This window comes from Streptomyces sp. NPDC051740, assembly GCF_044453165.1.
In the GTDB taxonomy this organism is placed as follows: Bacteria; Actinomycetota; Actinomycetes; order Streptomycetales; family Streptomycetaceae; genus Streptomyces; species Streptomyces atrovirens.
Map to the genome: position 1 here is coordinate 2,312 of NZ_JBITCL010000035.1, position 45,401 is coordinate 47,712.

Annotated in this window: 39 protein-coding genes and 1 tRNA gene; 15 read left to right on the forward strand and 25 right to left on the reverse strand. The window is 72.6% G+C overall.

The features are described 5' to 3' along the window. Positions 1 to 58: 58 nt before the first annotated feature. From ACIA6T_RS33750 to ACIA6T_RS33765, 4 genes are read right to left on the reverse strand one after another with little or no spacing between them, the layout of a single operon-like run. A complete protein-coding gene (locus ACIA6T_RS33750; RefSeq protein ID WP_399450327.1) occupies positions 59 to 2,428 on the reverse strand; it encodes a glycoside hydrolase family 3 N-terminal domain-containing protein in 2,370 nt (789 codons plus the stop codon). Beyond that, positions 2,425 to 3,243 carry a carbohydrate ABC transporter permease gene (locus tag ACIA6T_RS33755; RefSeq protein ID WP_399450328.1) on the reverse strand — a complete coding sequence of 273 codons (819 nt, stop codon included), beginning with the start codon at positions 3,241 to 3,243 and terminating at the stop codon, positions 2,425 to 2,427. Before ACIA6T_RS33755 ends, ACIA6T_RS33750 begins: the two co-directional genes overlap by 4 nt. Continuing rightward, complete coding sequence (locus ACIA6T_RS33760; RefSeq protein WP_399450329.1) at positions 3,240 to 4,196, reverse strand: carbohydrate ABC transporter permease; 957 nt, start codon at positions 4,194 to 4,196, stop codon at positions 3,240 to 3,242. The genes ACIA6T_RS33755 and ACIA6T_RS33760 overlap by 4 nt, the downstream gene beginning before the upstream one ends. Before the next feature lie 10 nt (positions 4,197 to 4,206). Then, on the reverse strand, positions 4,207 to 5,511 hold the full coding sequence (locus tag ACIA6T_RS33765; RefSeq protein WP_399450330.1) for an ABC transporter substrate-binding protein: 1,305 nt from the start codon (positions 5,509 to 5,511) through the stop codon (positions 4,207 to 4,209). A 138-nt stretch (positions 5,512 to 5,649) separates the two neighbouring features. On the opposite strand from ACIA6T_RS33765, the gene ACIA6T_RS33770 reads away from it, so the two are divergent. Next, entirely contained in the window at positions 5,650 to 6,672 is a 1,023-nt protein-coding gene (locus ACIA6T_RS33770) for a LacI family DNA-binding transcriptional regulator (protein ID WP_399450331.1), read from the forward strand. Between the two features lie 344 nt (positions 6,673 to 7,016). Here the strand turns inward: ACIA6T_RS33770 and ACIA6T_RS33775 are convergent, their stop codons facing one another. The 5 genes from ACIA6T_RS33775 to ACIA6T_RS33795 all read right to left on the reverse strand — a co-directional run bounded on the left by ACIA6T_RS33775 (position 7,017) and on the right by ACIA6T_RS33795 (position 13,400). Beyond that, complete coding sequence (locus ACIA6T_RS33775; protein WP_399450332.1) at positions 7,017 to 8,015, reverse strand: helix-turn-helix domain-containing protein; 999 nt, start codon at positions 8,013 to 8,015, stop codon at positions 7,017 to 7,019. Between the two features lie 344 nt (positions 8,016 to 8,359). Further along, the gene (locus ACIA6T_RS33780) at positions 8,360 to 9,796 is read right to left on the reverse strand and encodes a GH1 family beta-glucosidase (protein WP_399450333.1); all 1,437 of its coding nucleotides are present in this window, start codon (positions 9,794 to 9,796) and stop codon (positions 8,360 to 8,362) included. A 59-nt stretch (positions 9,797 to 9,855) separates the two neighbouring features. Further along, positions 9,856 to 10,782 carry a carbohydrate ABC transporter permease gene (locus ACIA6T_RS33785; RefSeq protein WP_399450334.1) on the reverse strand — a complete coding sequence of 309 codons (927 nt, stop codon included), beginning with the start codon at positions 10,780 to 10,782 and terminating at the stop codon, positions 9,856 to 9,858. Between the two features lie 12 nt (positions 10,783 to 10,794). Beyond that, the gene (locus tag ACIA6T_RS33790) at positions 10,795 to 11,790 is read right to left on the reverse strand and encodes a carbohydrate ABC transporter permease (protein ID WP_399450336.1); all 996 of its coding nucleotides are present in this window, start codon (positions 11,788 to 11,790) and stop codon (positions 10,795 to 10,797) included. A 302-nt stretch (positions 11,791 to 12,092) separates the two neighbouring features. Next, on the reverse strand, positions 12,093 to 13,400 hold the full coding sequence (locus ACIA6T_RS33795; RefSeq protein ID WP_399450337.1) for an ABC transporter substrate-binding protein: 1,308 nt from the start codon (positions 13,398 to 13,400) through the stop codon (positions 12,093 to 12,095). A gap of 324 nt (positions 13,401 to 13,724) precedes the next feature. On the opposite strand from ACIA6T_RS33795, the gene ACIA6T_RS33800 reads away from it, so the two are divergent. Both ACIA6T_RS33800 and ACIA6T_RS33805 read left to right on the forward strand, forming a co-directional pair. Beyond that, a complete protein-coding gene (locus ACIA6T_RS33800; protein WP_399450338.1) occupies positions 13,725 to 14,738 on the forward strand; it encodes a LacI family DNA-binding transcriptional regulator in 1,014 nt (337 codons plus the stop codon). A 79-nt stretch (positions 14,739 to 14,817) separates the two neighbouring features. Next, positions 14,818 to 15,138, forward strand: a complete 321-nt coding sequence (locus ACIA6T_RS33805; protein WP_073936819.1) for a DUF2795 domain-containing protein — start codon at positions 14,818 to 14,820, stop codon at positions 15,136 to 15,138. A gap of 253 nt (positions 15,139 to 15,391) precedes the next feature. Here the strand turns inward: ACIA6T_RS33805 and ACIA6T_RS33810 are convergent, their stop codons facing one another. Next, positions 15,392 to 15,727: a DUF6343 family protein gene (locus ACIA6T_RS33810; protein WP_399450362.1), complete on the reverse strand. Its 336-nt coding sequence runs from the start codon at positions 15,725 to 15,727 to the stop codon at positions 15,392 to 15,394. Between the two features lie 146 nt (positions 15,728 to 15,873). Here ACIA6T_RS33810 and ACIA6T_RS33815 point away from each other — a divergent pair, with 146 nt between their 5' ends. After that, positions 15,874 to 16,269, forward strand: coding sequence for a DUF2267 domain-containing protein (locus ACIA6T_RS33815; RefSeq protein ID WP_344559978.1), 396 nt, complete (start codon positions 15,874 to 15,876; stop codon positions 16,267 to 16,269). 14 nt (positions 16,270 to 16,283) lie between these two features. Beyond that, complete coding sequence (locus tag ACIA6T_RS33820; RefSeq protein ID WP_399450339.1) at positions 16,284 to 16,925, forward strand: dienelactone hydrolase family protein; 642 nt, start codon at positions 16,284 to 16,286, stop codon at positions 16,923 to 16,925. 50 nt (positions 16,926 to 16,975) lie between these two features. Here ACIA6T_RS33820 and ACIA6T_RS33825 read toward each other — a convergent pair whose 3' ends face one another. The 6 genes from ACIA6T_RS33825 to ACIA6T_RS33850 all read right to left on the reverse strand — a co-directional run bounded on the left by ACIA6T_RS33825 (position 16,976) and on the right by ACIA6T_RS33850 (position 21,531). Then, positions 16,976 to 17,968 (reverse strand): polysaccharide deacetylase family protein, encoded by a 993-nt coding sequence (locus ACIA6T_RS33825; RefSeq protein WP_399450340.1) that lies wholly within the window; start codon positions 17,966 to 17,968, stop codon positions 16,976 to 16,978. 27 nt (positions 17,969 to 17,995) lie between these two features. Next, complete coding sequence (locus tag ACIA6T_RS33830; protein WP_399450341.1) at positions 17,996 to 18,994, reverse strand: glycoside hydrolase family 11 protein; 999 nt, start codon at positions 18,992 to 18,994, stop codon at positions 17,996 to 17,998. A gap of 330 nt (positions 18,995 to 19,324) precedes the next feature. Then, on the reverse strand, positions 19,325 to 19,948 hold the full coding sequence (locus ACIA6T_RS33835) for a hypothetical protein (RefSeq protein WP_399450342.1): 624 nt from the start codon (positions 19,946 to 19,948) through the stop codon (positions 19,325 to 19,327). A 43-nt stretch (positions 19,949 to 19,991) separates the two neighbouring features. Continuing rightward, positions 19,992 to 20,795, reverse strand: coding sequence for a rod shape-determining protein (locus tag ACIA6T_RS33840; protein WP_399450343.1), 804 nt, complete (start codon positions 20,793 to 20,795; stop codon positions 19,992 to 19,994). Then, positions 20,792 to 21,160 (reverse strand): TraR/DksA family transcriptional regulator, encoded by a 369-nt coding sequence (locus ACIA6T_RS33845; RefSeq protein WP_399450344.1) that lies wholly within the window; start codon positions 21,158 to 21,160, stop codon positions 20,792 to 20,794. Before ACIA6T_RS33845 ends, ACIA6T_RS33840 begins: the two co-directional genes overlap by 4 nt. Before the next feature lie 47 nt (positions 21,161 to 21,207). Then, positions 21,208 to 21,531, reverse strand: a complete 324-nt coding sequence (locus ACIA6T_RS33850) for a TraR/DksA family transcriptional regulator (protein ID WP_399450345.1) — start codon at positions 21,529 to 21,531, stop codon at positions 21,208 to 21,210. A gap of 291 nt (positions 21,532 to 21,822) precedes the next feature. On the opposite strand from ACIA6T_RS33850, the gene ACIA6T_RS33855 reads away from it, so the two are divergent. The 4 genes from ACIA6T_RS33855 to secD are packed head-to-tail and all read left to right on the forward strand — an operon-like array spanning position 21,823 to position 26,242. Continuing rightward, positions 21,823 to 22,800 (forward strand): HAMP domain-containing sensor histidine kinase, encoded by a 978-nt coding sequence (locus ACIA6T_RS33855; RefSeq protein WP_399450346.1) that lies wholly within the window; start codon positions 21,823 to 21,825, stop codon positions 22,798 to 22,800. Next, positions 22,797 to 23,492, forward strand: a complete 696-nt coding sequence (locus ACIA6T_RS33860; RefSeq protein ID WP_399450347.1) for a response regulator — start codon at positions 22,797 to 22,799, stop codon at positions 23,490 to 23,492. Before ACIA6T_RS33855 ends, ACIA6T_RS33860 begins: the two co-directional genes overlap by 4 nt. Next, positions 23,489 to 23,884 (forward strand): hypothetical protein, encoded by a 396-nt coding sequence (locus ACIA6T_RS33865; RefSeq protein WP_399450348.1) that lies wholly within the window; start codon positions 23,489 to 23,491, stop codon positions 23,882 to 23,884. The genes ACIA6T_RS33860 and ACIA6T_RS33865 overlap by 4 nt, the downstream gene beginning before the upstream one ends. Positions 23,885 to 23,926: 42 nt before the next feature. Next, complete coding sequence (secD, locus tag ACIA6T_RS33870; RefSeq protein ID WP_399450349.1) at positions 23,927 to 26,242, forward strand: protein translocase subunit SecD; 2,316 nt, start codon at positions 23,927 to 23,929, stop codon at positions 26,240 to 26,242. A 72-nt stretch (positions 26,243 to 26,314) separates the two neighbouring features. Here secD and ACIA6T_RS33875 read toward each other — a convergent pair whose 3' ends face one another. Further along, complete coding sequence (locus ACIA6T_RS33875; RefSeq protein WP_399450350.1) at positions 26,315 to 28,198, reverse strand: ABC transporter ATP-binding protein; 1,884 nt, start codon at positions 28,196 to 28,198, stop codon at positions 26,315 to 26,317. A gap of 156 nt (positions 28,199 to 28,354) precedes the next feature. On the opposite strand from ACIA6T_RS33875, the gene ACIA6T_RS33880 reads away from it, so the two are divergent. The 3 genes from ACIA6T_RS33880 (at position 28,355) to ACIA6T_RS33890 (ending at position 32,902) form a co-directional block, all read left to right on the forward strand. Further along, on the forward strand, positions 28,355 to 29,254 hold the full coding sequence (locus ACIA6T_RS33880) for a YbhN family protein (RefSeq protein WP_399450363.1): 900 nt from the start codon (positions 28,355 to 28,357) through the stop codon (positions 29,252 to 29,254). A gap of 184 nt (positions 29,255 to 29,438) precedes the next feature. Next, positions 29,439 to 30,536: a mechanosensitive ion channel family protein gene (locus ACIA6T_RS33885; protein ID WP_399450351.1), complete on the forward strand. Its 1,098-nt coding sequence runs from the start codon at positions 29,439 to 29,441 to the stop codon at positions 30,534 to 30,536. Between the two features lie 146 nt (positions 30,537 to 30,682). Then, positions 30,683 to 32,902 carry an NADP-dependent isocitrate dehydrogenase gene (locus ACIA6T_RS33890; RefSeq protein WP_399450352.1) on the forward strand — a complete coding sequence of 740 codons (2,220 nt, stop codon included), beginning with the start codon at positions 30,683 to 30,685 and terminating at the stop codon, positions 32,900 to 32,902. 78 nt (positions 32,903 to 32,980) lie between these two features. On the opposite strand, the gene ACIA6T_RS33895 is transcribed toward ACIA6T_RS33890, so the two are convergent. Further along, entirely contained in the window at positions 32,981 to 33,322 is a 342-nt protein-coding gene (locus ACIA6T_RS33895; RefSeq protein WP_399450354.1) for a DUF5713 family protein, read from the reverse strand. Positions 33,323 to 33,417: 95 nt separating this feature from the next. Here ACIA6T_RS33895 and ACIA6T_RS33900 point away from each other — a divergent pair, with 95 nt between their 5' ends. Beyond that, positions 33,418 to 34,215 (forward strand): N-formylglutamate amidohydrolase, encoded by a 798-nt coding sequence (locus ACIA6T_RS33900; RefSeq protein ID WP_399450355.1) that lies wholly within the window; start codon positions 33,418 to 33,420, stop codon positions 34,213 to 34,215. A gap of 243 nt (positions 34,216 to 34,458) precedes the next feature. Here the strand turns inward: ACIA6T_RS33900 and ACIA6T_RS33905 are convergent, their stop codons facing one another. From ACIA6T_RS33905 to ACIA6T_RS33915, 3 genes are read right to left on the reverse strand one after another with little or no spacing between them, the layout of a single operon-like run. Then, positions 34,459 to 34,914, reverse strand: a complete 456-nt coding sequence (locus tag ACIA6T_RS33905; RefSeq protein ID WP_399450364.1) for a hypothetical protein — start codon at positions 34,912 to 34,914, stop codon at positions 34,459 to 34,461. Between the two features lie 8 nt (positions 34,915 to 34,922). Beyond that, a complete protein-coding gene (locus ACIA6T_RS33910; RefSeq protein WP_385054940.1) occupies positions 34,923 to 35,498 on the reverse strand; it encodes an RNA polymerase sigma factor in 576 nt (191 codons plus the stop codon). Between the two features lie 59 nt (positions 35,499 to 35,557). After that, positions 35,558 to 36,988 carry a S8/S53 family peptidase gene (locus ACIA6T_RS33915; protein ID WP_399450356.1) on the reverse strand — a complete coding sequence of 477 codons (1,431 nt, stop codon included), beginning with the start codon at positions 36,986 to 36,988 and terminating at the stop codon, positions 35,558 to 35,560. A 165-nt stretch (positions 36,989 to 37,153) separates the two neighbouring features. Here ACIA6T_RS33915 and ACIA6T_RS33920 point away from each other — a divergent pair, with 165 nt between their 5' ends. Continuing rightward, the gene (locus ACIA6T_RS33920) at positions 37,154 to 39,727 is read left to right on the forward strand and encodes a CHAT domain-containing protein (RefSeq protein WP_399450365.1); all 2,574 of its coding nucleotides are present in this window, start codon (positions 37,154 to 37,156) and stop codon (positions 39,725 to 39,727) included. Positions 39,728 to 39,909: 182 nt separating this feature from the next. Here the strand turns inward: ACIA6T_RS33920 and ACIA6T_RS33925 are convergent, their stop codons facing one another. Next, positions 39,910 to 41,607, reverse strand: a complete 1,698-nt coding sequence (locus ACIA6T_RS33925; RefSeq protein ID WP_399450357.1) for a LuxR C-terminal-related transcriptional regulator — start codon at positions 41,605 to 41,607, stop codon at positions 39,910 to 39,912. A gap of 98 nt (positions 41,608 to 41,705) precedes the next feature. Here ACIA6T_RS33925 and ACIA6T_RS33930 point away from each other — a divergent pair, with 98 nt between their 5' ends. After that, positions 41,706 to 42,791 (forward strand): M12 family metallopeptidase, encoded by a 1,086-nt coding sequence (locus ACIA6T_RS33930; protein WP_399450359.1) that lies wholly within the window; start codon positions 41,706 to 41,708, stop codon positions 42,789 to 42,791. Positions 42,792 to 42,948: 157 nt separating this feature from the next. Here the strand turns inward: ACIA6T_RS33930 and ACIA6T_RS33935 are convergent. From ACIA6T_RS33935 to ACIA6T_RS33945, 3 genes are all read right to left on the reverse strand, one after another. Next, positions 42,949 to 43,022: transfer RNA gene (locus ACIA6T_RS33935), tRNA-Pro, on the reverse strand. A 67-nt stretch (positions 43,023 to 43,089) separates the two neighbouring features. Further along, on the reverse strand, positions 43,090 to 43,719 hold the full coding sequence (locus ACIA6T_RS33940) for an Ldh family oxidoreductase (protein ID WP_399450360.1): 630 nt from the start codon (positions 43,717 to 43,719) through the stop codon (positions 43,090 to 43,092). A 138-nt stretch (positions 43,720 to 43,857) separates the two neighbouring features. Next, entirely contained in the window at positions 43,858 to 45,183 is a 1,326-nt protein-coding gene (locus tag ACIA6T_RS33945) for an MFS transporter (protein ID WP_399450361.1), read from the reverse strand. Between the last annotated feature and the right edge of the window lie 218 nt (positions 45,184 to 45,401).

The window sequence follows — 45,401 nt, forward strand, 5'->3', positions numbered from 1 at the left end:
CGTTCGGCCCGGACCGCGTGTGCGGTCCGGGCCGAACGGGTTCCGGGGCGGGTCCGGGTCACGCCTCCTGGGTGAAGGCCGCGTGGAAGCGGCGGGTGTGGTCCACCCGGCGTTCGGGGCCGGTCAGGGTGACCGTCGCCGTCAGACGCGCGTCGGTGCTCGACGTGGCGAGGCGGAGTTCCAGGTCACCGGGTTCGACGACCCGGCGGCCGTCGCGGCCGGTGAAGGACGCCACGTCGGCCGGGACGGTGACGCGGACCCGGCGGGACTCCCCCGGTTCCAGCTCCACCCGGGTGTAGCCGACGAGCCGCTGCACCGGCTGGACGACGGAGGCGACCGGGTCGTGCAGGTAGAGCTGGACGACCTCGGTGCCGGAACGGCCGCCGGTGTTGCGGACGGTGAGGGTGAGGCCGAACTCGCCGTCCGTGCCCGCCTCCCGCGCGTCCACCGCGAGGTCGCTCCAGGCGAAACTCGTGTACGTCAGGCCGTGGCCGAAGCCGAACGCCGGGGTCGGGTCGATGTTGGACACCTCGCTGACCTGGGCGAGCCGGGCGCCGAGGTAGGTGGTCGGCTGGGAGCCCGGGCCGCGCGGCACGCTGACCGGAAGCCGTCCGGAGGGGTTGGTACGGCCGCTGAGCACGCCGGCGATGGCGTGGGTGCCCGCGACTCCGGGGAAGAAGGACTGCACGATCGCCGCGGACTCGGCGACGGCGCGGCCGAGCGCGTACGGCCGGCCGGCGAGCAGGACGGTCACCACCGGTCCGCCGGAGTCGAGCAGCGCGTCGAGCAGCTGCTGCTGGGCACCGGGCAGGGCGAGGGACTCCGCGTCGCAGCCCTCGCCGCTGGTGCCGCGGCCGAACAGGCCCGCGCGGTCGCCGAGGACGGCGATGACGACGTCCGCGTCCCTGGCCGCGTCCACCGCCTCGCCGATGCCGGAGAGGTCCCCGTCGTCGACGCCGGTGCCGCGTACGGCCGTGATCTCCGCGTCGGGGAACTCGGCGGCCAGGGTGTCCCGCAGGGTGGGCAGGTCGATGCCGACCGGGACGTCCGGGTGCTGCACGCCCACGTGCTGGGGGAAGGAGTAGCAGCCCAGTACGGCGGTGGCCTCGGCCGCGTTGGGGCCGACCAGGGCGATGCGGCGGGGCGCGGCGAGCGGCAGGGTGCCGTCGTTGGTGAGCAGGACGACCGCCTTCTCGGCGATCTCGCGGGCCAGTTCCCGGTTCTCGGGCCGGTCCAGGTCGATCGTGCCGCGCAGGGCGTCCGGGTCGTCGAGGTCCACGCCGTCGAGCGCGGGCGGCACCGGGTTCCAGTCCGGGTCGAGCAGGCCGAGCATCGCCTTCTGGCCGAGGACGCGGCGCAGGGCGCGGTCGATGAGCGCCTCGGGGACACGGCCGGCGGTGACGGCCTCGGTGAGCGGCGCGCCGAACGTCTTGACGGTGGGCAGTTCGATGTCGACACCGGCCTTCAGCGCGGTGCCCGCGGCGTCGGCCCAGTCGGCGGCGATGCCGTGCAGGGTCTTGAGGAAGGCGATGCCGAAGTAGTCGGCGACGACGGTGCCGTCGAAGCCCCAGGTGTCGCGGAGCAGTCCGGTCAGCAGGCTCTCGTCGGCCGCGGCGGGGACGCCGTCGGTGTCCGTGTAGGAGTGCATCACGGAGCGGGCCCCGCCCTCGCGGATCGCCATCTCGAACGGCGGCAGCAGGACGTCGGCCCGTTCGCGGGCGCCCATGGGGGCGGGGGCGAGGTTGCGTCCGGCGCGGGAGGCCGAGTAGCCGGCGAAGTGCTTGAGGGTGGCGACGATCCCGGCGGACTCCAGGCCCTGGACGTACGCGGTGCCGATGGTGCCGACGAGGTACGGGTCCTCGCCGATGGTCTCCTCCACGCGGCCCCAGCGGGCGTCGCGGACCACGTCGAGGACGGGGGCGAGGCCCTGGTGGATGCCGACGGACCGCATGTCGCGGCCGATGGCGGCGGCCATCCGGCGCACCACGTCCGGGTCGAAGGTGGCACCCCAGGAGAGCGGGACGGGGTAGGCGGTGGCACCCCAGGCGGCGAAGCCGGCCAGGCACTCCTCGTGCGCGACGGCGGGGATGCCGAAGCGGCCCGCCGAGGTGATGCGGGACTGGGTGCGCAGCAGGGAGAGCGCGCCGAGCGCCGGGTCGACGGGTGCGGTGCCGAAGGGGCGGGTGAGCTGGCCCAGTCCGGTGGGCAGGAGCGCGTCGAGGTCGACGGCCTCCTCCATGTCGTGCTGGTGCGGGGCCACTTCGCCGCCGTTGGCGGACGCGCCGACCCACACGCCGTACAGCTGGGCGATCTTCTCCTGGAGGGTCATCGCGCCGATCAGCGCGTCGACCCTGGCGGCGACGGGGTGGGCGGGGTCGTTCCAGAGGGGGATTTCGGGGGTGGTCTCTACGGCCACGTCGGCAGTCACTTTCCTCCGACGCCCATCAGACCCTGGACCAGGGCGCGACGGGCGAACAGATAGACGAGCAGGATGGGCACCATGGACAGCACCACGGCTCCCAGCAGACCGGGGATGTCGATGCCGTGCGCGGTCTGGAAGTTGTACAGGCCCAGGGTGACCACCTTGGTGGAGTCGGACTGGGTCAGGACGAGCGGGAACAGGAAGCCGTTCCATGCCTGGAGCGCGGAGAAGACCACGATCGTGGACAGTCCGCCCCTCGACAGCGGCAGGACGAGCTGGAAGAACATGCGCCGCGGGGTGGCGCCGTCCATGGCCATGGCCTCGTACAGCTCCGGGGAGATGTCGCGCATCGCGCCGCTGAGGATCAGCGCCGACATCGGCAGGCAGAACGCGGCCGTGGGCAGGATGACGCCCAGCAGGTTGTCGTACAGCCCGGCTTCGCTGATCAGGTAGAACATCGGCACGATGACGGCCTGGGCCGGGATGGCGAGTCCGAGCAGGAACAGCCGGAAGACCGCCGACGTGGTCCGGCCGCGGCTGCGGACGATCGCGTAGGCGAGCGGCGGGACCAGCAGCAGCACGATGCCGATCACGCAGGCGGTGACGACGAGCGTGTTGAGGAAGTACTGGCCGAAGCCCGAGTCGAAGGCACCCGTGTAGTTGTCCAGCGTGAAGCTGTCCGGGAAGGAGACCGGGCCGTTCTCGGCGTAGTCCTGGCGGGTGCGCAGGGTCGCGGCGAGCATCACGTACAGCGGCAGGCCGACCAGGAAGAGCCAGAAGAGCGAGCCGACGCCGGCCACGTAGTTCGGTCGGCGCCTCATGACACACCCTCCATGGAGCTGCGCATCTTGTCGTAGCCGGAGACCCGGACGACGATCAGCGAGATGATCGTGGACGCGACGACCAGGGCCAGGGCGATCGCGGAGCCGGTGCCGTAGTCGAAGCTCTTGAACGCCTTGTCGTACATGTAGTAGGCGCTGATGGTGGTGTCGGTGCCGGGGCCGCCCTGGGTCAGGATGAGGACCGTCTCGAAGGTGGTCAGGCCGCCGACGATCATCAGGATCATCGAGGTGATCATCGAGTTGCGCAGCTGCGGCAGCGTGATGTGGAAGAACTGCCGGTAGCGTCCCGCCCCGTCGATCTCCGCGGCCTGGTAGAGCACCTGCGGGATCGCGCGGGCGGCGCCCTGGTAGATCAGGGTGTGGAACGGGGTGAACTGCCAGGTGCTGACGAACGCCAGCACACCGATGGCGGTGGCCTGTTCACCGAACAGGTTGCCGTCGCCGAACAGCCAGCCGGCCTCGGCCGGGATGCCGAAGTTCGGGTCGAGCAGCGCCCGCCACAGCACGGAGACGGCCGTCGCCGACAGCAGCAGCGGGATGAAGTAGATGACGGACAGCACGGCCCGGTTGCGCTGGTGGCCGGCGGCCCAGACGCCGAGCAGGATGCTCAGCGGGGTCTGGAGGACCACGCCGAGCACGGTCAGCAGCAGGGTCAGCCAGATGCTCTTGAGCATCACCGGGTCGTCCATCAGGCGCGACCAGTTGTCCGTGCCGACGAACTCGGGCGAGCTGAGCCCGTCCCAGCTCATGAAGGACAGCACCGCCACCATGATCAGCGGGACGATCGCGAAGAGGGTGAAGAACACTGCGGCGGGCAGCGCCCAGGCGAAGCCGGGGCGGCCCACCTTCGTTGCGGTCGAGGCGGGCGGCCGCCGCCGGGCCCCCTTGCGGGGTCCGGCGGCGGGCCGAGCGCTCGTGGTCTTTGTCGTCATGAGCCGTTCGTCACTCGGTGGGGAGGGCCTGCATGGCCTTGATGAAGCCGTCCGTGTCGAGCTGTCCGTTGAAGAACTGCTGGACGGCCTTGTGCATGTCCGAGCTGGCCTTCTGCGGGTACGCCTGGTCCCAGGAGAGCTGGAACGACGGGGCGTCGGCGACCAGGTCGTACTGGAAGCGCGAGTACTCGGGGGAGCCCGCGGTCTCGATGAACTTGTCGGTGTTGGTCGTGGTCGGCAGGTTGCCGATCTCCAGATGCGCCTTGACGAAGTCGTCGGAGTACATGAGCTTCAGGAACTCGGCGACGGCCTCGGGGTGCTTGGTCTTCTTCATCACCGAGTAGTAGTTGTTGGTGTTGCCGGCGACGTTCTTCGGGTCGCCCTTTCCGCCCTCGACGGCCGGGAAGGCGGTGTAGCCGAGGTCCTTCTCGGCGAAGTCCTTGTGGTCCGTGAGCTGCTGGGAGTAGTACCAGGAGCCCATCAGCTCGAAGCCGGCCTTGCCCGCGGCCACCAGCTGGACCGAGCCTCCGTTGGTGTACTTGACGGAGTCGTAGTTCTTGCCGAAGGCGCCGGCGTCGACGAGCTCCCTGATCATGTTCAGGGCCTTCTTGCTGTCCGCGCTCTCCCAGGCGCTCTTGTCGCCCCCGACGGCCTTCGCGAACAGCTCCGGTCCGGCGATGCGGTCGTAGAGGTACTGGAACCACATCTGCGTCGGCCAGACGTCGCCGCCGCCGAGCGCGATCGGCGTGACGCCCTCGTCCTTGAGCTTGCCGACCGCGTCGAGCAGTTCGTCCCAGGTCTTCGGCGGCTTGACGCCCGCCTTGTCGAGGACCGCCTTGTTGTGGAAGAGCAGGACCGGCTGGGTGCCGCGCATCGGGATGCCGTACGGCTTGCCGTCGACGACGGCGTTGTTGAAGACGGACGGCAGGAACTTGTTCTCCAGGTCCGGGTTCTTCTTGATGAAGTCGTCGAGCGGCATCAGCAGGTCGGCCTTGACGAACGGCTTGATGCTGCCGCCGCCCCAGTTGAAGAAGACGTCCGGGGCCTGGGGGGTACTGATGATCGTCTGCAGCTTCTGCTGGTAGTCCGCACCGGGGATGGTGTCGAGGACGACCTTGACGTCGGACGTCTTGTTGAACGTGTCGACGATCTGCTTCTCGACCTTGTTGCTGGCGTCCCCGTAGACCAGGACATGGATCTTGCCGTCGTCCGCCGACGCCCCGCCGTCCCCGTCGCCGCAGGCCGAGAGGCTCAGTGCGAGGGTGAGCGTCGCACCGCAGGCGACCAGTCTGGGCAAGCGCGCACGTGTCTTCATCGTTCGCCTTTCGAAAGTTTCGGCATCATCGCCGAAAGTCCATGCCGCTGGACAGTAGGTCAGACCGGTGTTTCGGTCAACGGTCGATTCAGTACTCGCCCAAACCGTTATCGACGCATGGTGCCGTATCCTGCGCCTATGCAAGATGACGACGAGGCGAACGGCAGAGTCACCCTGGCCGCGGTAGCGAAAGAGGCAGGCGTTTCGATGCCGACAGTTTCGAAGGTCCTCAACGGCCGATCGGATGTCTCCCGCGCCACCCGGGCCAAGGTGGAACGGCTGCTGGACGCCCACGGCTACCGCCGTCGCACCTCGTCGACGTCCCGCTCACCGCTCGTCGAGATCGTCTTCCACGAGCTGGAGAGCATCTGGGCGATGGAGCTGATCCGGGGCGTGGAGAACGTCGCCAAGGAGAACCGCGCGACGGTCGTCCTCACCGAGAGCGGCACCCGGCACACCCCCGCGCCGGAGTGGCTCCCGGGCGTGCTGCAACGCAGGCCGCTGGGCGTCGTGCTGGTCTTCTCCACCCTCCCGGAGCACATCAAGCGCCAGCTCAGGGCGGCGGCCATCCCCTTCGTCGTCATCGACCCGGCGGGCGACCCCGACCCGGACGTGCCCTCGGTCGGCTCGGCGAACTGGGCCGGCGGCCTCGCCGCCACCCGCCATCTCACCGACCAGGGGCACGAGCGGGTCGCGATCATCACCGGGCCCGAGGACATGCTGTGCTCACTGGCGCGCCTCGACGGCTACCGCTCGGCCATGGCGATGGCGGGTCTGGAGACCGACCCGCGGCTGATGCGCTTCGGCGACTTCCATGTGCAGGGCGGCTTCGAGCACGCCATGGACCTGCTGGAGGGTCCCGACCGGCCCACGGCGGTCTTCGCGGGCAGCGACCTCCAGGCGCTCGGTGTGCTGGAGGCGGCCCGGGTCAGGGGCCTGCGCGTGCCGGAGGAGCTGTCGGTGGTCGGCTACGACGACGTACCGCTGGCGCAGTGGTCGAGCCCGCCGCTCACCACGGTCCACCAGCCGCTGCGGCACATGGCCGAGGAGGCCGCCCGGATGCTGCTCCGCCCGGACGACCCCGGCACGGCCGCCCAGCGCATAGAACTGGCGACGCACCTGGTGGTACGGCAGAGCACGGCTCCGCCCAAGGAGGCGTGAAGGACGGCCTGCCCGGCGTGCGGTGCCGCGTCGGTGTGAGGCCCGGCAGGAGACGCGGCGCCCGCACGTGCCGCCTACCGCCTCGCGCGACCGGTGAGCACGGCTCCGCCCAAGGAGGCGTGAAGGACGGCCTGCCCGGCGTGCGGTGCCGCGTCGGTGTGAGGCCCGGCAGGAGACGCGGCGCCCGCACGTGCCGCCTACCGCCTCGCGCGACCGGTGAGCACGGCTCCGCCCAAGGAGGCGTGAGGGGCGCCGGGTGGGTTCGAATGTTTCGGAGGCCTCCGGAGCACCGTTCTGCCTGAATGCCGGGCTGTTCTTCGGGCCGTCTACGGCGAAACCTTCGGTCAGGCCGTGTGCCGGAAGTCGCTGGGGGAGATTCCGTAGGCGCGCCGGAAGGCGCGGCTGAAGTCGGCGGGGTGGCGGAAGCCCCAGTGGAGGGCGATCTCGCCGATCGTCCGGTGCCGCAGTCGCGGGTCGGCGAGGTCGGTGCGGGTGCGTTCCAGCCGGCGGCTGCGGATCGTGGCGCCGACCGTCTCGGGTTCCTCCTCGAACAGGGCGTGCAGGAGGCGTACGGAGACGTGGTGGTGCGCGGCTATCGTCGCCGGACTCAGCTCCGGGTCGGACAGGTTGTGCGTGATGAAGGCGTCGATCCGGGCCAGCAGCACCTGCTGCCTGCTCTCGACCGGCAGCGGCGGGGAGAGGTCGAGACGGGCGGCGAGGAAGGTGGCGGCCACTTCGAGCGCCATGGCGCCGAGGCGTCGCAGCTCCGCCGTGTTGAACTGCCCGGCGTTCGCCCGCAGACCGGTCAGGAAGGAGGCGAGCAGCACGCCCGAACCGGCCTGTGCGGGCAGCCGGGTGGCCACCAGCCCGTCGGTTCTGTCACCGGGCAGCGGTACGGCGGCTCTGGGCAGCCGTAACAGGGACACCCGGGTGGGACGGCCGTGGTCCTGGAAATCGCAGAACAGGGGCTGCGAGGTGTCGAAGATCGCCATCTCCCCCGCGGTGAGCAGGACGTTGTTGCGGCGCTGCTCCAGGGCGACCGGACTGCCGTGGACCAGGCAGAGGTAGTAGTTCTCCGGGTCCGACCTCCGGATGTGGTCGGGCGTCCGCCACGCCGACATCGGCGAGAAGGAGAAGGCGGACGCCTCGGTGTGCGCGAGTTCCAGTGTGGTCGCCTCGCCCCTGAAGTGGTCGGCGTGTTCACTGGCCATCGTCACCGGCATGACCGCCTTGCCGACCATCTCGCCCCACCGGTCGAATCCGTCCGGTCCGCTGACGCTGTCGCCGGAGACGGACACCGGGCCCGCCGGCCCGCTCTTCCCCGCCGTGTCCTCGCGCTCCATGGCCCTCCGCCCCCGCCGCAGGTGATCCCCTGCCGCATTCTCCCCCGCGGGTGGGCGTCCGGGCAGCACCGTGCCGGTCAGTTCACGGCCGCGGTGCACGGAGGGTCGAGGAAGTCCGCGCGCCCGGCGGAGGACGCGTCCGGCCGCGTACCGCACAGTGCCCGAGAGACCGGCCCGCCCCGGGGGGACCGGTGCGTGGACCGGTCCCCCCGTTCCGGCGGCGCCACCGGATTCCCCCGTCGCCGGGGTGCCGCCCGCCCGCCGTGCCGCACCGGGGGGCCACTCGGCCCTCGGTACACAGCGCAGTGGGCATCGGCACGGCGTGCGCCACCGCGCCCGTCCGGTCAGGCGCCGGGCAGGATGCCGGTGCGGGCCACCTCGGAGTACCAGCGGGCGCTGGCCTTGGGGATGCGGGTGCCGGTCGGGTAGTCCACGTAGACGGCGCCGAAGCGCTTGCCGTAGCCGTGGGCCCACTCGAAGTTGTCCAGCAGCGACCAGAGGAAGTAGCCGCGCACGTCCGAGCCGTCGACGATGGCCCGGTGCACGGCGGCCAGGTGGCCGCGCACGTAGTCGATCCGGGCGGGGTCGTTGACGTTCCCGGAGGGGTCGGCGTAGTCGTCGAACGCCGCGCCGTTCTCGGTGATGACCAGCGGCAGCTTCGGGAAGTCGGAGGACAGGCGGCGCAGCAGGTCGTACAGGCCGGTGGGGTCGACGGCCCAGCCCATGGCGGTGGTGTCGCCGGGCGGCTGGTGGAAGGCGACCCTGTCGGCGCCCGGCCAGGGGCTGTGGGCGCTGTTGCCGTGTCCGTCCGAGTTGTGGGTGCCGCTGCCGTCGGCCTCGGAGACGACGGTGGGCGAGTAGTAGTTGACGCCGAGGAAGTCCAGCGGCTGGTGGATCCGTTCGAGGTCGCCGTCGCGGACGAAGGACCAGTCGGTGAGCGCCGCGGTGTCCTTGAGGAGGTCCTCCGGGTAGGCGCCCTGGAGCATCGGGCCGGTGAAGACCCGGTTGGCGAGGGCGTCGATCCGGCGGACCGCGTCGGCGTCGGCGTCGCTGCCGGTGAGCGGGCGGACGTGGTGGATGTTGAGGGTGACCGAGCACCGGGCGGCGGCGGGAAGGCGGTCGCGCAGCGCCTGGACGGCCAGGCCGTGGCCCAGGTTGAGGTGGTGGGCGGCGCGCAGCGCGGCGACCGGGTCGGTGCGGCCGGGGGCGTGCACGCCGGAGCCGTAGCCGAGGAAGGAGCTGCACCAGGGCTCGTTGAGCGTCGTCCAGGTCTTCACCCGGTCGCCGAGGGCGTCCGCGGCGAGGGCCGCGTACTCGGCGAACCGCTCGGCCGTGGCGCGCTCCGGCCAGCCGCCGGCGTCCTCCAGCTCCTGCGGGAGGTCCCAGTGGTAGAGGGTGGCGACGGGCTGGATGCCCTTGTCCAGCAGGTCGTCGACGAGGCGCCGGTAGAAGTCCAGGCCCTTCTGCACGGCGGGGCCGCGGCCGGTGGGCTGGATACGGGGCCAGGCCAGGGAGAACCGGTAGGCCCCCAGGCCGAGTTCGGCCATGAGGGCGACGTCCTCGCGCCAGCGGTGGTAGTGGTCGGTGGCGATGTCACCGGTGTCGCCGTTGCGGACCCGGCCCGGGGTGCGGGCGTAGGTGTCCCAGATGGACGGCGTACGGCCGTCCTCGGCGGCGGCCCCCTCGATCTGGTAGGAGGCGGTGGCGGAGCCCCAGAGGAAGCCCTTGGGGAAGGTGCGGGCGGCGTCCGGGGCGGACGCGGTCTGCTGTGCGGTGACCACGTAAGTCCTTTCGGTGTGAGGGGAGCTGGCAGGCGAAGGCCTGGCAGGGTGGGTGCGGGTCAGCCCTTGACGGCGCCGGCCATGATGCCGCTGACGATCTGGCGGCCGAAGACGATGAACATCGCCAGCAGCGGCAGCGTGCCGAGCAGCGCGCCCGCCATGATCAGCGACTGGTCGCGGACGTAGCCCGCGCTGAGCTGGGTGAGGGCGACGGGGACCGTCGGGTTGGTCATGTCGAGCACCACGAACGGCCAGAAGAAGTCGTTCCACGCGTGCACGAACGTGATCATGAACAGGACCGCCATCGCGGGCCGCGCCACGGGCAGCACGATGCTCCAGAAGATGCGCAGCGAGTGCGCCCCGTCCACACGTCCGGCCTCGACGAGTTCGTCGGGCAGCGCCTCGGACAGGTACTGCCGCATGAAGAACACGCCGACGGCGCTCACCAGCGTGGGGAAGATGACGGCGGGCAGCTGCTGCGACCAGCCCAGCTCGGACATCATCATGAACAGCGGTACGACGCCGAGCTGCGGCGGCACCATCATGGTGCCGATGACCAGCATCAGCAGGACGTTGCGGCCCTTGAACCGCAGCTTGGCGAAGGCGAATCCGGCCAGCGTCGCGAACATCACCGTGGACAGGGCGATCACGCCGGCCACGATCAGGCTGTTGACCATGGCCTTGCCCATCGCCGCCTCGTCCCAGGCCCGGGCGAGGTTGCTGAACAGGTTCGGGCCGGGCAGGAACGGCGGCGGGGTCTGGCTGACCCGGGTGTTGTCGGTGGAGGCCGCCACCATCGTCCAGTACAGCGGGAAGATCGACAGTACCGCCATGACGACGAGCAGGACGTAGGCGAGCGGCCCGGCGTGGTGCTGGCGGCCGGCGCCCTGGCGCAGCAGCCGGCGACGGCCGCCGCGGCCGGCCGGCTTCTCTACGGGGGTCCGGACCGGGGGCTCCGTCCGGACCGGGAGGCTGTTGGTGGTCATGATGACTCCAGGTCAGGACGTACGGGAGCGCAGGCGCTTGATCAGGCGCTGCGCCACGAAGGCGAGGACGAGCAGTATGAACATCGCCCAGGCGACGGTCGCCGAGCGGCCCATCTGGTAGTTCTTCCAGCCCTCCTCGTACAGCAGCAGGCCCAGCGTCTGGTACTGGTTGTCGGCGCCGCCGGTGACGCCGTTGGGGCCCTGGCCGAAGATCAGCGGTTCGCCGAACAGCTGGGTGGCGCCGATGGTGGAGAGCACGATGGTGAAGACGATGGTGGAGCGGATACCGGGGACGGTGACGTGGGTGAACTGCTTCCACCGGGACGCCCCGTCGATGGACGCCGCCTCGTACCGTTCGGCCGGGATGGCCTGCATGGCGGCCAGGTAGAGCAGCGCGTTGTAGCCGGTCCAGCGCCAGATGACGATGGTGGAGATCGCCACCTGGGCGGGCCACTTGTCGGCCTCCCAGTCCACCGGGTCGATGCCGACCGAGCCGAGCGCCCAGTTGATCATGCCGAAGTCACGCTCGAAGATCATGGTGAAGACGAGCGCGGCGGCGGCGACCGAGGTGGCGTACGGGACCAGCGAGGCGACGCGGAAGAACAGCGAGGCGCGCATCCGGTAGTTGAGCAGGTGCGCCAGGCCGAGCGCCATCATCAGCTGCGGCACCGTGGAGATGACGCCGATGGTGACGGTGTTCCGCAGCGCGTTCCAGAACTGCGAGTCGCCCCAGAGTTCGACGTAGTTGTCGAACGCCACCCACTCCATGACGTCGAGGGTGGCCAGCTCCACGTCGTGCAGGGAGATCCACGAGGTGTAGACGAGGGGGTAGAAGCTGAACGCGGCGAAGACGACGAAGAACGGCGCGACGAACGCGTACGGGGCGCCCTTGACGTCCAGCCGGTGCAGCCATGCGCCGCGCCGGCGGGCGGTCCTGCCGTCGCCCGTGGTGCCGGGCGGGGCCGGCGGCTCCTCGCCGGTCAGGGCCTTGGTGGTGGAGGTGGCCACCGGACTTTTCCTTCCTGGATGCGGATGTGTGAGGCGGGGCCCGGGCCCGTCGGCGGATGCCGGGGCCGTCGTCGGGCTTCCGTCGGCCGCCCGTGGGGCGGGCCTGGCGGCGTCAGGTGCGTGCTCCGGGGCACTCCCCGGCCGGGGAGTGCCGGGCCCCGGACCCTGTACCGGACGTACTCGGGTCAGGGCCCGGCGCGGCGGGTGGGGGTGCCTCTCCGGGGAGCGTGCACGGCGTCGTGAGGCGGGCGGGAGTCCGACGACAGGGCCCGACGGGCCCGGGCGGCCGCGGGAGGCGTCGGTCAGCCGACGGCCTTCTCGATGCGCTCCGTGGTGGTCTTCCACGCCTTGTCGCGCGCGGTGCCCTGCTCGACCAGGGCAAGGCCCTGGGAGAAGGTGTCCTTGATCGTGCCGTCCTTGCGGCCGAGGACCTGCTTGTCCGGGATCTCCTGCGCGGCGGCACCGAAGATCTGGCCGATCGGCGCGTTGTCGAAGTACTCCGACTTGGCGTTCTTCACCTCGTCGGCCTGGAGCGCCTTCTCGGAGGACGGGATGTTGCCGATCTCCTTGAAGATGTGGGCCTGCTGCTCCGGCGCGGTCAGCCAGGCGACGAGCTTCTTGGCCTCCTCCTTCACCGGGCTCTGCTCGATCACACCGAGGAAGGAGCCGCCCCAGTTGGCGCCCTTGGGCGCCCTGGCGACGTCCCACTTGCCCTTGTTGGCCTCACCGGCCTTCTCGCTGATGTGGCTGAGCATCCAGGCCGGGCACACGGCGGTCGCGAACGTGCCGTTGGCCAGGCCCGGGTCCCAACCCGGCTGGAACTGCCGGAGCTTGGCGGTCAGGCCCTCCTCTGCGGCATCGGCGGACAGGGCCCAGGCCTCCTTGACGGCCGGGTTCTTGTCGTAGATCAGCTCGCCCTTCTCGTCGTAGTACTGCTCGGGGTAGCCGTAGACCATGGCGTTGAACAGGCCGCTGGCCGAGTCCGTGAACGCGACCTTGTCGCCCTTGAAGTCCTTCTTGAAGGTGCGGCCGACCTCGACGTACTTCTTCCAGTCGCCCTCCCACAGCTTGCCGACCTCCTCGCGGTCGGTGGGCAGGCCGGCCTGCTCGAAGTAGTCCTTGCGGTAACAGACGGCCATCGGGCCGATGTCGGTGCCCAGGCCCAGCACCTTGCCGTCCGCGGTGCTGATCTGGGACTGCTTCCAGGGCAGGAAGTGGTCGGTGCCCGCCATGCCGGCGAAGTCCGCGAACTTGTCCGCCTGGGTCTCGGTGATCTCCTTGGCCCGGCCGATCTCGATGCCCTGGATGTCCTTCAGGCCCTTACCGGCGGCGAGCCTGGTCTGCAGCGCGGGGTAGTACGTCTGCTCGTCACCGGCGACCTCGGCCTTGATGTCGACCTCGGGGTTCTCCTTCTCGTACTGCTCGAGGAGGCCGGTCTCCTTGAGGCCCATCACGCCGAACAGGCCCATGGTGATGGTGACCTTGCCGTCCTTCTTGCCACCGCCGGTGACCGAGTCGTCGCTGCCGCCGCAGCCGACGACGAGTGCCAGCGCGCCGACGGCCGCGGCCGACGCCACCGCCTTCCTGCGCGATGAACCGTAAGTGCCCATGGATCTCCTCCTAGCGACGGCGCTGACACACCGAGGTGACGAGTTCTGCGATGACTACAGCGGCTCTGATAGGGATGGGAACGTACCCATCCTGGGTTGGGCACGTGCCCATTGCGGGGTGGGCACGTTCCCATCGCGCAACGAAGACTCATGGCTAGCGGATAGGTCTGTCAATAACTTGAAACCAACTCGTCCTCCCGTACCGGGTCCCGCGTCCGCCGTCCCGCCCCCGGGAGGTGCTGGGCCGACGGCGGCGTCTGCAAGAATTGCCGCAGGTCAACTCCGCGGCAGGCATCGCCGTCGCGGCCGTCCAGGGGGGAGCACATGAGCGGCAACCGCCGTCCGACCATCAAAACGGTCGCGGCCCGCGCAGGCGTGGGCCGCACCACGGTCTCCCGCGTCGTCAACGGCTCGGACCTGGTCAGTGCCGACGCCCGTGCGAGGGTCCTGGCCGCGATCAAGGAGCTGAACTACGTTCCCAACTCGGTCGCCCGCGGCCTGGTGACCAACCGCACCAACGCGGTGGCCCTGGTGATCCCGGAGTCGGAGAGCCGGCTCGGTTCGGAACCGTTCTTCGCCGCGCTGATCCGCGGTGTCAGCGGCGCCCTCGCGGAGAGCCGGACCCAGCTGCAGCTCATGCTCGTCCGCGACCAGGCCGAACGGGACCGGCTCACCGAGACGGTGGCGACGCACCGCGTGGACGGCGTCCTGCTGGTCTCCGTGCACGCCGACGACCGGCTGCCGGGCATGCTGGAGGAGATGGGCCTGCCGACCGTGCTGGCCGGCCGCCGCGACGCGGGCGAACGGCTGAGCTACGTCGACTCCGACAACGCCGGGGGCGCCACCGCGGCGGTACGCCACCTGCTGCACCGCGGCCGGACCCGGATCGCCACGATCACCGGCCCGCTGGACATGGACGTCGGCCGCAGCCGGCTCGCCGGCTGGCACACCGCGCACCGGGAGGCGGGGGTGCCGGCGGACGAACTCCTGGTCGAGGAGGGCGACTTCACGGAGGAGGGCGCCTGCCGGGCCATGCGTTCGCTACTTGAACGCGCCCCGGACCTGGACGCCGTCTTCGCCGCCTCCGACCTCATGGCGGTCGGCGCCCTGGCCGAATTGCGTCGTCGGGGACTGCGGGTCCCCGACGACGTCGCCGTCGTCGGCTACGAGGACTCCGTCCTCGCCCGCCACACCGCCCCGCCGCTGACGACCGTGCGCCAGCCGGTGGAGGAGATCGGCCGCACCATGGCCCGGATCCTCACCGGCATCACCCAGCAGGGCGGGCCCCGGCAGCAGCGGACGCTGCCCACGGAGCTGGTGGTGCGGGAGTCGTCGTAGCGGGGCTTCCGCGGAGGTGAGGGACGGGCGATGGCGGTTACCCGGGTGGTTCCAGTACCGCGACGAGGGAGAAGGAGCCATGGCCCACAGGACGAGCGCCCGGGACGTGGTGAGCGCCATCAAGGACGTCGATTTCCCGGCCGGCAAGGACGACCTGGTCCAGGCGGCCAGTCGGTCGGGTGCCGCGCCGGACGTGGTCAAGGCGTTGCGCGGCATTCCCGCCGAGCAGTACGCCAATCGTGAGGAGGTGGCCCGGTCGGTGCGCGTGGACCCCGATTCCGACCTCGGCCTGAGCCCCGCGCAGCAGGCGGAGCAGGCCCGTGCGGGCGGCAGGCGGGGACAGTCCCAGCACCTGCGTGACGTGCCGAAACCGCCGGTGGAGGACGAACTGGACCGCTGACCGCGGCAGACGGCGCGGGTGAGCCGCATCAGTGCCTCTCCCGGGGTGGGGCCGCGGGACGGGCCGCCCGCGCGGCCTTCCCGCGCCCCGGTCACTTACGACCGCCTCTCCGGTCGGCACGTCGCCGGCCGGTGACGTGCCCCTCGCGGCGCGGACGGCCGGGTCTTCCTCGTCCCCGGACCTGGGACGCGGGACCGGTCCGGTGCGCCCACCACCGGTGTACACGACACCGCGGGGCGTCACCGGGAGCCGGTCAGTGGGCGGCGCCCCGTCCCCGGCGCAGCCGGCGCGGTACGACCGCCAGGTCCAGGAGGGCCGTCAGCGCGAGCACGCCGCAGACGACGGCGAGCGGGGCCGGCGGGCCCCGGCCGGGGCTGTCGCCGGCGTCGGACCGCGCGGCCCGGGTGCCGAACAGCGCGGTGCCCGCGAGGAAGAGGGGCAGGAAGACCGCGGCGAGCAGCAGGCGCGGCCGCAGCGGGCTGCGCGCGGTGACCGGTTCGGTGCCGGTCCGCGGGGAGCGGCGGCCGATCGTTCCGGAGCGGGCCCGGGAGACCGGCTCGCGGGTGGGACCGGTACGGGGGTCACGCACGCCGGGCACCTCCTCCGTCACGTGCACGCCGGCCGGGTGGCCGCCGTCCCAGGTGGCGAACCGGCGTTCGTTGGTGCGGACCCGTTCCGGGTACTCGCCCGTTGCCCGACCGCCGACCACCGCACCATGAGGAAGGACAGCGCCTCATGCAGCACGACGAGTTCATCGGAAAAGTGCAGGCTCTCACTCGGTTGCCGGACCGGGGAACGTCCGAGCGGGCGACCCGGGCCGTGCTGAGTACGCTGGCCGAGCGGCTGCCGTCCGGGCTGGCGGGCCATGTGGCCGCCCAGCTGCCGCCGACCCTGGCCGCGCCCATGCGGCAGACCACCTCGGGCGAGCGCTTCGACCTGACGACGTTCGCCGGACGGATCGCCGGCCGCGCGGAGACGGACGAGGACGCGGCCGTGCGCGAGGCCGCCGCCGTACTGGAAGTGCTCGACGCGGCCCTCACTCCGGAGCTGACGGAGAAGCTGGTCGCCGCGCTGCCCAGGGACATCGGCGGCCTGCTGCCCGTCGGACGTGCCACCGACGACACCGACTGAGGAGGTGACCGGGCATGGTCTCCGAGTCCGTGACGGTCCCCTCGGGCGCGGCGGCCCTGGCCGGGGACCTCGTGATCCCCGCCGGGGCGCGCGCCGTGGTGCTGTTCGCGCACGGCAGCGGCAGCTCACGGTTCAGCCCCCGCAACCGGGCGGTCGCCACCGCGTTGCGGGGGGCGGGGTTCGGCACGCTGCTGCTGGATCTGCTGACCCCGGAGGAGGAGCGCGAGGACGACGCGACGGGGCGGCACCGCTTCGACATCGGCCTGCTGGCCCGGCGGTTGGCGCATGCCGTCGACTGGCTGGAGCGGCGCCCGGACGGCGTGGACCTTCCCGTGGGCCTGTTCGGGGCCAGTACGGGAGCGGCGGCGGCGCTGGTGGCCGCCGCCGAACGCCCCGAGCGGGTGTCGGCGGTCGTGTCGCGGGGCGGGCGCCCGGACCTGGCGGGCGACGCGCTCGGTCTGGTCGCGTGCCCGGTGCTGCTCGTGGTGGGCGGCGACGACGAGACGGTGCTCGGCCTCAACCGTGAGGCCGCCGGCCGGCTGTCCGCGCCGCACCGCGTCCACGTGGTGCCCGGTGCGACCCACCTCTTTCCCGAACCCGGCGCGCTGGAGCAGGTCGCCGAACTCGCCGCCGGCTGGTTCCGCGACCATCTGTGACCGGGCACGGGTGAGCCGCGGCACGACGCGTGCCACGGCTCACCCTTCGCTCAGCCCGTGCTGCAGGAGACCGTCGGCCAGTTCCAGTTGCCGTTGGTCATGATCGTCACCCCCCAGTTGTCGCCGCTGCCGTTGGGCTTGGCGACGAGGGTCTGGCTGTCGGGGTAGGACGCGCTGACGTTCCAGGTCGAGGAGACCTTCGCCGGGGACGGGACCCGCATCGTGACGGTCCAGTCGCTGGAGCCGCTCACCGAGACGTTGAGGTTGTAGCGGTCGCCCCAGCTGCTGCCCGCGGACAGGGTCGCGGTGCAGGCGGTGCCGCCACCACCGCCTCCTCCCCCGCCGCCGGAGCCGTCGGGGGCGACGGCGCGGCCGGTCTGCGGGGAGATCATGCCGGCGCACAGGCCCCGGGAGGCCAGGTTCTGCGCGATGCGCGGGATCGCGGCGATGGTGTTGGCCGGCCAGTCGTGCATCAGGATGACCTGGCCGTTGGTGAGCCGGGAGGCGGCCTGCACGATGGCGTCGGTGCTCGCGTTGTTCCAGTCCTGCGAGTCGACGTCCCAGAGGATCTCGGTCAGACCGTACTTGGCCTCGACCGCGCGCAGCGTCGAGTTGGTCTCGCCGTACGGCGGACGGAACAGCTTCGGTGTGCCGCCGCCGGCGCCGGCGATCGCCTGCTGGGTGCGGGCGATCTCCGAGTCCATCTGGGACTGGCTCAGCTGGGTCATGTGGGGGTGGGTGTAGCTGTGGTTGGCGACCCACATGCCGGCGTCGACCTGGGCCTTGACCAGGGAGGGGTTGGCGGCGGCGTACTGGCCCTGGTTGAACATCGTGGCCCGCAGCCCGTTCTGCCTGAGCGCGTTGAGCAGGTTCGTGGTGCTGCCGGTCGACGGGCCGTCGTCGAAGGTGAGCCCGACGTAGCCGTTGCAGGCGGCGGCGTGCGCCGGTGCGGCGTCGAGGGTCGCGGTGGCGGTGCCGGCCAGGGTCAGCGCGGCGACGGCCAGTCCCGACACCAGGGACCGGGTGACTTTTCCGGTGGTCATCTGCGGTGGTCCTCCTCGTGGGGGGGGTCAGCCTGCGCTGCAGGAGACCGTCGGCCAGTTCCAGTTGCCGTTGGCCATGATCGTCGCGCCCCAGTTGCCGCCGCTGCCGTTGGACTTGGCGACGAGGGTCTGGCTGTCGGGGTAGGACGCGCTGACGTTCCAGGTCGAGGAGACCTTCGCCGGGGACGGGACCCGCATCGTGACGGTCCAGTCGCTGGAGCCGCTCACCGAGACGTTGAGGTTGTAGCGGTCGCCCCACTTCTCGCCGGCGGACAGGGTCGCGTTGCAGCCACCGCCACCACCGCCACCACCGCCACCACCGCCACCACCGGAACTGCCCTCACTCACGGTGATGTTGGAGCTGCCGCTGCTCTGGTAGCCCTCGGTGGCCATGATCATGTAGTTGTGGCTGCCCAGGTTCATGCCCTTGCTCGCCCAGGCGTCGAAGTGGTTGCCGCTGGTGATGGTGCCGCCGGTGCGCTTGGACTGCCTCACGCTCCAGTACTGGTCGAAGGTCCTGGTGCCCTCGATGGAGGGAGCGTTGTACCGGGTCGTCCTGTAGATGTCGTACGTGCCGCCGTCGCTGGTGACGGTGCCCTTGTACTCGCCGGTGGGCCGGTAGGTGCCCCAGTTGTCGACGATGTAGTACTCGACGAGCGGGCCGGTGGTCCATCCGTAAAGCGTGAGGTACGCGTTGCCGGACGGGTTGAAGGAGCCCGAGTAGCTGACGGTCTTGCGGCCGCCGGTGCTCCAGCCCTTGCCGGCCACGAAGTTGCCGGTGTTGCTCCACCGGGTGCTGTAGTTGCCGCCGGAGCCCAGGTCCATGGAGACGGTCCCCTGGGAGTCGGTCCAGAACGAGTACCACCAGCCGTTGTTGGTGCCGGTCTGGTTCGTGGTGACGGCGGTGGCGGTGGTGGCGGTCAGGAGCAGTGCGGTGACGGCGGCCAGCGCGATGGTCCAGGCGCTCCTGACGCCGAGCAGCAGGCGGCCGCGTCTGCGGCCCTTCGGATGTGCGGACACGTGCATGTGGTGCGCCTCCTGTGCGGCTCGGTGGGGGGTTCGATGCCGGACAGTGTTGGTCTGCACGCGTCAACCGTCAACAGTTTCGGTGAATGTTTCGAAATCTTCGCTTGATCAAAAACGGCGAAGAATTCACGTAACACCAGCTCAGTGGATGTACTGAACCGGTCGAATTCAGGGGCCTTGCACCATGCGTCGGAGATACGTCGAACTCTGATGTGGAGTAAACGAAAGTTTCGCTCTTACGAACGCGACCGGCGATGTCACCTGCCGGTCGCGGGCTCACGAGGGGGTGCCGGGGCGAGGCCCTCACGGCCGGGCCCCGGTGACCACTCCTCACGTGGGTGTCGTCCAGCGCGGGGCCGTCTCCGCCCAGGCCGTGTCCCAGTCGGCGAGGTTGCGGCGGCGCAGGGTCAGGCCGGTCAGGGCGTGGGCGGCGGCGCCGGTGAGGGCGACGCCGATGGCGGCGAGGAGGGCCCAGCCCATGGTGCGGCTGCGGACCTCCTCGTCGGTGAGCGGCCGGTCCGTCGCCTCGCCGTCGGCGGTGACCCAGACGCGTACGGTGTTGCCGGCGGTCAGCCCCGGCCGGACCTCCGTCCGGATGGTGCGGGTCCGTCCCTCGCGGGTGACCACGCGGACCTCGACCGGGTAGCGGGTCTTCCTCTCCTCGTCCGAGCCCGGTTCGGGGTGGCGCGGAGCATCGTGGACGAGGGTCGCCTCCGTCTCGTACCGGGTCTGGTTCTGGTGGCGGGCGGTCTCCTCGTAATGCCGGCGGGCGGCGTCGCCGGCGAGGACGGCGGCCACGGGTGCCACGGCCAGTACGGCGATCAGCGCCCCGAGGCCGAGCCAGGCGTGGAGCGTGTCGGTGCGGCGGCGCAGGGGGTTGTGCCGCCAGCGCCACAGCAGGGGGCGCGGGGGCGGGCCCGGGGGCGGCTGCGCCGGAGGCATCTCGCCGGCCACGTCAGGACTCCTTCCGGTGGCGGGGCGCGGGCGGTCGGACCGGTCAGACGGTTCCGGTGGCCGAGGGGTGGTGGTGCGCCGAGGCGAGGAGGCCGGCGGCGCCCCGGACCGCGGCGGTGTGCGGCGACGGGACCAGCCGGACCGCGCAGCCGAGGCCGGCGGGGAGGTCGCGGGTGATGTCGGGGCGCAGCGCGCCGCCGCCGGCCAGCAGGACGCCCCGGCGCAGGGCGGCACGGGTCAGCCCGGTGCGGTCCTGCCGCAGCATCGCGGTCACCATGTCGACCACCGCCGCGGTGATGTCGCCGGGTGACGTGCCGTCGGCCAGGTCGGCGGTGCCCAGCGCGGTGCGGCGGGCGTCGGTGACCGCCCCGTCCACGAGCAGCACCACCTCGGTGAGGTGGGCGCCGATGTCCACGACGAGCAGCGGCCGGACGTGGTCGGCGCCCGCCGCCAGGGCCACCGCGCGGGCGCCGGGGACGGTCAGTACGGCGCGCGGGCGGAGGATCTCGACGGCCGTGCGGGCGGCGGTCCGGAAGGCGAGCCCGTCCAGGACCGGTGCCGTGACGACGACCAGCGGGCGGCCGATCCGGGGCAGCCGGTGCCCGAGCAGCCGCTCCAGCATCCGCGCCGTGCCGGGGGTGTCGACGATGGTGCCGCGCTGGATGGGGTGGATCGCGCCGGTGCCCGGGAAGGTCACGGTGGGCACGTCGAGGACCATGCCCCGTCCGGCGATCCACGCGCGTGTGCGGGCGCTGCCCAGGTCGAGAGCGATGCCTGAGCAGCGCCGGCACAGCGGCCAGTGCCGGTGCCGTACCGGTGCCGGGAGGGGACGCCGGATCACGGTCACCGGCCGGCCTCCCTCACCTGCTGGCAGCGCCCGCAGTAGCGGGCCTGGGGGACGATCAGCAGGCGGTGGCGTTCGACGGCGCGGCGGCACAGGTGGCAGGTGCCGTACTGCCCGGAGTCCATCCGGGCGAGCGCCGCCTCGACGTCGGCGAGCACCATGCGGGCGGACGCCGCGAGCTTGACGCCCACCTCGATCCGGGCAGCGTCCGTCTGGCGGCGGTCGTCGGCACGGTTCGAGGAGTGGACGGCGAACTGCCGTAGCTGCTCCTGGCGGAACAGCCGCTGCTCGTGCAGGTTCTCGCGCAGCGCGGCGAGGTCCTCGTCGTCGAGGACCGTGTCGCGCTCGCCGATGGTCTGGTGGGTCACCACTGCACCCCTTGGGCAGAGCGGGAGAGGAGGAGGGACGGTCGGGGTCAGGCGCGACCCTGGCAGGCGACGCAGTACCGGGTGTGCGGGAGGATCTCCAGCCGCTCCGGCGGTACGGCCTTGGAACAGCCCAGGCAGGTGCCGTAGGTGCCGTCGTCGACGCGCGCGAAGGCCTCCTCGATCTCCTTCAGGACACGTCGGATGGCGTCCCTCTGGTTGGACATCAGGTGGTCGCCGGGACTCTGCCCCGTTTCGTCGAGGGCCTTGAGCTGCGCGAGCCGGGTCGTACGGGCGTGTTCGAGGCGCCGGCGGACCTCGTCGGCGGCCGGGTGGGCGGTACGGGTCTCGGTGCGGGGCAGGTCGAGCGACACGGACGGTCCTCCTCGGGGACGGTGACGTACGGATGTGACGTACGGATGATGTCTCCAGCCTCGCCCGTTTCCGTCCCGGCGCCCATCGGGCGCGGTACCCATCCGAGCGGGGTCCGAGGACCCACCCCGCCCGGTGCGGGTCGGTCGGGCCGGCGGAAATGGGTCGCGGGGCCCATCGACCGGGGGGCCGCTCCTGGTGCAGGCTGGCCGGTGTCCGCCGGGACAAGGGGGCCGCAGCCGCACAGGACGGCACGGTGACCGACAGTAGAGGCAGACGAGAAAGAGGAAGGCGTGACCTCCGTGTCCCTGTACTGGCGGATCTTCGGGCTCAACGCGGTGGTGCTGGGCAGTGCCACCGCGCTGCTGCTGTGGGCTCCGGTGACCGTGTCCGTCCCGGTGCTGCTGACCGAGGCGGTGATCCTGGTGGGCGGCCTCGGCGTCATGCTCGTCGCCAACGCTGCCCTGCTGCGCATCGGCCTCGCCCCGCTGGACCGGGTGACGCGGCTGATGACCACCGTGGACCTGCTGCACCCCGGTCAGCGGCTGCCCGTGCGCGGTGGCGGCGAGGTCGCCGAACTGGTCAGCACGTTCAATTCGATGCTGGAGCGGCTGGAGGGGGAACGCGTCGCGAGCAGCGCCCGCGCCATCCTCGCCCAGGAGGGCGAGCGGCGCCGTATCGCCCAGGAGCTGCACGACGAGGTCGGACAGAGCATGACCGCCGTGCTGCTGGCCCTGAAGCGGGCGGCCGACGAGGCGTCCCAGCCGCTGCGCGGTGAGCTCCAGCAGGCGCAGGAGATCACCCGGGAGAGCCTCGACGAGGTCCGCCGGCTGGTGCGCCGGCTGCGTCCGGGCGTCCTGGACGATCTGGGCCTGGTCAGCGCGGTCACCTCGCTGGCCACCGAGTTCGCCACGCACACCGGGCTGCGCGTGCTGCGCCGCTTCGACTCCGATCTGCCCGCTCTCGACCACGAGGCGGAGCTGGTGATCTACCGGGTGGCGCAGGAGAGCCTGACCAACGCCGCGCGGCACGCCGAGGCGCGGTGCGTGGAGGTGAGCCTGCGCGCCGCCGACGGGTGCGTCGTCCTGGAGGTGGGCGACGACGGCCGCGGCATCGGTGCCGCCCGCGAGGGCGCCGGGCTCCGCGGGATGCGGGAGCGGGCCCTGCTGATCGGGGCCGGACTGGACATCTCCGGCCCCGGCGAGACCTCCGCGACACCGGCCGGTACCCGGGTCCGGCTGACCGTGCCCACCGTCAGGAAGCAGTCATGAACCACCAGGACACCCACGACACCCACGGCGACCGCCGGACGGACCCCACGATCCGGATCCTGCTCGCCGACGACCACGCGCTGGTGCGGCGCGGTGTGCGGCTCATCCTCGACCGGGAGCCGGACCTGGAAGTGGTCGCCGAGGCGGGTGACGGCGCGGAGGCGATCGCCATGGCCCGCACCCACGACGTCGACCTGGCCGTCCTGGACATCGCCATGCCGCGGCTGACCGGCCTGCAGGCCGCCCGCGAGCTGAGCGCGCTGAAGCCGGGGCTGCGCATCCTGATGCTGACGATGCACGACAACGAGCAGTACCTGTTCCAGGCGCTCAAGGCCGGGGCCGGCGGTTATGTGCTGAAGTCCGTCGCGGACCGGGATCTGGTCGCCGCCTGCCGGGCCGCGATGCGGGACGAGCCGTTCCTGTACCCGGGGGCGGTGACCGCCCTGATCCGCAACTACCTCGACCGGGTCCGGCACGGCGAGGAGGCGCCGGAGCAGTTGCTGACCCCACGCGAGGAGGAGGTGCTCAAGCTCGTCGCCGAGGGCCATTCGTCGAAGGAGATCGCCGAGCTGCTGTTCATCAGCGTCAAGACGGTCCAGCGGCACCGCGAGAACCTGCTGCACAAGCTGGGACTGCGGGACCGCCTCGAACTGACCCGTTACGCGATCCGCGCCGGGCTCGTCGAGCCTTGACCGCCGGCCGGCGGAGACGCTCCGCCCTTCCGTCCCGGGCCGCCGCGGCGGCCCTCGCCGTGTTCGCGGCCGTGCTGCTGGCCCTCGGGTTCGCCCACGGCACGGAACCCGCCCCCGCCACCGCTTCCTCCGCCGCCCCGGCGTACCAGTCCGACACCCGTCCGTACGGCGACGACGCCTACGTCGGCGCCCGCACCCTGTTCACCCGGCCGGAGCGGGACACCGGTGAGCGGACGGTGCCCGCCGGTCATCTGCTCTTCACCGCGGCGCACACGCCGCCGGTCCCGCCCCGGCCGGCCCGGCCCTCGCCGGCGGCCGGGCACGCGCCGCCCGCCGCCGCGCACATGCCGTCGGACCTGGGGCGCGCCCCGCCCACGGCCTCCAGCACCTGAGACTCCCCCTTCCTCTTTTCCGCGTGCCTGCTGGAGGCATCTGTGAAACGTCCCGCCCGCGTCAGGGCGTTGTTCGCGCTCGCCGTGATCGCCCTGTCCGTGTTCGTCGCCGTCACCGTCCCGGTCCGTCTGGGCCTGGATCTGCGGGGCGGCACCCAGATCGTGCTGGAGACCCGTTCCACCGAGACCGTGGAGGCCGACGCCGAGGCCACCGACCGCACCCTGGAGGTGCTGCGCGGCCGGGTCGACGCGCTCGGCGTCGCCGAACCGGGCATCGTCCGCTCCGGGGAGAACCGGATCATCGTCGAGCTGCCCGGCGTGCAGGATCCGCGCAAGGCCGCCGACGTCCTCGGCCGCACCGCGCAGCTCTCCGTCCACCCGGTGCTCGGCACCGCCACCGGGTCCGGGAAGGACCGGGCGGAGGGCGAGCGCGTCCTGCCCGACGAGCAGTCCGGTGAACGGCTGCGGCTGGCCGCCGCGTCGCTCACCGGCCAGGACGTGAAGGACGCCGAGGGCCTCTTCGACCCGCAGGGCGGCGCCGGCTGGCACGTCACCGTGGACTTCGAGGACGGCGAGGGCTGGGCGAAGCTGACCGGCGAGGCCGCCTGCCACCCGGCGGGCGACCCGCAGCGCCGGGTCGCGATCGTGCTGGACGACAAGGTCATCTCCTCGCCGCAGGTCGACCCGTCCGTCGCCTGCGGCGCGGGCATCACCGGCGGGTCCACCCAGATCACCGGTTCCTTCACCGGCGACGAGGCCAAGGAGCTCGCCCTGCTGGTCAAGGGCGGCGCCCTGCCGGTGCCGGTCGAGACGGTCGAGCAGCGGACCGTGGGCCCGACGCTGGGCGCCGAGGCCATCGAGGCCAGCGCCTGGGCGGCCGTCGCCGGCACCGCGCTGACCGCGCTCTTCATCATCGTCGTCTACCGGCTGATGGGCGTCCTGGCCACCCTGGCCCTGCTCTGCTACGGCCTGATCTCCTACGCCGGTCTGGCGGCCCTCGGCGCCACCCTCACCCTGCCCGGTCTCGCCGGTTTCGTGCTGGCCATCGGTATGGCCGTGGACGCCAACGTGCTGGTCTTCGAACGGGCCCGGGAGGAGTACGGCAAGCGCAACCGGCCCAGCGGCCGCTCGGCGCTGACCGCCGGTTTCAAGGGCGCGTTCAGCGCCATCGCGGACTCCAACGTCACCACGCTGATCGCGGCGGCGCTGCTGTTCCTGCTCGCGTCCGGTCCGGTGAAGGGCTTCGGTGTCACGCTGGGCATCGGTGTCCTCGCGTCCATGATCAGTGCCCTGGTGATCACCCGGGTGCTCGCGGAGTTCGCCGTGGCCCGCCGCTGGGTGCACCGGCGTCCGAAGGTCACCGGTCTGGCCTCCATCGGCCGGGTCCGTACGTACCTGACCCGCCGCGACCCGCAGCTCATGCGGCGCCCGCGCCGCTGGCTGGCGGTGTCCGCCGTGGTGCTCGCCGTCGCCGGCGCGGGCATCGTGGTGCGCGGGCTGGACTTCGGTGTGGAGTTCACCGGCGGCCGGCTCATCGAGTACTCCACCGGTGAGACCGTCGACCCGGACCGGGCCCGCGCGGCCCTGGCCGACGCCGGCTTCCCCCAGGCGGTCGTGCAGTCCTCCGGGGACGACAAGCTGACGGTGCGCACCGAGGAGCTGACCAACGCGGAGGCGGTCGAGGTGGCCGACGCCGTCGCGGAGGTCGGCGGCGGGGCGGAGAAGGTCCGCGACGAGCTGATCGGCCCGAGCCTCGGCGACGAGCTGCGGCGCAACGCGCTGATCGCGCTCGGTCTGGCGCTCGGCGCCCAGCTGCTGTACCTGGCGTTCCGGTTCCGCTGGATGTTCGGTACGGGGGCGGTGGCCGCCCTGGCGCACGACGTGGTCATCCTGACCGGTGTCTTCGCCTGGCTGGGCAAGCCGGTCGACGGTGTGTTCCTGGCCGCGCTGCTCACCGTGATCGGTTACTCGGTGAACGACTCCGTCGTGGTGTTCGACCGGATCCGCGAGCTGTGGCGCAAGGACGGCAAGGCACCCTTGGCGCAGGTCACCAACCGGGCGATCCTGCAGACGGTGCCCCGTACGGTCAACACCGGTATCGGTGTGATCTTCATCCTGGCCGCGCTGGCCCTGCTGGGCGGTGACTCGCTCACCGACTTCGCGCTCGCGCTGCTGATCGGCATGCTCGTGGGCACGTACTCGTCGGTCCTGACCGCATCGCCGCTCGCCGTCGTGCTCGACGCGTACGCCGGTGACGGCAAGGGCGGCCGGGGGCGTGGCCGGAGTGGTTCCGGGCGGGCGAGGACCAGCGCCGCGGAGCGCCCGGAGCGGACCGAGGCCGCCGCGCGGGCACGGTAGGAACAGGTGGAAGCAGGCGGCAGGGGCGGGCCCCACCCGGAGGCGGCCCGCCCCTTCCGCCCGGCAGCGCCGCTACGCCACCACCGCCTCCCCCGGCCGCTGTTCGAACTGGGTGCGGTACAGCTCGGCGTAGCGGCCGCCGGCGGCCAGCAACCGCTCGTGCGTGCCGCGTTCCACGATCCGGCCGGCCTCGACGACCAGGATGAGGTCGGCGGCGCGGACGGTGGACAGCCGGTGGGCGATCACCACCGCCGTCCTGCCCTCCAGCGCCTCCGTGAGCGCCTCCTGCACGGCCGCCTCGGAGGTGTTGTCCAGGTGGGCGGTGGCCTCGTCGAGGATGACGACGCGCTGGCGGGCCAGCAGCAGCCGGGCGATGGTCATGCGCTGGCGCTCGCCGCCGGAGAGGCGGTAGCCGCGTTCGCCGACCACCGTGTCCAGGCCGTCGGGCAGGGACCGTACGAGATCGTCGAGGCGGGCCCGGCGCAGGGCGTCCCACAGGTCGGGCTCGCCCGCGTCCGGCCGGGCCAGGAGCAGGTTGGCGCGCACCGTGTCGTGGAAGAGGTGACCGTCCTGGGTAACCATCCCGAGAGTGGCGCGCAGGGAGGCGGCGGTCAGGTCGCGGACGTCGACGCCGCCCACGCGTACGGTGCCTGAGTCGACGTCGTACAGCCGTGGCAGGAGCTGGGCGACGGTCGACTTGCCCGCGCCGGAGGAGCCGACGAGGGCGACGGTCTGCCCGGGTTCGGCGCGGAAGGAGATGCCGTGCAGGACCACGTCACCGCCGCGCGGATCGAGGGTGGCGACCTCCTCCAGGGAGGCCAGGGAGACCTTGTCGGCGGACGGGTAGCCGAAGCGGACGTCGTCGAACTCGACGGCGACCGGGCCGTCGGGCACCTCGCGGGCGTCCGGCTTCTCCCGGACGAGCGGCTCCAGGTCCAGGACCTCGAAGACCCGCTCGAAGCTGACCAGCGCGCTCATCACCTCCACCCGTGCCCCGGCCAGCGAGGTGAGCGGTGCGTAGAGCCGGGTGAGCAGCAGGGCCAGCGCCACGACGGCGCCGGGTTCCAGGGTTCCGGCGAGGGCGAGCCGGCCGCCGAGGCCGTAGACCAGGGCGAGGGCGAGGGCGGAGACGAGGGTCAGCGCGGTGATGAACACCGTCTGCGCCGTGGCCGTACGCACGCCGATGTCCCGCACCCGGCGGGCGCGGACCGCGAACTCCTCCGACTCCTCCTCGGGGCGTCCGAACAGCTTGACCAGGGTGGCGCCGGGTGCGGAGAACCGCTCGGTCATCCGGGTGCCCATGGCCGCGTTCAGGGCGGCTGCCTCGCGCTGCATCCCGGCCATACGGCGGCCCATGCGGCGGGCCGGGACCACGAACACCGGCAGCAGGACCAGCGCGAGCAGGGTGATCTGCCAGGACAGGGTGAGCATCACGGCGAGGGCGAGGACCAGGGTGACCAGGTTGCCGACCACGGTCGACAGGGTGTTGCTGAAGGCGCGCTGGGCGCCGATGACGTCGTTGTTGAGACGGGAGACGAGCGCTCCCGTACGGGTGCGTGTGAAGAACGCGACCGGCATCCGCTGTACGTGGTCGAAGACCGCTGTCCGCAGGTCGAGGATGAGTTCCTCGCCGAGGGCCGCCGAGAGTCTGCGGCCGAGTACGCCGAGGACCGCCTCCACGACCGCGATCAGCGCGATGAGCAGGGCCAGCCGGACCACCGTGGCCTCGTCGCCGGCGGAGACGATGGTGTCCATGACGCGCCCGGCCAGTACGGGGGTGGCGACGGCGAGCGCCGCGGTCGCCGTGCCGAGGAGCACGAACAGGATCAGACGGCGGCGGTGCGGGCGGGCGAAGGCGCCGACGCGGCGCAGCGTCGCCCTGGTGAGGGGGCGGTGCCCGTCCTCGGCGGTCATGACGCTGCGCAGCTGTGTCCACGCTGTGGTCTCCATGCTCATGTGGACGAAGGTAGGACCTCGAGCATGATTGAGGTCAAGGACGGCCCGCTCCCGCTGCCCGGCCGTCAGCGGGCGTCCGGGCCGCCGCAACCCGCCGTTGGTGCCCGGCGGGCATCCTCGGTGGCCGTGACGGGGACGATCCGCCGGGTCCTGTGTGTGCTGCCGCTGCTGCTCGTGACCGTGGTCGCGGTGCGGCACCGGTCGGTGCTGGCCGGGGGGTTCGCCCAGCTGGCGACCGCCCGGTGGCCCTGGCTGCTGGCCGCGGCGGGCGTGACCTGTCTGACCTGGGTGGCGGCGGCGTGCACCCGGCAGGGCGCGGTGCTCGAACGGCTGCCCCGGCGGCGGTTGCTGGCCACGCAGTTCGCGGCAGGCGCGGCGAACCATCTGCTGCCGACGGGGCTGGGGGCGAGCGCGGTCAATCTGCGGTTCATGACGGTGTGCGGGCTGCCGCCGGCCCGCTCCTCGGCCGCGCTGGCACTGTATCTGCTGGCGGAGTCCGTGGGCCGGGTGGGGCTGCTGGCGGCCCTGCTCGTGGCGTTCCCCGGCGCGCTGCGGTTCGGTTCCCTGCTGCCCGAGGGGGCGTTCGGTCCGCTGCTGCTCGCGGTCGGCGCGGCGGTGGCCGTCGCGGCGGGCGCGCTGGTGGCCGTACGACGGCTGCGGCGGGCGGTGGGCGTGTTCCTGCGGACGGCGCTGGGCGAGGCACGGTCGGTGCACGCCCTGCCCTCCCGGGCGCTGGCGCTGTGGGGCGGGGCGCTGGCCTTCCCCGCGCTGCAGGCGACCGTACTGGTGCTGGTGGGCCTGGCGTTCGGGCTGTCGGTGCCGCCGGCGCACATGGCGGTGGCGTATCTGGCGGCGACGGTCGCGGTGGCGCTGGTGCCGACTCCCGGCGGGATCGGCTCGGTGGAGGCGGCGCTGGTCGTGGCGCTGGTGGCGGTGGGCGGGGCCGCCGCGCCGGCCACGGCGGTGGTGCTGGCCTTCCGGGTCGTCACGGTGTGGCTGCCGCTGCTGCCGGGGGCGTTGACACTGGGCGTGCTGGTGCGGCTGAAGGTGATCTGACCAGCGGGGTGAAGGCCGGGGGCGGTACGAACTGCCCTGCGGGATACGGCAGGATGAGCGATCGCGCCGACCGCCGGTCAGGGACGGTCGGCGCGGCGTACATCCCGTAGAAACCAAGCAGGTGACGACACGTGACACGACTTCACATACGGCCGTCGGCCGGGGCGTTCGCCGGGGGTGAGCGGTGACCCGCGCGCTCACCGGGCACGACCTGGTGTACGCCGGCATCGCCCTCGCGGCCGGCCTGCTGGCGGCGTTCCTGCTGCGGATGCTGCTGCGCTGGCTCGGCCGGCACGCGGACCGCACCCGCTGGCGCGGGGACGACGTCCTCGTGGACGCGCTGCGCATGATCGCGCCGTGGGCGGCGATCGCGGGCGGTGCGGCCTCCGCGGCGGCGGCGCTGCCGCTGACCCGGACCGTGCAGCACAACGTCAACCAGGCGCTGACGCTGATGGTCATCTTCGCCGCGACCATCTCGGCGGCCCGGGTGGTGGCGGGGCTGGTGCGCTCGGTCACCCAGTCCCGCTCCGGGGTCGCAGGGTCGGCGACCATCTTCATGAACATCACCCGGATCCTGGTCCTGGCGATCGGTTTCCTGGTGGGGCTGCAGACGCTGGGCATCTCGATCGCCCCGCTGCTCACCGCCCTCGGCGTCGGCGGTCTGGCGGTCGCGCTGGCGCTCCAGGACACGCTCGCCAACCTGTTCGCGGGCATCCACATCCTCGCCTCCAAGACCGTGCAGCCCGGGGACTACATCCAGCTGAGCAGCGGCGAGGAGGGCTACGTCGAGGACATCAACTGGCGCCAGACGACCGTCCGCAACCTGTCCAACAACCTGGTGGTCATCCCGAACGCGCAGCTCGCCAAGACGAACATGACCAACTTCATGCGTCCCGAGCAGCGGCTGACCATCCTGGTGCAGGCCGGGGTGTCGTACGACAGTGACCTGGAGCAGGTGGAGCAGGTGACGAAGGAGGTCGTCGCCGAGGTGATGACGGAGATCACCGGCGCGGTGCCGGAGCACGAGCCGGCGGTGCGGTTCCACACCTTCGGGGACTCCCGTATCGGCTTCACCGTCATCCTGGGCGTCGGCGAGTTCAGCGACCAGTACCGGATCAAGCACGAGTTCATCAAGCGCCTGCACCGCCGCTACCGCGAGGAGGGCATCCGCATCCCGTCGCCGGCGCGGACGGTGGCGCTCCAGCAGGGCTCCGTGGTCTTCCCCCAGCAGCGCGACACGGACGCCGTGCCGGACGACATGACCGCCACCCGGCCGATCTGAGCACACCGCCCGGGTGATCTCCCGCCACGCCGGCACGACCGTGGCGGGAGGTCGGCCGGAACTCGGCGCGGACCCCTGTCGAGCCCCGGTCGATCACGAGATATCTTGATGTCGAGCAATGTTGCAGACGTGGAGCGGAGCACCCGGTGACTGACTCGACCATCATCTATACGCACACTGACGAGGCCCCGGCCCTGGCAACGTATTCCTTCCTGCCGGTGGTCCAGGCGTACGCCTCGCAGGCGGGTGTCGCCGTGGAGACGCGTGACATCTCGCTGGCCGGGCGCATCATCGCGTTGTTCCCGGAGTACCTGGCCGAGGACCAGCGCATCCCGGACGCCCTCTCGGAGCTCGGTGAGCTGGCCAAGACGCCGGCGGCCAACATCATCAAGCTGCCGAACATCTCGGCGTCGATCCCGCAGCTCAAGGCCGCGATCGCCGAGCTGCAGGGCCAGGGCTACGCGCTGCCGGCCTACCCGGACGACCCGAAGACCGACGAGGAGCGGGAGATCCGCGCCCGCTACGACAAGGTCAAGGGCTCGGCCGTCAACCCGGTGCTGCGCGAGGGCAACTCCGACCGCCGCGCCCCCGCCTCGGTGAAGAACTACGCCAAGAACCACCCGCACCGCATGGGCGCCTGGACCGCCGAGTCCAGGACCAACGTCGCCACCATGGACGCGGACGACTTCCGCTCCACCGAGAAGTCGGTCGTCATCGCCGAGGACGGCGCGCTGCGCATCGAGCTCAAGGGCGACGACGGCACCACCACCGTGCTGCGCGAGTCCGTGCCGGTGAAGAAGGACGAGGTCGTCGACGCCTCCGTGATGCGCGTCGCCGCGCTGCGCGAGTTCCTGACCGCGCAGGTCGCCCGCGCCAAGCAGGAGGGCGTGCTGTTCTCCGTGCACCTGAAGGCCACGATGATGAAGGTCTCCGACCCGATCGTCTTCGGCCACGTGGTGCGCGCCTTCTTCCCGAAGACGTTCGCGCGGTACGGCGACAAGCTCGCCGCGGCCGGCCTCACCCCGAACGACGGTCTCGGCGGCATCTACAAGGGCCTGGAGTCCCTGCCCGGGGGCGCCGAGATCAAGGCGTCCTTCGACGCCGAGCTCGCCGAGGGCCCTCAGCTGGCGATGGTCGACTCCGACAAGGGCATCACCAACCTGCACGTCCCCTCGGACGTCATCGTCGACGCCTCCATGCCGGCCATGATCCGCACCTCCGGCCACATGTGGGGCCCCGACGGCCAGGAGGCCGACACCCTCGCGGTGCTCCCGGACTCCAGCTACGCCGGCGTCTACCAGGCCGTGATCGAGGACTGCCGCGCCAACGGCGCCTACGACCCGTCCACCATGGGCTCGGTGCCGAACGTCGGTCTGATGGCGCAGAAGGCCGAGGAGTACGGCAGCCACGACAAGACCTTCGAGATCCCCGTCACGGGCACGGTCCGCCTGGTCGACGGCAACGGCGACGCGGTCCTCGAGCAGACGGTCTCCGCCGGTGACATCTTCCGCGCCTGCCAGACCAAGGACGCGCCGATCCGCGACTGGGTGAAGCTGGCCGTCTCCCGCGCCCGCGCCACCGGCGACCCGGCGGTGTTCTGGCTGGACGCCACCCGCGCCCACGACGCCAACCTGATCGCCAAGGTCGAGCAGTACCTGCCGGAGCACGACACCGAGGGCCTGGACATCCGCGTCCTGTCCCCGGTGGAGGCGACCAAGCTGTCGGTGGAGCGCATCCGCCGCGGTGAGAACACCATCTCGGTGACCGGCAACGTGCTGCGCGACTACCTCACCGACCTGTTCCCGATCCTGGAGCTGGGCACCAGCGCCAAGATGCTGTCGGTCGTCCCGCTGATGGCGGGCGGCGGCCTGTTCGAGACGGGTGCCGGCGGCTCCGCGCCGAAGCACGTGCAGCAGCTGGTCAAGGAGAACTACCTGCGCTGGGACTCCCTCGGTGAGTTCTTCGCGCTGGTGCCGTCCCTGGAGCAGTACGCCTCGGTCACGGGCAACAGCCGGGCCAAGGTCCTCGCCGACACCCTCGACCGCGCCACGGCGACCTTCCTCAACGAGGACAAGTCCCCGACCCGTCGCGTCGGCGGCATCGACAACCGCGGCAGCCACTTCTTCCTGTCCCTGTACTGGGCGCAGGAGCTGGCCGCGCAGAGCGACGACGCGGACCTGGCGAAGGCGTTCGCGCCGCTCGCCGAGACGCTCGCCGCGAACGAGCAGAAGATCGTCGACGAGCTGATCGCCGCGCAGGGCAAGCCGGCCGAGATCGGCGGCTACTACCAGCCCGACCCGGCCAGGGCGGCCGAGGTCATGCGCCCGTCCACCACGTGGAACGAGGCCCTGGCGTCCCTGAGCTGACGCGAGCGGCCCCTTGGTGATCCGCCCCGGCCGGCCATGCGCCCGGCCGGGGCGGAGCCGTGTCCGCCGTGTGGCGGTTCACCAGTCGCGCGGGGCGATCAGCTCCTCGGCGTCGGCGTCCGCGAAACCGTACGCCCGGGCGACGAACCGGAACTCCCCGGCTATCTCCTCCCGGGCCACCGTCTCGATCTCGCTGCCCGCCTCCTCGAAGGCGGCCTGCAGGTCGTTGAACTCCTCGGTGGCGGCGTGGGTCAGCGCGTAGAGCGCGGTGAGGCCGGCGGGGCGGTCCTTCTCGACGCGCTCGCAGAGGGCGAGCAGGACGGCCCGGCCGCGGTCCACGACGTGGTCGGGGTAGTAGGCGTCCCGGTACAGGGCGTGCAGGAACGGGTGGGCGGTCACCTGCTCGTTGCTGATCGGCATCGTGGTCCTCGGTCCTTCGGCGGCGGGCGTTGTCAGTGCCGTATGGCACGGTTGATCATGCCGTGAACCACTGACAATGCCTTTGGAGCAGCCGCATGACCGATGTGTCGTCGTCCTTCGCGTTCCTTTCCGGTGATCCGGACTCCCCCGTGATCCTGCATGTGCCGCATTCCTCGCGGGAGATACCGGGGGACGTGCGTTCCGGGATCGTGCTGGACGACGCCGGGCTGGAGCGGGAGCTCGACCACATCACCGACTCGCACACCGCGTCGATCGCCGAGGCGGCGGCGCGGGCGGCCGGGGTCATGCCGTGGCGGTTCGTGAACCGGCTCTCGCGGCTGGTCGTCGACCCCGAGCGGTTCCCGGACGAGCGGGAGGAGATGCTGGCCGTCGGCATGGGCGCGGTCTACACGCGGACCACGCACAAGGACGTGCTGCGGCCCGACGGGTTCGACGCCGAGCCGCTGATCGAGCGGTACTTCCATCCGTACGCGCGGGCGATGACGGAGGCCGTCGCCGACCGGCTCGCGGCGACCGGGCGGGCCGTGGTCATCGACGTGCACTCGTATCCGGGCGCGCCGCTGCCCTACGAGCTGCACGGCGACGGGCCACGGCCGGAGGTCTGCCTGGGCACCGACTCCTTCCACACCCCGCCCGGTCTGCTCGCCGCCGCCCGGGAGGCGTTCGCGCCGTGCGGGGAGACGGGGCTGGACAGCCCGTTCGCCGGGACGTACGTACCGCTGGAGTTCTACGGCAAGCGGGCGGAGGTGTCCGCCCTGATGGTGGAGATCCGCCGGGACACCTACATGACCGAACCGGGCGGTCCCGCCGGGCAGGGCCTGCGCGGGCTCGCCTCGGCGCTGGCCACCCTGATCGACGCGGCCTCCCACTGACTCCGGCGCATCACCGCCTCCGGCACCTACCGGCCCCTCCGGCGTTCGAGGAGCGGGGGTCCGGGGGCGGCGCCCCCGGGGAGGATGGGGGTACCTCCCGCTCGAGCGAAGCCGATAGTGGGGGAGGGAAGGGGCGGCGGGGGCGAAGAACCGGGCCCGGCACAGCAGCCGCCGGTCCGCCGCGCAGCGCCCTCGAACGGCCGGGAGCCGGGGAGACCCCCCTCGACCGCCCGCCCGGAGGGGTCAGGCGCGGAGCCACTCCGTGACGACCACGTCGTCGTCGGTGCGCAGGCGCAGGGCGAAGGGGCCGGAGGGTGGGGTGGCGCTGGTGAAGCGGCCCAGGTCGTCGGTGGTGAGCGGGGTGGCGGGCTGCGGACCGCCGAGTACCTCGACGCGGGCCGGCCGGGGCGGCAGCACCTGGCCCATCAGGCCCTCCGCGGTCACCTCGACGTCCAGCGTCACCTCACCGGCGGTGAAGGTGAGCATGCGCGGCACGTCCGTCGCGCCCCTGACCGGGATGGCGTCGACCAGCGAGTCGAAGGTCAGCTCGGCCACGCGGGCGTCGAGGTCGTGCAGCGCGTAGGCGTCCACGGCGATCTGCAGCAGGGCAGGGGGCAGCGGGTCCAGGACGGCTGCCGCCTGCCGGAGTTCCTCCTCCAGCAGCCCACTGTCGAAGTCCTCGTTCACATCGTCGTTCATGTCGTCGCTCACGTCGCCCCCCGTGCCTCGAGCCGGGCCCGCAGCCGGCGCAGACAGCGCTGGCGCAGCGGCCCGATGCTGCCCACCGCGATGTCGAGCGCGGCGGACACCTCCTGATAACTGGGCGGCGGCGAGGCGATCAGCACGCGCAGCAACTGCCTGCACCGCTCGCCCAGTTCCTCGAACTCCTGCCACAGCCGCCGTACGCGTTCGCTCTGCGCCGCCGCCTCCTCCGCCTCCAGCAGCGACTGCTCCGGCGCACCGTCCTCGCTGACCCGGTCCAGCAGCTGCGGATCGTCCGTCAGCATCAGCCGGCGCGCGTTCCTGTGCACCTTCAGGCACTCGTGCCGCGCGGTACTGGCCAGCCAGGAACCCGTCTTGTCGGGCTCCCGGATCCGCCCCAGATGCTGGGCGAAACGGAACCACACGGTCTGGTAGACCTCGTGCGCGTCGGCGTCGGAGAGCCGGTGCGCGCGCACCACGGACCACACCAGTGGGCCCAGCCCTTCCACGATCGCCTTCCAGGCCGCCGCGTCGCCGTCGACAGCGGACCGGACCAACGCGCCGACTTCAGTACGCTCCACGGTCCCACCCCTCGTGTACGGCACGTCATCGTACGCCGCGGAAGGGAGAACTCCGCTCCTCATGCCCGGGCCGAGGGTGGTGAGACCTGCACGGGGCGCCAGGTGGGCGGAAGGAGCGCCGGGACGTGCGCCCCGCGCACTTCCGCGTACTCGGTGTTGGCGTCGAGCAGTTGCCGGCGGGCCTTGCGCGGATCGGTCTCCGCCTGTGCGGTCATGTGGGCGGCGACCATGCCGACGGCGACGGGGGTGGCGAACGAGGTCCCGCTCCACTGGGCGAGCCCCTCGAACATCACCTGGTCCGGCTTTCCGGAGCCCTCGTCCTCGCTCAGTACGCCGGTGTGGCGAGGGTGGTGGCACGTGCAGGCGTACGTGAAACCGTAGCGGCAGGCGTCGTAGCTGGAGTGCTGGTACACGTACGGGACGGGCGTGGTGAAGCCGGTGAGGGCGCTGACGAGACGCTCACCGGGCGCGTAGGCCTTCACCCAGCCGCCGTGGTTGCTGAAGCAGGCGCCGAACTCGCCGTCCCCGCGCAGCGCGCCGACGGACAGCACGGCGTTCTCGTAGCCGGGCAGATCCGCGTAGGCGGCGGGCCAGAAGGGCGTGGCGCTGCCGTTGTTGCCGGCGGCGGCGACCAGCAGCGTGGGCCGCTCGCGCAGTTCCCGCATGAAGGCGTCGACGCCGAGGAGTCCGTCGGTACGGCCGTTGGAGGTGCCGGCGGAGAGGCTGATGACGTCGGGCCAGCCGTCCCGGTCGACGGCCTCGAAGAGCTTCTCGCCGAACTCGGACTCCAGGATCGCGCCGGCGTCGTTGAGCGTGCCGCGGACGGTGATGTCGGTGTTGGGGGCGACGGCGGCGACGAGTCCGGCGATGAACGTGCCGTGCCCGCAGTACTGCCGGAGGATCCCGTCGCCGTCGCACTCCTCGACCTGGGCGTCGCCCCGGGTGTGGGCGAGCAGCGGGTAGGAGCCGTGGTCGTGCATGAGGCCGGTGTCGACGACGAGCACGCCGACGGCGGTGTCCGGGTCGTGGGCGGCCTCGGCGGCGGCCGGGTTGGGCTGCCCGCCGGGCGCCACGGGCACGGGCTCGTCACCGGGGCAGGCGTTGACCGCGATCGACACCACGTGGTTGCGGCTGATCAGCCGGCGTCCGGCACGGCCCTCGGTCGCCGACAGCGCGCGCAGCGCCCCCGCGACCGCCGGGTCGCCGCTGCCGTCGCCCCGGCCCGGGTCGGCGACCTGGATACGGGTGATGCCGGAGCGGTTGGTCTGCGGGCTCGCCCGGCGCACATGGTCCGGGGTGAGGCCGGCGAAGGCGGTGAAGTGCTGTCGCACGGTGTCCTCGACGACGCGGGCCTCTTCTCCGTCACGGGCGAGGACGACGCCCTTCTCGTAGAGGAACTCGCCCGCGTCGTCCGGTCCCACCGCCAGGGGGACATCGGGCATCGAGCGCTGGATCTGTGCGAACTGCTCGCGGAATCGCTGTGGTGCCATGGCGTGTCCTCCACTGGTGCGACGGCGGCCGGTGCCGCGGAGCTGTCGTGATGAAGAGCCCCCGGGCGGACGTTTGATACAACGTCACACCTGTGAGGCGTGATGACGGACCACTACCATCGTGGGGTGACAGCGGGAAGCGACACGGTGCTGGAACTGCTGCCGATGGTGTTCGCCGCCCCGGGTGAGGCGCTGGCGAGGGCGGAAGAGGTGCTGGGTGACCGTCCACCGCCCCTGCACGCCTCCGTCGCCCATCAGGTGATCGGCATCTGGCAGCGGGACTTCGGCGACATGCGGCTGGCCCTGACCCATCTGCGGCGGGCCCGGTCCTGGGCGGCGCGCGCGGACTCGGCCGAGCGGGAGGCGGACGTCCTCGCCACGCTGGGGGTCGCACTGGTGCACGCGGGGCGCACCCGGCAGGGCATGGACGCGCTGGGGCGCGGTGTCGAGCGCGGCACCGGACACACCCGCGCGCGGGTGCTGTTCCGCCGGGCGTACTCGTGGTGGGTGCTGGGCCATCACAAGGAGGCCCTGGAGGACGTACGGCGGGCCATTCCCGTACTGCGGCAGGCGGAGGACGTGATCTGGACGGCGCGGGCGCTGACGCTGCGGGCGACGGTGCACCTGGCGCTGGGTTCGGTGGAGCGGGCGAACGCCGACTTCACGGCGGCCGAGGCACTGTGGGACACCACCGGCCAGGAGCACGACAAGGCGGACGCGGTGGAGAGCCGGGGGCTGGCCGCGTTCCGCGCGGGCGACGTCCCGGCGGCGCTGCGGCTGCTCGACGAGGCGGAGGAGCGGTACGCCAAGCTCGGCACGCCGACGTTCATGCTGGACATCCGGCGCTGCGAGGTGCTGATGGCGGCCGGTCTCGCCGCGGAGGCGCTGGCCGAGGCGGACGCGGCGCTCCGGGCGCTGGACGGGATCGGCGGGCAGTCCACCCGCAAGGCGGAGCTGCTGCTGGCCGCCGCGCGGGCGGCCCGGCTGGCCGGCGAGCCGCAGACGGCGATCGCCCGCGCGGCGCTCGCGGTGCGGCTGTTCGCGGGGCAGCGGCGCACCTGGTGGGAGACGCACGCGCGGCTGGTGCTGATCGGGGCCCGGCACGCGGCCGGACGCGGTTCGGGCCGGCTGGTCGCGGACGCGGCGGCGGTGGCGGAGCGGCTGGCCGCGCTCGGCGCCCCGGCCGCCCCGGAGGCGTCGCTGCTCGCGGGCCGGATCGCGCTGGACCTGGGCTGGACGGCGGACGCGGAGCGGCATCTGGCGGTCGCCGCGCGGAGCAGACACGGCGGGCCGCCGCTCGCGCGGATGACGGGCTGGGCGGCGCAGGCGCTGCGCGCGCAGGCCGCCGGTTCCCCGCGGGGCGTGCTGGAGGCCTGCCGGCGCGGTCTCGACGTGCTCGACGACCACCGGATGACGCTGGGCGCCTCGGAGCTGCGGGCCCGCGCCACCGCGCAGGGCGCGGAGCTGGCCGCCCTCGCCCAGAAGGCCAGCCTGGTCTCGGGCGGGCCGCGGCGGCTGCTGGTGTGGAGCGAACGCTGGCGGGCCACCGCGCTGTCCACGCCGCCCACCCGGCCGCCGGCCGACCCGGCGCTGCTCAGCGGCATGACCGCCTACCGGGAGATCGCCGCCCGCGCGGAGGAGGCCCGCATGGAGGGCAGGCCCGTGCCGGCGCTGGAGCGGGAACAGCGGCGCCTGGAGCGGGAGATCCGCTCCCGGACGCTGCACATGCGCGGCGAGGCCCCCGACGGCGGTGACCGCTTCGACGTCGGCCGGCTGCTGGCACGGCTGGGCGACAACGACGACGGACAGCTGGTGGAACTCGCCGTGCTCGACGGGCGGGTGCAGGTGCTGCTGTGCGGACGGGGCAGGGTGCGGCGGTTCGAGGCGGGGCCGCTGGCGGCGGCGGAGACCGAGGCCGAGCACGTACAGGCGGGGCTGCGGCGGCTGGCGCACCCCGGGGCACAGGCGCGGCTGCCGGTGGTGGAGGCCGCCGGCCGCCGACTGGAGGAGCTGCTGCTGGGTCCGGCCGCGGCGCACCTCGGTGACGGGCCGGTGGTGATCGTGCCGCCGGGGCGGCTGCACCGGGTGCCGTGGGCGCTGCTGCCCTCGCTGCGGGAGCGGGTGCTGAGCGTGTCGCCGTCGGCGAGCAGCTGGCTGCGCGCGAAGGAGACGGCGCCGCCGCCCGGAGGCCGCCAGGTGCTGGTGCGCGGTCCGGGTCTCGCGACGGGCGGCGCGGAGGTGTCCGAGCTGGCCGGCCGGTACGGCGGCGCGACCGTCCTGGAGTACGACGACGCGACGGTGCCGCGCGTGCTGCGGGAGCTGGACGGGGCGGGGCTGGCGCACATCGCCGCGCACGGCGCGTTCCGCGCGGACGGACCGCTGTTCTCGTCCCTGCGGATGGCCGACGGGCCGCTGATCGTGCACGACTTCGAACGGCTGGACCGCAGCCCGTACCGCATCATCCTGTCCTGCTGCGACACCGCGCGGTTCGCCACGGTGGGCGCGGACGAACTCCTCGGCCTGGTGACGGCGCTGCTGCCGCTGGGCACGGCGGGGGTGGTGGCGTGCAGCGCGCCCGTCAACGACGCGGCGGTCGTCCCCCTCATGGTGGCCCTCCATGAAGCCCTGGGTACGGGGCTCTCCTTGGCGGAGGCCTTGCGCGACGCACGTGCCGGGCTTCCGGCCGACGCGTTGCACCAGGCCACGGGGTGGGCCTTCAGCGCCTTCGGGGCGGCGTGAGTCCGCCGTGGGCGGCTGCGGGTGGGTCGGGGCTGGTCGCGTAGTTCCCCGCGCCCCTTGAGGTGGGTCCACTGGACCGACCGGAAAGGGGCGCGGGACTGTGTCGATATGCGGCTCCGCCGCGTGGGCGCGAGCAACCACGAACCACCCGCAGCCGCCGACGAAACATGATCCCCGAGCCGTCAGGCGGTCCGGCGGGGCACGGTCGCGCCCAGCCGGGTGTACGCCCCGTACAGGTGATTCCCCACCGTGCGGACGGAAAGGGTGAGGCGTTCCGCGATCTGCCGGTTGCTCAGCCCTTCCGCGGCCAGCGCGACGATCTGCCGCTGACGGGCGGTGAGTTCACCGAGAGCAAGGCCCGCGAGCGCCGGCGTGCGGGCGTCCTCGCAGCGGCGGGCGAGAGCGACCGCACGCGTACGCGCGGTGCGGGCGGCGTGCGGTTCCCGGTGGGCGGAGACGGCCTGCGCGTGCGCCTCCGCGGCGAACAGCAGGAAGCCCCGCCGCTCGAACTCCTCGCCCACCCGGTCCAGCGCGGGCCCGTCGGCCCGCGCGAGGGCGTCGGCGTGGTCGGCGAAGACGCCGGTGAGCCGGCCGGCGGCACGCGCGGGGTTGCCGAGGCGTACGGCGTCGCAGGGGTCGCCGTACGCCTCGGGGGTCCCTTCCGCGAGGGTGAGTTCGGTGCGGCAGGACGGGTCGGCGGGGGCGGTGCGCAGGCCCTCGCGTGCCCATGCGGCCGCCTCCCGCAGTGCGCCGCGCAGCCGCGCGTACCGGGCGCGCAGGGCCGCGTACCCGGCCGGGACCGGCGTCCCCTCGCCCACGAGCCAGTCCCCGACGGGCGCCGGGTCCGCCGTCACGTCGGCCTGTTCGATCCGCCGGGTCAGTTCCGTCGACTCGGCGGCCAGGGCGGGGGCGCACTCCTCGGGTGTGCGGGCGAGCCGGCGGGCGCGCAGCCGGCCGGCGGCGGCCCGCAGGACCGGGCCGTGCAGGGGGTGGGCGAGGCGGACACCGCCGTGGCCGTCCACGTGGACCAGGCCCGCGGTCTCCAGGCGTTCCAGGACGGTGAGGTCGAGGCCGTCGCCGTCGCCGTCGAGCGGGAGGGGTTCGGCGAAGGCGAGGCGGTCGAGCGTCTCGCGCTCCTCGGGGCGGGCGCGGTCCAGGAGGTGGGCGGTGCGTTCGCGTACGGCCGGGGTCAGGGGCAGCGGGCCCCGCCCTTCCCAGGTGCCCGGGGAGCCGGTGGGCCGGCCGTGTTCGCGTACCGCGTCCGACAGGTCGCGCAGCAGCCGCAGATCCCCGTCGCACAGCCGGTGCAGCCGGTTCGCGGTGAGCGGCTCGGGGGCGGAATCCGCGTCCGCCGCGAGCAGCCGCGCGGTGTCCTCCCGGGGCAGCGGCGGCAGGGCGAGCCGGGGCAGCAGCTCCCCGGTCCACAGCCGGGACACGGCGGCGGGCACCGGCTCGCCGTCGGTGACGACGATCAGCAGCCGGGTGCGTCCGTGCACGGTGAGCTGGTGGACCAGGGCGGCGGAGGCGTCGTCGAGCAGATGGGCGTCGTCGACGAACAGCGTGCGCACGCCGGACAGTCGGCGCAGCGCGTGGTGCAGGGTGGCGGGCTCGGGCAGCAGCGGGGCGAAGGCGGCGAAGGGCAGGTGCCGGGTTCCCGGCGTCCCGGTGACACGGGCGCAGTCGGTGCCCCGTACCGCCTCGGTGACGAGCCGGGTCTTGCCCCGTCCCGCCGGTCCGGTCACCACGAGTCCGCGCCCCGCGCCGGTCAGCGAGCGCCGTACCAGGTCGAGTTCGTCCTCCCGGCCGGTGAACGGCCAGGGCGCCCGCAGTGTCGTCGCGTCCTTCTCGTACGGACCGGTGGCATCGCGTCGCAAGGTCATCACGAGAACAGGAGCACGGATACTCAAGCCTGATACAGGGCCACTTGAGCAGACCCCGACTCAGGCGCCCGGGGCGGCGGCACGGCAGCCTGTGATCCATGACCGTCCGCCACTGCTCGCTGCCGCCGCAGCCGGCTCCCGCGTATCCGCCGGGCCTGGCCGCCGAGCGGCTCGGCGCGCTGATCGGCGGGCGGCGGCTGTGGGTCGACGGCACCGTGCTGCACTACTGCTTCTTCGGCGACGACACCGCGGGGTCGGAGATCGCCGTGCCCGGGACCGGGCGGACCCGGTGGGTTCCGTGGGGCGGGGCCGAGGAGCAGCGGGAGGTGGTGCGCGAGTGCTTCGAGGAGTGGCGGGGGCTCGGGCCGGGCCTGACGTTCACCGAGGTCCGCGACCGCACCGAGGCGGAGCTGCGCATCGGGTTCCAGCTCGGTGACGGCTCCTGGTCGGCCGTGGGCCGGGACGCGCTCCGGGTCGGTGTGCACGAGCGCACCATGAACTTCGGCTGGGACCTGACCGCACCGGGTGAACGCGCCACCGCCCTGCACCAGATCGGGCACGCGCTGGGAATGCTGCACGAGCACCAGAGCCCGTACGCCGGTATCCACTGGGACGACGAGGCCGTGTACGCCGAGCTGGCGGGCCCGCCGAACCACTGGAGCCGGGACAGGACGTACCACAACATCCTGCGCAGGCTCGGCCCGGACGAGGTCAACGGCTCCGTCTGGGATCCGCAGTCGATCATGCAGTACGCGTTGCCGCCGGGGCTGGTCCTGGAGCCGGAGCAGTACCACAGGGGTGTGCATCCGCCCGGCACCCTCTCCCCCGCCGACAAGGAGTTCGTGCTCCGCCGGTATCCGCCGGCCGATCCGCCGCTGCCACCGCCACTGGTGCCGTTCCGTTCGGTGCCGCTGGGTCTGGGCCCCGGTGAGCAGGCGGACTTCCGTATCGATCCGCCGGAGACCCGCGACTACACGGTGGGCACCTTCGGCGAGGCCGACCGGGTCGTCGTGCTCTTCGAGGAGCGGGACGGGGAGCCCCGTTTCCTCGCCGGCCACGACGACGGGGGGACCGCGCACAACGCGGCCGTCACGGCCCGGCTGGTCAAGGGCCGCCGCTATTACGTCCGGGTCCGCCTGTACTCCGCGTGGGGTCCGGGCGAGACGGCGGTCATGTGCTGGTGACGGCACCGACCGCGCACACCAGAGCCATTTCCGGCGCCGGGGGAGCGGCCGGGGGACGTCGGTCGCCTTCGGGGGAGGGTGACCGACGGCCCCCGGCCCACGCGCGACGAAGGGAGCCGTACCGGATGATTCCGGTACGGCTCCCTTCCGACTTCCGTCGGGACGACAGGATTTGAACCTGCGACCCCTTGACCCCCAGTCAAGTGCGCTACCAAGCTGCGCCACGTCCCGATGCGTTTCGCGCGGTGAACCGCGTGATCACGCAGGTCAACAGTACCTCATCGGGACGGCGGGGATGTCAGCCCCGTACGGCGGGGGACGGGGGCGTGACCTCCAGCGCGGCGGCGCGCTCGTTCAGCTCGCGCCACACCTTCGGGGCCACCGGGATGCCCCGTTCGCCCCGCTCGGCGGCGACGGCCGCGCTGCGCTCACCGGGGTAGTACACCCCGTCGGCCCCGTCGGCCACCGGCAGGCCCTTCAGCGTGGTCAGTGTGCCGTCCACGGCCGCGGTGAAGTCCGCCGTGCCGCCGCCGAAGGCGGCCGGGTCCAGGGCGATGAGCAGGGCGTTCTGGCGGTGTTCGCGGCCGGCCGGGTCGTCGGAGTGGAAGGACGAGAAGATCGGCGCGCCGACCAGCACGCTGGTGAGCAGTTCGAAGGCGAGGGACATGCCGGAGCCCTTGGCGCCGCCGAGCGGCAGCGGCATGACCGCCGCCGCGGGGTCGGTGGTGGGGGTGCCGTCCTCGGTGGCGGCGGCGTTCTCCGGCAGCCGGGTGCCGTTCGCCCTGGCCTGGCGGATCTTGCCCAGCGCGATGGTGGCGGTGGCCATGTCGAGCAGGAGTGGCGCGTGGCCGGCGGCCGGTACGGCGATGGCGAGGGGGCTGGTGGCGACGGCGGCGCCCTTGACGCCGGTGTAGCCCATGTTGGGCATCCCGGCGACGGAACGGAGACGGGCCTGACGGTGGAGCACCTGTCGGACGCGGACCGGATGGGCCACGACTGAGCAACCCCCGAAACAGCCGCGCGCAGTTCCCCGCGGACGCGGGGAACTGCGCGGCGGGAGCCGGGCTCAGCCGGTGGCGACCAGTTGCCGCGGCTCGCCGTCCCGCCGCTCCGACCGCGCGGTCCGCAGCGCGGCGATCCCGATGAAGACCATCGACGCCGTGCCGGCCATGGCGAAGGCCGTGAAGCCCCAGTCGCCCTTGTCCGCGGCGAGCAGCTGGCCGCCCAGCCACGGTCCGAAGACCGCGCCGAAGCGGCCCATGCCGGAGGTCCAGCCGACCGCCGTGGCGCGGTTGGCGGGGGCGGAGCCGATGGACACGGTCGCGTAGATCATCGTCTGGGCGCTGTTGAGGAACACGCCGGTGAGGAAGACGACCACGAAGGTCAGCGTCAGCGGCATGTGGACGCTGAGCAGGAAGACGCCGCAGGCGGTCAGCGCGAACCAGATCGCCGAGATGCGCGGGGCGCCGAAGCGGTCGGAGGCCCGGCCGGCGACCAGCATGCCCACGATGCCGCCGAGGTTGAACAGGACGACGAAGGTGAGCGCGGAGCCGAGTTCGTAGCCCTCGCTGCGCATCAGGGTGGGCAGCCAGGTGGCGACGCCGTAGACGAGGAGCAGGCCGCCGAAGGAGGCCAGCCAGTACAGCAGGGTCTGGACCCACTCGCCGCCGCGGAACAGGTTGAGCAGGTTGGCCCAGGGGGCGCCGGCGGCGGTCCGGTCCTTGGCGGCGGGCAGCTCGGCGTCGTAGCGGGTGGCCAGCGCGCGGGCCTCCTCCACTCGGCCGCGGGCGACGAGGAAGCTCAGCGACTCGGGCAGGAACCGGGCGAGCACGGGGACGAAGAGCAGCGGGACCACACAGACCCAGAAGGCGGCGCGCCAGCCGAGCGGCTCGACGATCCACAGGGCCACGTAGGCGGAGAGGATGCCGCCGGCGTGGTGGGCGGTCATCAGCAGGCCGATGGTGAGGGCGGCGCGAGCGCGCGGGGCGTAGTCGGAGACCATGCTGATCGCGGTGGGGAGCAGGCCGCCGAGGCCGAGGCCGGCCAGGGTCCGGCCGAGGCCGAAGACGGCGACGCCGTTCGAGACCGCGCAGAGGCCGGAGGCCAGCGAGAAGAGCGCGACGCAGGAGACCATCAGCTTCTTGCGGCCGATGCGGTCGGCGACCGTCCCCGCGGTCAGCGCGCCGACGAGCATGCCGAAGGTGGCGTAGCTGCCGAGGTCGCCGGCCTGGGCCGAGGTGATGCCGAGGGCCTTCTCCTCGAGCATGTGGGGCAGGACCGAGCCGTAGATGAACATGTCCAGGCCGTCGAAGAGGACGGCGAGCCAGCACAGGCCGACGACCAGCAGGGCCAGTCTGCTGCCGCGGGCGGACAGCGCGGAGGAGGAGGACATCGTTGTTTTCCTCTCGTCCAGGAGGAGTTTCCCTGGAGGGGACGTGTGATGGGGCGACGCTAAGGACCCCGCTCATTGAGTGTCAACACTTTTGTTGACAATCTCAGCAACAATTTGGGGGGTGGGGGGGGGGGGGGGGGGGGGGGGGGGGGGGGGGGGGGGGGGGGGGGGGGGGGGGGGGGGGGGGGGGGGGGGGGGGGGGGGGGGGGGGGGGGGGG

Bases quoted from the DNA above. Each gene is read 5' to 3' on its own strand.
- ACIA6T_RS33820 (WP_399450339.1), top strand. From the start codon at position 16,284: ATGGTCTCCGAGTCCGTGACGGTCCCCTCGGGCGCGGCGGCCCTGGCC.
- ACIA6T_RS33800 (WP_399450338.1), top strand. From the start codon at position 13,725: ATGAGCGGCAACCGCCGTCCGACCATCAAAACGGTCGCGGCCCGCGCA.
- ACIA6T_RS33805 (WP_073936819.1), top strand. From the start codon at position 14,818: ATGGCCCACAGGACGAGCGCCCGGGACGTGGTGAGCGCCATCAAGGAC.
- ACIA6T_RS33770 (WP_399450331.1), top strand. From the start codon at position 5,650: ATGCAAGATGACGACGAGGCGAACGGCAGAGTCACCCTGGCCGCGGTA.
- ACIA6T_RS33915 (WP_399450356.1), bottom strand. From the start codon at position 36,988: ATGGCACCACAGCGATTCCGCGAGCAGTTCGCACAGATCCAGCGCTCG.
- ACIA6T_RS33755 (WP_399450328.1), bottom strand. From the start codon at position 3,243: ATGAGGCGCCGACCGAACTACGTGGCCGGCGTCGGCTCGCTCTTCTGG.
- ACIA6T_RS33775 (WP_399450332.1), bottom strand. From the start codon at position 8,015: ATGGAGCGCGAGGACACGGCGGGGAAGAGCGGGCCGGCGGGCCCGGTG.
- ACIA6T_RS33940 (WP_399450360.1), bottom strand. From the start codon at position 43,719: ATGCCCAACATGGGCTACACCGGCGTCAAGGGCGCCGCCGTCGCCACC.
- ACIA6T_RS33795 (WP_399450337.1), bottom strand. From the start codon at position 13,400: ATGGGCACTTACGGTTCATCGCGCAGGAAGGCGGTGGCGTCGGCCGCG.
- ACIA6T_RS33860 (WP_399450347.1), top strand. From the start codon at position 22,797: ATGAACCACCAGGACACCCACGACACCCACGGCGACCGCCGGACGGAC.
- ACIA6T_RS33930 (WP_399450359.1), top strand. From the start codon at position 41,706: ATGACCGTCCGCCACTGCTCGCTGCCGCCGCAGCCGGCTCCCGCGTAT.
- ACIA6T_RS33900 (WP_399450355.1), top strand. From the start codon at position 33,418: ATGACCGATGTGTCGTCGTCCTTCGCGTTCCTTTCCGGTGATCCGGAC.
- ACIA6T_RS33785 (WP_399450334.1), bottom strand. From the start codon at position 10,782: ATGACCACCAACAGCCTCCCGGTCCGGACGGAGCCCCCGGTCCGGACC.
- ACIA6T_RS33905 (WP_399450364.1), bottom strand. From the start codon at position 34,914: ATGAACGACGATGTGAACGAGGACTTCGACAGTGGGCTGCTGGAGGAG.
- ACIA6T_RS33765 (WP_399450330.1), bottom strand. From the start codon at position 5,511: ATGAAGACACGTGCGCGCTTGCCCAGACTGGTCGCCTGCGGTGCGACG.
- ACIA6T_RS33815 (WP_344559978.1), top strand. From the start codon at position 15,874: ATGCAGCACGACGAGTTCATCGGAAAAGTGCAGGCTCTCACTCGGTTG.
- ACIA6T_RS33830 (WP_399450341.1), bottom strand. From the start codon at position 18,994: ATGCACGTGTCCGCACATCCGAAGGGCCGCAGACGCGGCCGCCTGCTG.
- ACIA6T_RS33920 (WP_399450365.1), top strand. From the start codon at position 37,154: ATGGTGTTCGCCGCCCCGGGTGAGGCGCTGGCGAGGGCGGAAGAGGTG.
- ACIA6T_RS33875 (WP_399450350.1), bottom strand. From the start codon at position 28,198: ATGAGCATGGAGACCACAGCGTGGACACAGCTGCGCAGCGTCATGACC.
- ACIA6T_RS33760 (WP_399450329.1), bottom strand. From the start codon at position 4,196: ATGACGACAAAGACCACGAGCGCTCGGCCCGCCGCCGGACCCCGCAAG.
- ACIA6T_RS33925 (WP_399450357.1), bottom strand. From the start codon at position 41,607: ATGACCTTGCGACGCGATGCCACCGGTCCGTACGAGAAGGACGCGACG.
- ACIA6T_RS33825 (WP_399450340.1), bottom strand. From the start codon at position 17,968: ATGACCACCGGAAAAGTCACCCGGTCCCTGGTGTCGGGACTGGCCGTC.
- ACIA6T_RS33895 (WP_399450354.1), bottom strand. From the start codon at position 33,322: ATGCCGATCAGCAACGAGCAGGTGACCGCCCACCCGTTCCTGCACGCC.
- ACIA6T_RS33945 (WP_399450361.1), bottom strand. From the start codon at position 45,183: ATGTCCTCCTCCTCCGCGCTGTCCGCCCGCGGCAGCAGACTGGCCCTG.